Source organism: Nocardioides stalactiti, from assembly GCF_014180715.1.
In the GTDB taxonomy this organism is placed as follows: Bacteria; Actinomycetota; Actinomycetes; order Propionibacteriales; family Nocardioidaceae; genus Nocardioides; species Nocardioides stalactiti.
The window spans coordinates 1-56,994 of the sequence record NZ_JACEFC010000004.1; the positions used below are offsets into that span (position 1 = coordinate 1).

At 70.3% G+C, this 56,994-nt stretch carries 55 protein-coding genes and 2 tRNA genes (1 of these 57 only partly in view); 21 read left to right on the forward strand and 36 right to left on the reverse strand.

Annotated features, from left to right (window positions below):
- Both H0487_RS01345 and H0487_RS01350 read left to right on the forward strand, forming a co-directional pair.
- On the forward strand, positions 1–256 hold a 256-nt coding region (locus tag H0487_RS01345; RefSeq protein WP_183092430.1), incomplete at its 5' end, for a hypothetical protein.
- A gap of 123 nt (positions 257–379) precedes the next feature.
- A complete protein-coding gene (locus H0487_RS01350) occupies positions 380–1,318 on the forward strand; it encodes a DUF2971 domain-containing protein (protein ID WP_183092431.1) in 939 nt (312 codons plus the stop codon).
- 312 nt (positions 1,319–1,630) lie between these two features.
- Here the strand turns inward: H0487_RS01350 and H0487_RS01355 are convergent, their stop codons facing one another.
- From H0487_RS01355 to H0487_RS01370, 4 genes are all read right to left on the reverse strand, one after another.
- A complete protein-coding gene (locus H0487_RS01355; protein WP_183092432.1) occupies positions 1,631–2,881 on the reverse strand; it encodes a SecDF P1 head subdomain-containing protein in 1,251 nt (416 codons plus the stop codon).
- A 333-nt stretch (positions 2,882–3,214) separates the two neighbouring features.
- Positions 3,215–3,940 carry a hypothetical protein gene (locus tag H0487_RS01360; RefSeq protein ID WP_183092433.1) on the reverse strand — a complete coding sequence of 242 codons (726 nt, stop codon included), beginning with the start codon at positions 3,938–3,940 and terminating at the stop codon, positions 3,215–3,217.
- A 311-nt stretch (positions 3,941–4,251) separates the two neighbouring features.
- Complete coding sequence (locus H0487_RS01365) at positions 4,252–4,773, reverse strand: DUF6998 domain-containing protein (protein WP_220792976.1); 522 nt, start codon at positions 4,771–4,773, stop codon at positions 4,252–4,254.
- A 119-nt stretch (positions 4,774–4,892) separates the two neighbouring features.
- Positions 4,893–5,900 (reverse strand): hypothetical protein, encoded by a 1,008-nt coding sequence (locus tag H0487_RS01370; protein ID WP_183092434.1) that lies wholly within the window; start codon positions 5,898–5,900, stop codon positions 4,893–4,895.
- 218 nt (positions 5,901–6,118) lie between these two features.
- On the opposite strand from H0487_RS01370, the gene H0487_RS01375 reads away from it, so the two are divergent.
- The 3 genes from H0487_RS01375 (at position 6,119) to H0487_RS01385 (ending at position 9,361) form a co-directional block, all read left to right on the forward strand.
- Entirely contained in the window at positions 6,119–6,766 is a 648-nt protein-coding gene (locus H0487_RS01375; protein WP_183092435.1) for a DUF998 domain-containing protein, read from the forward strand.
- A gap of 36 nt (positions 6,767–6,802) precedes the next feature.
- Positions 6,803–7,120: a hypothetical protein gene (locus H0487_RS01380; RefSeq protein ID WP_183092436.1), complete on the forward strand. Its 318-nt coding sequence runs from the start codon at positions 6,803–6,805 to the stop codon at positions 7,118–7,120.
- A gap of 126 nt (positions 7,121–7,246) precedes the next feature.
- Complete coding sequence (locus H0487_RS01385; RefSeq protein ID WP_183092437.1) at positions 7,247–9,361, forward strand: hypothetical protein; 2,115 nt, start codon at positions 7,247–7,249, stop codon at positions 9,359–9,361.
- Positions 9,362–9,380: 19 nt separating this feature from the next.
- On the opposite strand, the gene H0487_RS01390 is transcribed toward H0487_RS01385, so the two are convergent.
- Genes H0487_RS01390 through H0487_RS01400 form a run of 3 tightly spaced genes read right to left on the reverse strand, consistent with a single transcriptional unit; the run spans position 9,381 to position 11,955 of the window.
- Positions 9,381–10,301, reverse strand: a complete 921-nt coding sequence (locus tag H0487_RS01390) for a methylenetetrahydrofolate reductase (RefSeq protein WP_183092438.1) — start codon at positions 10,299–10,301, stop codon at positions 9,381–9,383.
- An 18-nt stretch (positions 10,302–10,319) separates the two neighbouring features.
- Positions 10,320–11,066 carry a DUF429 domain-containing protein gene (locus tag H0487_RS01395; protein WP_183092439.1) on the reverse strand — a complete coding sequence of 249 codons (747 nt, stop codon included), beginning with the start codon at positions 11,064–11,066 and terminating at the stop codon, positions 10,320–10,322.
- Between the two features lie 37 nt (positions 11,067–11,103).
- Positions 11,104–11,955 (reverse strand): hypothetical protein, encoded by an 852-nt coding sequence (locus tag H0487_RS01400; RefSeq protein WP_183092440.1) that lies wholly within the window; start codon positions 11,953–11,955, stop codon positions 11,104–11,106.
- A gap of 291 nt (positions 11,956–12,246) precedes the next feature.
- On the opposite strand from H0487_RS01400, the gene H0487_RS01405 reads away from it, so the two are divergent.
- Positions 12,247–12,972: a hypothetical protein gene (locus tag H0487_RS01405; protein ID WP_183092441.1), complete on the forward strand. Its 726-nt coding sequence runs from the start codon at positions 12,247–12,249 to the stop codon at positions 12,970–12,972.
- Between the two features lie 161 nt (positions 12,973–13,133).
- Here the strand turns inward: H0487_RS01405 and H0487_RS01410 are convergent, their stop codons facing one another.
- Both H0487_RS01410 and H0487_RS01415 read right to left on the reverse strand, forming a co-directional pair.
- Positions 13,134–13,766, reverse strand: coding sequence for a hypothetical protein (locus tag H0487_RS01410; protein WP_183092442.1), 633 nt, complete (start codon positions 13,764–13,766; stop codon positions 13,134–13,136).
- 48 nt (positions 13,767–13,814) lie between these two features.
- Positions 13,815–15,266 (reverse strand): hypothetical protein, encoded by a 1,452-nt coding sequence (locus H0487_RS01415; RefSeq protein ID WP_183092443.1) that lies wholly within the window; start codon positions 15,264–15,266, stop codon positions 13,815–13,817.
- Between the two features lie 159 nt (positions 15,267–15,425).
- Between H0487_RS01415 and H0487_RS01420 the strand changes: the two genes are divergently transcribed.
- Genes H0487_RS01420 through H0487_RS01430 form a run of 3 tightly spaced genes read left to right on the forward strand, consistent with a single transcriptional unit; the run spans position 15,426 to position 17,654 of the window.
- Positions 15,426–16,358 carry an oxidoreductase gene (locus tag H0487_RS01420; RefSeq protein WP_183092444.1) on the forward strand — a complete coding sequence of 311 codons (933 nt, stop codon included), beginning with the start codon at positions 15,426–15,428 and terminating at the stop codon, positions 16,356–16,358.
- Complete coding sequence (locus H0487_RS01425; protein WP_183092445.1) at positions 16,355–16,945, forward strand: TetR/AcrR family transcriptional regulator; 591 nt, start codon at positions 16,355–16,357, stop codon at positions 16,943–16,945. The genes H0487_RS01420 and H0487_RS01425 overlap by 4 nt, the downstream gene beginning before the upstream one ends.
- Before the next feature lie 28 nt (positions 16,946–16,973).
- Complete coding sequence (locus tag H0487_RS01430) at positions 16,974–17,654, forward strand: DUF6989 domain-containing protein (RefSeq protein WP_183092446.1); 681 nt, start codon at positions 16,974–16,976, stop codon at positions 17,652–17,654.
- Between the two features lie 7 nt (positions 17,655–17,661).
- Here H0487_RS01430 and H0487_RS01435 read toward each other — a convergent pair whose 3' ends face one another.
- A complete protein-coding gene (locus H0487_RS01435; protein ID WP_183092447.1) occupies positions 17,662–18,276 on the reverse strand; it encodes a TetR/AcrR family transcriptional regulator in 615 nt (204 codons plus the stop codon).
- Complete coding sequence (locus tag H0487_RS01440) at positions 18,273–20,036, reverse strand: N-acyl-D-amino-acid deacylase family protein (protein WP_183092448.1); 1,764 nt, start codon at positions 20,034–20,036, stop codon at positions 18,273–18,275. Before H0487_RS01440 ends, H0487_RS01435 begins: the two co-directional genes overlap by 4 nt.
- A gap of 117 nt (positions 20,037–20,153) precedes the next feature.
- Here H0487_RS01440 and H0487_RS01445 point away from each other — a divergent pair, with 117 nt between their 5' ends.
- On the forward strand, positions 20,154–20,369 hold the full coding sequence (locus H0487_RS01445) for a hypothetical protein (RefSeq protein ID WP_183092449.1): 216 nt from the start codon (positions 20,154–20,156) through the stop codon (positions 20,367–20,369).
- A 37-nt stretch (positions 20,370–20,406) separates the two neighbouring features.
- Here the strand turns inward: H0487_RS01445 and H0487_RS01450 are convergent, their stop codons facing one another.
- The 3 genes from H0487_RS01450 to H0487_RS01460 are packed head-to-tail and all read right to left on the reverse strand — an operon-like array spanning position 20,407 to position 21,452.
- Positions 20,407–20,856, reverse strand: a complete 450-nt coding sequence (locus H0487_RS01450; protein ID WP_183092450.1) for a type II toxin-antitoxin system VapC family toxin — start codon at positions 20,854–20,856, stop codon at positions 20,407–20,409.
- On the reverse strand, positions 20,846–21,112 hold the full coding sequence (locus tag H0487_RS01455; RefSeq protein WP_183092451.1) for a type II toxin-antitoxin system Phd/YefM family antitoxin: 267 nt from the start codon (positions 21,110–21,112) through the stop codon (positions 20,846–20,848). Before H0487_RS01455 ends, H0487_RS01450 begins: the two co-directional genes overlap by 11 nt.
- Positions 21,113–21,170: 58 nt before the next feature.
- Positions 21,171–21,452 (reverse strand): hypothetical protein, encoded by a 282-nt coding sequence (locus tag H0487_RS01460; RefSeq protein WP_183092452.1) that lies wholly within the window; start codon positions 21,450–21,452, stop codon positions 21,171–21,173.
- Between the two features lie 247 nt (positions 21,453–21,699).
- On the opposite strand from H0487_RS01460, the gene H0487_RS01465 reads away from it, so the two are divergent.
- On the forward strand, positions 21,700–22,680 hold the full coding sequence (locus tag H0487_RS01465) for a DUF6895 family protein (protein WP_220792977.1): 981 nt from the start codon (positions 21,700–21,702) through the stop codon (positions 22,678–22,680).
- A gap of 4 nt (positions 22,681–22,684) precedes the next feature.
- On the opposite strand, the gene H0487_RS01470 is transcribed toward H0487_RS01465, so the two are convergent.
- Complete coding sequence (locus H0487_RS01470) at positions 22,685–23,581, reverse strand: SGNH/GDSL hydrolase family protein (RefSeq protein WP_183092454.1); 897 nt, start codon at positions 23,579–23,581, stop codon at positions 22,685–22,687.
- A 165-nt stretch (positions 23,582–23,746) separates the two neighbouring features.
- Here H0487_RS01470 and H0487_RS01475 point away from each other — a divergent pair, with 165 nt between their 5' ends.
- The gene (locus tag H0487_RS01475; RefSeq protein ID WP_220792978.1) at positions 23,747–24,676 is read left to right on the forward strand and encodes a putative endonuclease domain-containing protein; all 930 of its coding nucleotides are present in this window, start codon (positions 23,747–23,749) and stop codon (positions 24,674–24,676) included.
- A gap of 66 nt (positions 24,677–24,742) precedes the next feature.
- On the opposite strand, the gene clpX is transcribed toward H0487_RS01475, so the two are convergent.
- The 4 genes from clpX to H0487_RS01495 form a co-directional block, all read right to left on the reverse strand.
- Positions 24,743–26,020 carry an ATP-dependent Clp protease ATP-binding subunit ClpX gene (clpX, locus tag H0487_RS01480; protein ID WP_183092455.1) on the reverse strand — a complete coding sequence of 426 codons (1,278 nt, stop codon included), beginning with the start codon at positions 26,018–26,020 and terminating at the stop codon, positions 24,743–24,745.
- A 103-nt stretch (positions 26,021–26,123) separates the two neighbouring features.
- On the reverse strand, positions 26,124–26,732 hold the full coding sequence (locus H0487_RS01485) for an ATP-dependent Clp protease proteolytic subunit (protein WP_183092456.1): 609 nt from the start codon (positions 26,730–26,732) through the stop codon (positions 26,124–26,126).
- 2 nt (positions 26,733–26,734) lie between these two features.
- Positions 26,735–27,340, reverse strand: coding sequence for an ATP-dependent Clp protease proteolytic subunit (locus H0487_RS01490; protein ID WP_376766661.1), 606 nt, complete (start codon positions 27,338–27,340; stop codon positions 26,735–26,737).
- A gap of 136 nt (positions 27,341–27,476) precedes the next feature.
- Positions 27,477–28,775: a flavin monoamine oxidase family protein gene (locus H0487_RS01495; protein ID WP_183092457.1), complete on the reverse strand. Its 1,299-nt coding sequence runs from the start codon at positions 28,773–28,775 to the stop codon at positions 27,477–27,479.
- 99 nt (positions 28,776–28,874) lie between these two features.
- On the opposite strand from H0487_RS01495, the gene H0487_RS01500 reads away from it, so the two are divergent.
- A complete protein-coding gene (locus H0487_RS01500) occupies positions 28,875–29,438 on the forward strand; it encodes a TetR/AcrR family transcriptional regulator (RefSeq protein WP_183092458.1) in 564 nt (187 codons plus the stop codon).
- On the opposite strand, the gene H0487_RS01505 is transcribed toward H0487_RS01500, so the two are convergent.
- The 11 genes from H0487_RS01505 to lpdA all read right to left on the reverse strand — a co-directional run bounded on the left by H0487_RS01505 (position 29,416) and on the right by lpdA (position 40,698).
- Entirely contained in the window at positions 29,416–29,892 is a 477-nt protein-coding gene (locus H0487_RS01505) for an SRPBCC family protein (RefSeq protein WP_183092459.1), read from the reverse strand. The genes H0487_RS01500 and H0487_RS01505 overlap by 23 nt on opposite strands.
- 32 nt (positions 29,893–29,924) lie before the next feature.
- Positions 29,925–32,324 (reverse strand): TolB family protein, encoded by a 2,400-nt coding sequence (locus H0487_RS01510; protein ID WP_183092460.1) that lies wholly within the window; start codon positions 32,322–32,324, stop codon positions 29,925–29,927.
- A 187-nt stretch (positions 32,325–32,511) separates the two neighbouring features.
- Positions 32,512–33,708, reverse strand: coding sequence for an alpha/beta hydrolase (locus H0487_RS01515; RefSeq protein ID WP_183092461.1), 1,197 nt, complete (start codon positions 33,706–33,708; stop codon positions 32,512–32,514).
- A gap of 76 nt (positions 33,709–33,784) precedes the next feature.
- Complete coding sequence (tig, locus tag H0487_RS01520) at positions 33,785–35,167, reverse strand: trigger factor (RefSeq protein WP_183092462.1); 1,383 nt, start codon at positions 35,165–35,167, stop codon at positions 33,785–33,787.
- Between the two features lie 33 nt (positions 35,168–35,200).
- A tRNA-Pro gene (locus H0487_RS01525) sits at positions 35,201–35,273 on the reverse strand.
- A 47-nt stretch (positions 35,274–35,320) separates the two neighbouring features.
- Positions 35,321–35,394: transfer RNA gene (locus H0487_RS01530), tRNA-Gly, on the reverse strand.
- 76 nt (positions 35,395–35,470) lie between these two features.
- On the reverse strand, positions 35,471–36,520 hold the full coding sequence (locus H0487_RS01535; RefSeq protein WP_183092463.1) for a PP2C family protein-serine/threonine phosphatase: 1,050 nt from the start codon (positions 36,518–36,520) through the stop codon (positions 35,471–35,473).
- Positions 36,517–37,371 (reverse strand): Fpg/Nei family DNA glycosylase, encoded by an 855-nt coding sequence (locus H0487_RS01540; protein WP_183092464.1) that lies wholly within the window; start codon positions 37,369–37,371, stop codon positions 36,517–36,519. Before H0487_RS01540 ends, H0487_RS01535 begins: the two co-directional genes overlap by 4 nt.
- Positions 37,364–37,885, reverse strand: a complete 522-nt coding sequence (locus H0487_RS01545) for a ribose-5-phosphate isomerase (RefSeq protein ID WP_183092465.1) — start codon at positions 37,883–37,885, stop codon at positions 37,364–37,366. Before H0487_RS01545 ends, H0487_RS01540 begins: the two co-directional genes overlap by 8 nt.
- A gap of 16 nt (positions 37,886–37,901) precedes the next feature.
- A complete protein-coding gene (locus tag H0487_RS01550; protein ID WP_183092466.1) occupies positions 37,902–39,281 on the reverse strand; it encodes an NAD(P)H-quinone dehydrogenase in 1,380 nt (459 codons plus the stop codon).
- Positions 39,282–39,297: 16 nt separating this feature from the next.
- The gene (gene lpdA / locus H0487_RS01555; protein ID WP_183092467.1) at positions 39,298–40,698 is read right to left on the reverse strand and encodes a dihydrolipoyl dehydrogenase; all 1,401 of its coding nucleotides are present in this window, start codon (positions 40,696–40,698) and stop codon (positions 39,298–39,300) included.
- Between the two features lie 70 nt (positions 40,699–40,768).
- On the opposite strand from lpdA, the gene H0487_RS01560 reads away from it, so the two are divergent.
- The 3 genes from H0487_RS01560 to H0487_RS01570 are packed head-to-tail and all read left to right on the forward strand — an operon-like array spanning position 40,769 to position 43,549.
- Entirely contained in the window at positions 40,769–41,221 is a 453-nt protein-coding gene (locus H0487_RS01560) for a gamma-glutamylcyclotransferase family protein (protein WP_183092468.1), read from the forward strand.
- Positions 41,222–41,273: 52 nt separating this feature from the next.
- Positions 41,274–42,731: a YncE family protein gene (locus H0487_RS01565; protein ID WP_183092469.1), complete on the forward strand. Its 1,458-nt coding sequence runs from the start codon at positions 41,274–41,276 to the stop codon at positions 42,729–42,731.
- Positions 42,732–42,748: 17 nt separating this feature from the next.
- Entirely contained in the window at positions 42,749–43,549 is an 801-nt protein-coding gene (locus H0487_RS01570) for a purine-nucleoside phosphorylase (protein WP_183092470.1), read from the forward strand.
- Here H0487_RS01570 and H0487_RS01575 read toward each other — a convergent pair.
- From H0487_RS01575 to H0487_RS01595, 5 genes are read right to left on the reverse strand one after another with little or no spacing between them, the layout of a single operon-like run.
- Positions 43,546–45,012: a sulfatase family protein gene (locus tag H0487_RS01575; RefSeq protein ID WP_183092471.1), complete on the reverse strand. Its 1,467-nt coding sequence runs from the start codon at positions 45,010–45,012 to the stop codon at positions 43,546–43,548. The genes H0487_RS01570 and H0487_RS01575 overlap by 4 nt on opposite strands.
- A 9-nt stretch (positions 45,013–45,021) precedes the next feature.
- Positions 45,022–46,629: a fatty-acid--CoA ligase FadD1 gene (fadD1, locus tag H0487_RS01580; RefSeq protein WP_183092472.1), complete on the reverse strand. Its 1,608-nt coding sequence runs from the start codon at positions 46,627–46,629 to the stop codon at positions 45,022–45,024.
- 4 nt (positions 46,630–46,633) lie between these two features.
- Positions 46,634–47,065 carry an SRPBCC family protein gene (locus tag H0487_RS01585; protein WP_312855783.1) on the reverse strand — a complete coding sequence of 144 codons (432 nt, stop codon included), beginning with the start codon at positions 47,063–47,065 and terminating at the stop codon, positions 46,634–46,636.
- Positions 47,065–47,946 carry a LamG domain-containing protein gene (locus tag H0487_RS01590; protein WP_183092473.1) on the reverse strand — a complete coding sequence of 294 codons (882 nt, stop codon included), beginning with the start codon at positions 47,944–47,946 and terminating at the stop codon, positions 47,065–47,067. Before H0487_RS01590 ends, H0487_RS01585 begins: the two co-directional genes overlap by 1 nt.
- Positions 47,943–49,061: a hypothetical protein gene (locus H0487_RS01595; RefSeq protein WP_183092474.1), complete on the reverse strand. Its 1,119-nt coding sequence runs from the start codon at positions 49,059–49,061 to the stop codon at positions 47,943–47,945. Before H0487_RS01595 ends, H0487_RS01590 begins: the two co-directional genes overlap by 4 nt.
- 103 nt (positions 49,062–49,164) lie before the next feature.
- On the opposite strand from H0487_RS01595, the gene H0487_RS01600 reads away from it, so the two are divergent.
- From H0487_RS01600 to H0487_RS01610, 3 genes are all read left to right on the forward strand, one after another.
- Positions 49,165–50,838, forward strand: a complete 1,674-nt coding sequence (locus H0487_RS01600) for a phospho-sugar mutase (protein ID WP_183092475.1) — start codon at positions 49,165–49,167, stop codon at positions 50,836–50,838.
- A gap of 80 nt (positions 50,839–50,918) precedes the next feature.
- On the forward strand, positions 50,919–52,823 hold the full coding sequence (locus H0487_RS01605) for a DPP IV N-terminal domain-containing protein (RefSeq protein ID WP_183092476.1): 1,905 nt from the start codon (positions 50,919–50,921) through the stop codon (positions 52,821–52,823).
- Positions 52,824–52,953: 130 nt separating this feature from the next.
- Positions 52,954–54,933 carry a DUF5050 domain-containing protein gene (locus H0487_RS01610; RefSeq protein WP_183092477.1) on the forward strand — a complete coding sequence of 660 codons (1,980 nt, stop codon included), beginning with the start codon at positions 52,954–52,956 and terminating at the stop codon, positions 54,931–54,933.
- A gap of 61 nt (positions 54,934–54,994) precedes the next feature.
- Here H0487_RS01610 and H0487_RS01615 read toward each other — a convergent pair whose 3' ends face one another.
- Positions 54,995–55,573, reverse strand: a complete 579-nt coding sequence (locus H0487_RS01615) for a hypothetical protein (protein WP_183092478.1) — start codon at positions 55,571–55,573, stop codon at positions 54,995–54,997.
- A gap of 79 nt (positions 55,574–55,652) precedes the next feature.
- On the opposite strand from H0487_RS01615, the gene deoC reads away from it, so the two are divergent.
- Entirely contained in the window at positions 55,653–56,660 is a 1,008-nt protein-coding gene (gene deoC, locus H0487_RS01620) for a deoxyribose-phosphate aldolase (protein WP_183092479.1), read from the forward strand.
- Positions 56,661–56,663: 3 nt separating this feature from the next.
- Positions 56,664–56,994, forward strand: partial view of an aldehyde dehydrogenase family protein gene (locus tag H0487_RS01625; protein ID WP_183092480.1) — the beginning only. It continues 1,130 nt past the right edge of the window; 331 of the gene's 1,461 nt are visible here — the first part of the coding sequence; the start codon lies at positions 56,664–56,666; its stop codon lies off the right edge, out of view.

Below are 56,994 nucleotides of genomic sequence, written 5' to 3' on the forward strand. Positions count from 1 at the left end.
CGTGCAGCAGACCCATGCTGTGATCGCGTTCGCTGAGAGCCTTCGAGAGACTCTCATCGAACTTGTCACGCGTCCGAAGTACGACGACGCAGAGGGTGTCGCGCTGGGCGTCCTCGACGAGCGCATCGGTGCGATCACCAAGAAGGCAAAGCCGACGCAGAAGGACAAGGACCTGGTCGAGGCACTAAAGGGCATCAAGTCGGAAATGCAAGCAGCGTTCGACGAGCGTTGGGCCAACCGCGAACCGCGACAGTAGTAGTCCGACGCCCACCCGCGTCACTTCGCCGTCTGTAGGCGCGCGAATCGACCCCGGGCCGGATCGGCGACGCCGTTGAGTTTCCTCCACGGATCACTGAGCGGGAACATCTAGGTTGCTGACATGCCTTCTTCAACGCCGGCTGGCGTCCGGGTCGCGACCGAGCCTGTATTCCACTACACCGATGCTGGGGCTCTGATCGGCCTTGTCCAAGGTCGCGTGCTGTGGGCGTCGGAAGCGGCTGGGATGAACGACCGCGCGGAGGTGAGGCAAGGGTGGCAGAAGATCCGCTCGTGGCTGGAAGACCAGCCTGTCGGCGATGCACTGGACTTGCTTCGTCATCACGCTAACGACCCCCTCAAGCGAAGCCACGAGGTGTTCGTACTGTGCGCTTCCACCCGCGCGGACGACGCAAACCAGTGGCGTCTATACGCGAATCGTGGCAGCGGGTACGCAGTCGAACTCGACCCCAGCGTCCCCCTCATAGTTGCCTCCGAACACAACCTGACCCCCATCGCCGGCGGAAAGATCTCGTTTTCGGCGGCAGGAGACCTTGTAGAGGTCGGGCCGTGGATGCACGTGATCTATACCGAAGCTGACATTGAGGCTGCGCTGCAGGCGCTCGTCGACAAGATCGACTCTGCAACTACTAGCATTCGCTCCTCCACCGCTGATCCAGACGAGAAGGACGAGGCACTGCAGGACGTTGCTGAGTGGGCCTACAGCGATCTCGCGGAAATCGCTCATCTGATCAAAGAGCCCGGGTTCTCTGGTGAGAGCGAGGTCCGCATCGTGGTGACGTTCTTCATGCAGCAGAAGCACATCAAGTATCGCGCTGGTGCTTACGGCATCGTGGGATACGCGGAACTTGTGACCGACCCGTCCGGCGGCGGCGCGCACCGTGTCCTGCCCAAGAAGGACGCGGTGGACGCCTTGCCGATCAAGTCAGTTCGGCTTGGACCATTGCTTCACGAGGAGCACCTTGAGTCCGTCGAGACCTTTCTACGTAACAACGGCCTTCGAGGAGTCGGCGTCAGCCGTTCGGAGGTACCGCTCCGCTAACGGTCTGGCGGCTGAGGGTCTCAGCGCGTTAGGGCCCGTGTCAGGCTGCAGCCATACAAAGGTGCCTCGCGGCCGTGCCGACGATGCTCTCGTCGCAGTTTCAGGGGGCTCTGCCGCTCAGATCGGGGTGTGCCGGATCACCGCGTCATTCCGCCGCGAGTTCTCAAGCTCAGCGGGGAACGCGGATCTGACCGAAGCTCGCGAGACCGTTGTGACCTATTCGGTGGCTTGTATAGCGGAACGGTCAGGCGGGAAGCCGTGGTCCTGGTCGACCACGGCTATCTGGGTACCTGCGTTGATGAACGGGACTGCTCAACTCGTCGCTTCAAGTGCGACGGCGAGAGCGGTCGCGCTCTCTTCGTCGAAGTTGCCGCTTATCACGCTTGCGCCATCCTCAATCACGGCCTCGACGGTCGGAGCGGACACCACGTTCCCATCAACGACCATCGCGTACTGACGGCCCGTGCCTGCGAGTTCGGTGGTGATTTGCTTGAACGTGTCCGTGGCTTCGGCGTCGAACTGGATGGCAACAGCCCATGCGACCTCACCCTCGGGGATCCTGGCTTCCGCGCCTGCGATCCCGTTCACGATCGCCGGCGGTGCCAGGAGGTACTTCATGGCCGTCCCATGTCGGATTCCGCATGAGAGAAGAAAGCCGTCGCTGAGCAGGCGATGCGGCTGCGGTTGAGCAAGTGAAGGGTCTGGGCACGAGAACTTGTTGTATTTCTGACACGTCCCTGTCGATGGGGTCGGGTTGAAGACCTCGTCGTCTTGTTTGGACGTATCTGGATTCGCGACGAAGGGTGCGACGCGCCCCAAGGGGCGTCCTTCGGCGCAAGGCCCGAACTGCCCCTCGGTTTCGGACACGAAGCGGGCCTCGAACACATGACTGCCAGTCGTGGAACCAGATCTCGAACTGTCCGTGGTTGTTGAAGCCGTGGTTACGTCGGTGCCGTCTGCCGATGGCGACTCGGAGTCGGCGCCCCGCAGCGCTAACAGGGCAACGCCAGCAACGATCGCAGCCGCTGCGACCGACGCCACGACGACCACGGCAAGTCTGCGGCGGGGGCTTGTGGGGACGCTTCCGCCGGGACTCGGAGCGGCCAATGTCGAGCCCGCAACGGTCCCAGGCATCGCGGGTGGACGCGGTGGCGCGATGGTCACCGGGGCCCCTGCGACCTCGACCGGCGCGCCATCGGGTGCGCCCTTTGTCATCTCAGCGTGACGCAACCGAACCTGCTCAACCGGTGCTCTGCCGACGCTGAACGCAAGCGCCGCCAGCGCCCACCGTGCACCACCAACTTCCTGCGTCCCGCGATCACGAGCAAGTCGGTCACCGCACGATTCGACGGCGGCACTAAGGTCGGCGCCGTGGTCCAGCTGATCTGTGAGACGGCCGAGCGCACCAAGCCGGATCGCGTCGACCAGGAGATTCGTTTCGCCCGGAGTTAGCGCGTTCTCCGGGAGGAAGTCGTCGAGTGCAGCGCGGAACGCTTCTGCCTCGGCGAATACACCAATACCTGCTGTCTTGGCCATCTCGGCGAGTTCGTCGTGCACCCCCACGGCGCTAGAGCCTCCCACAATCCGACGTCAGACAGTCGGGTAACGTCGAGAAGTCTCATTCCAACAGGGGCGGAGGCTCGCGGTCTCGCTGCTGCGGCGGGCTGGTTCGCGCTGGGTCCTATCCGTGCGAATCGATGACAACTGCCGCGGTCCGGCTCAGCTCGCGACCGAGGCTTTGTGCACCGTGCGGTGGCGCGTCGTTCCGCCGCGACAGAAGCGGATTCCAGCGTCTGACGTCCTACGCTGCGATCGCACTGGCAACCTCACCGTAGGACGTTACGAACGTGCGGATCAGTTCTGGCCCTAGCGCCGCTCAAGCGGCTCGTGTCGGCGTCAGCGATTCGCTGCGCACGTCTCCAGCTCTTCGTCCGACGGCGGAGGGCTGGCGAGTATTTCTGCCTGGCTCCCGAAATCGATAACCTCAACAGCGTCAGGCTCAGGCACCTGCACCGTCGCCCCGAAGTCGCCGTACTCCACGCGGATCCGAGTAGATGCCAGCACGCCCCGGAACTCGCCCAGCGCGGTGGGGAGTTCTTCTGAGTCAAACGCGGCGATTACATCAGCGCCGCTGAACTCGAGAGCCGCGTAGCGTCCGTCGCGGACGGTCGCCACACCTTGGATCTTGGCCGTCGGATCGATCCAACCGAGCTGATTTGCGACCTTCGGCATCATCGCCGGTGTCGCCTCGTCGAGCAGCAGGTCGACCACCACATCTTCGTCGCTACCGGCCCGGAAGCCGACCGCAGTCGGCTCGATCAACATCAGCGCCACCGGCGGGACCGCGGCAGCCAAGCCTTGGCGACCGCGGCCGGTGGTGAAGTGCATCCAGCAGGCGGCAACATCCTCGTGGATGTCAGGGCCCGTCACCTGAGTCCAGGTATGACCGGCCTTCACCCGGGTCTCCACCGAGGCGCCAGGCACCGTGATGACCTGCCGATAAGCTGGAGCGCCCAGGTCGAACGAGCCAACGGATATTCGCGCGAGCTCCACGCCGTCCGTCCACGAGAGCGTGAACCCCGCGGTCAATTGCTCGAGCATGTCCTGCTCAGCGAGATCCACAACCGCTTGGGCGTCTTCCTGGGTGCCGTCGACGACGGTGACCCAACCGGTCTAACTCGCTGTCGGTTCCCCGGCTGGCGCTGTCGTTCTGCTGCGCTCGGTCACGGGTCTGTCAGCGGGGTCGGTTCCGTCTGTACGGCACGCGCCGAGCAACAGTGCCACACAGGAAAGCGCACCCAAGCGACGCCACAAAACGATCACGCGGAGAGTGTCCCTCACCTCCTGACGCACCCGCCCGCTGGAGCCCGTTGTCGATGTGGCCCGGACCATGCCCGCGAGCTGGCCTGGGTCATTCCGCCGCGATCGACGAGTCATTCACGGCGGTGTGGAACACGATCCTCCGGAGCGACTCCGGCATTGAGTTCGCGGAGGCGAGAGAGGCTCATAGGCGCTTGCCCGTTGCTTTGGACACGACCTTTGGCACCAAATGCGATTTCCAGCGGGCCGTTGTAGACGACCTCGTGCTGGACTCCGGGCTGCCGGGACAGTCTCAGCACGATCAAGGCGGCGGCCGCACCGTGGGAAGTAGGGCGAATCGCCACCCCCCTCGTCCCGTAGGTTGCCTTGATCTCGACGCGGCGACCGTCTCGGGCAATGGCGTCGTGCCCTGTCGATGAGGCCGTCACCAACTCAAGGTCAAACATTGCTTCAGCAGCGGCCTCGCCGATCGAGCCGACGAGGTGCCCGTCCAGTGGGAACTTCCGGCCTGGGTGCATCGCCTCGAGTTCCGTCACGATCGCGTGGAGTTGCTCTACCAGCACGGCTGTTCTCGCCGTGCGACTACGGAGGTCAGCCCCGACTGCTTCGGAGCGCTCTGCGAAGGCGTCGTTCACGGTCCGATCATGCCCCGGGTTATGGCCCGGTTGGGTTGCCGCACCTAGCCTCCGGCGTCGGACGACAACGCCCGAGCCAACCCTCGGCGACGCAGATCGTGCGCTGCTCTCCTTCGCGCTCAGCCGATCCGCTCGTGTCGCCAACTCCTGCCAGCCACCGACGGAGGGCTCGACACTCCGGGCTTGATCGAATGCCACGTGGCGCGCCACTTCTTGGGCGGCTGCCGCAGTTCGGAGACGATCGCCGAGGCAACCTCCGGTGGGCTTCTCCGCGCCCGCGGGAAGCGGAGGAAGATCTGATAAGCCGCCGCGGACGACCGGAGATCGGCGTCGCCTGCGAGCAGTGCGACCTTCATCATGTCGTCGTTCGCATGGTCCTTGGCAATCCAACTCACCGACATGCCCAAGGCTGCCAGACGTTTCGTGTCGACCTGTGTCAACGCAAGGCGCGCGGTGGTGTCCTCTGGCCGCTCCCAGGAATGGTCGTCCTCGATGCGCTCGACCTCTGCGTCGTACTGCCCGGCAGGGAAGGTGACGCCGTGATCGATCGGCGCTTCGTCGATCCACTCCCAATGCACAGCGTCGCCTTCGCGAACGATCGTGACGTCGGTCGAGCCACAGCCGTACTCGCCGCACTCGCATCGCGCGATCGGCACTTGATGGGGTTCAGTCGTCGCAACCAGCCGGTTCGTCGGGATGAGGACATCGAAGGGATCCATGCCCATCCCGGCCCCGATGCGGGTCATCTCGACGTCATTGACGAACACGAGCAACTCATGACCGCCGACTGCTCCATCAGCCTGACGGATGTCGAACCGGATGGTGTCGGTCGGGGCACGGCTGAGCGTCCTGCCTGCGGCCACGATCTCCTTCCAGGGCGCGAGCTCGCCGGGCCTCGGAATCTGCAGTTCGTCCAATGTGGATTCCAGCAGCGCGTTGATGTCATCAGCACGGTCGGCGGCTGATGCGCCGGCCAGGAGCCGAAGACTCGGCGAGTCCAGCCCGTCCACCAAACACTGAACGGCCGCGTCGATGAGCTGCTGCGGCCCGTCTCGGTGCGGCCCTGGATACCACCGCGACGCGGCGTCATAGAGCCGGTGCTCTGGTGAGGCGTAGTTGAACTGCACGAGCCCATCATCGACGACTCGCCCCGCCTGCGCCTCGGCCATTAGCTGCGACCGGGCTTGATCCTGCCGACGCGTGCTACCGCCGCCATCGAGGACCGCTCAGCCGCCAAGCTCGCCGTCGAGGAGGCCGACGACGCTGGCGGATGGGTAGGGCGCGACGGTCCCAGTCAGATAGAAGAGAAGAGCGAGGAACCCGATCACGGGTCTAGGGTGACCTGATGCCCCTGACCCGAGGACCACGGCTCCTCGGAGTCACCGGAGGTCGGGCTGCGCGCTGGGGAGCACTGGCATTCCTCGCACGGCCGAGCTACATCGCGACGGAGTTCGTCGTTGCGGCGGCAACGACGGGCGGCTACAGCTTCCTCTCCGATTCGGTCAGCCGACTCGGAGAGGTTGGCTGTTCGCCGGCGTACTGCTCGCCGCGTCACGAGCTGATGAACGGTTCCTTCATGGGCTTCGGTGCGTTGCTGGTCGGTGGCGCGGTGCTGCTCTCGCGGCCCATGGGTCCATGGGTGACGGGGCTGCTCGTGGTCTCCGGGCTGAGCTCGGTGGCCACCGGCCTCGCGCCTCTCGACCAGGACGGCACCCTGCATGCGATCGCCGCCACACCGTTGTTCGTGGCGCAGCCGATCGCGCTGATCGTTCTCGGTGCGCGGTTGCGGAACGACCGGCCGCGTCTGGCCGGGGCGCTCCTGGCCACCGGAGTCGTCACCGGCGCCGCGGCCCTGTCGTTCGTGCTCTCGGGCGACGGCCACCTATCGGGAGGCTTCGAGCGACTTGCCCTGTGGCCGGTGCTGGGAGGGCTGGCAGCCTTTGGTTGGACGCAGCTCACTCATGGCCGCGCTGGCCACCTCAGTGGTGTCTAGGCTGGGACAGTCATCCCAGCACGAAACGAGGTCGCTGTGCCCGCCACCCGCTCCGCCCGACAGAGGAAGGCCAGCGTCGAGGCAGGAGCACTGGCCGAAGTCCGCATCGACGTGGGCTCCGACGACTCCTACGTCTACAAGATCTCGTGCAATCACTGTGAGGTCGCGCGGCCCGGGACCGGCACCCGCGCCTGGAGCACGCGCCGGTCGGGAGAGGACAACGGCTACATGGCCGCGATGGATCGATGGATCTTTCACCTCGAGTCCCAGCACCCCGATGCTGACGCCCCGTGTCTGAACTACCTGGCGGAGGCCCGCGCACGTCTCCAAGAGCGGCGCGACGTCCGGGACTGAGGAACGTGCCGGTCGACCCCTCCCGGATCCGGACGTTGATCGGCGCGCGGGAGGACGATCATGCAAAATGACACCCAGTCGCTGCCAGTCGCCATCCGGGGTGGGGCATAGATACGGGGGGACCCCATGCGCGTCAGCCGCTCGGAGGCTGCTGCTTGCCCGAGGCAGAGCTCGTCGACGTACGCCGTTCGCGGACGTCGAGCCATCGCGGTCGCCGCCGCCATCACGGCGCTGGCCGCCACCGCAGTGCTGGCCGCGCCCGCGGCCCACGCCGAGGACGGCTTCGACATCGACTCCACCAGCCGCTACGTCCTCGACGCCAAGGACGAGGTCGTCCGGGCCACGATGACGGTGACGGTGACCAACGAGAAACCGTCCTATCGGACCGGCAACTACATCCAGTACTTCTACCTGCCCTCCCTCACCATCCCGGTCCCCGTGGATGCGGCTCAGCTGACGGCGGTCTCCAACGGCGCGCCGCTCTCGGTGACCCGGGAGCCCACGAAGGACCCGAGCACGTCGCTCGCGACCATCGACTTCCCGTCCAACCTGCTCTACGGCCAGAGCCGCACGATCACCCTCTCGTTCGTCCTCGAGGGCGAGGAGCCGCGCTCGAAGAACCAGACCCGGGTCGGACCCGGCTACGCGACGTTCGCTGTCTACGGACGCGGCGACCCCGGCCAGAACACCGTCCAGGTGGTGCTGCCCGAATCGATGACCTTCGATGCGACCACCAACGCCTTCGACGGCGGCGAGGGCAGCGAGGGCAGCAAGACCCTCACCTACACCGCGACGGCCGACACCGGGGACTTCGGCTTCTGGGCGGTGGTCTCGGCCCGCGACCTCGAGATCGCGCGCACCAGGACGGTGCAGCTCGGCGACCAGGACGTGGAGGTGCTGGCGTTCAGCGACGACAAGCAGTGGTTGCGCTTCGTGTCCTCGCGGATGACCTCGGGGGTCCCGGTGCTTGAGGAGCTGGTCGGCACCCCGTGGCCGGGCGGGCTCACGACGGTCCGCGAAGACCTGTCCGTCAACGTCCGCGGCTACGACGGCTGGTTCGACGGCTCGGACAACTCCATCACGATCGGCGAGGGCCTCGACCAGGAGCTGCTCTATCACGAGCTCCTGCACGCCTGGGCCTCGTCGAACGCGTTCGAGGAGCGGTGGATCTACGAAGGGATCGCCCAGTACGTCGCCGCGCAGGCCGTCGCGACCCAGGGCGACAAGCCGGCCCGACTGAGGCCGGTCTCGACCACGAGCAAGCACGCCGTGCCGCTCAACACGTGGGACGACGCGGGTGAACGCGTCCAACCGACCGACGGCTACGGCTACCCCGCGTCGTACCGCACGATGACGGCGTTGCTCGACGACATGGACGACGACACCCGCAGCAAGGTGCTGGCCGCGGCCATCGCCGGGGAGAGCGCGTACGGCGTGCCTGGCGAGATCCGCCTGATGGTGAGCCGCACCGGATGGCGGCGGTTCCTCGACCTGGTGCAGGTGCTGGGCCGCGAGGACCGGGCCCCCCGGGTCTTCAGCGAATGGGCGCTCACGCCGAGCGAGCGCACGCTGCTCCAGGACCGCAAGCGCTCCCTCGCGGACTACGAGGACGTCGACGCCGCCGACGGCCGATGGGTGCCGCCCGTCGGGGTGCGTACGGCGATGACCGACTGGGAGTTCGACGACGCCCAGCAGGCCCTCACCCAGGTCGCCGACCTCGGGCCGGCGGTCGTGAAGGTCCAGGAGGCTGCCCGGCGCCACGACATGAAGGTCCCGGAGCAGGTGGTCGCGCTCTACCAGGACGCCGACGGCGAGGCCGACTACGACGAGCTCTCCGACACCCTGCCGAAGGCGGCGACGGCGGTCGACGCCGTGGGCACGGCCGACGCGGCCGCAGCCGAGTCGCGCAACCCCGTGGCGGGTCTCGGCGCCCTCGGGCTCGGCCTCGACGACAAGGCCGCCGAGGCCGACGACCTCCTGGCCGAGGGAGATCTCGACGGCGCCACGTCCGCGGCGCGCGAAGCGTCCGACGCCGCGGAGCGGACCACGCTCGTGGGTGGAGGTCTCCTCGCCGGCGCGCTGGTGCTGCTGGTCGGCTCGGCGCTGCTCGTCCGCGCGCTGCTGCGCCTACGAGCCCGCCGGCGCGCCCGGCGGCGGCAAGCGCGGGCCGACGCAGCCCCGGCGTACGCCGGTCAGGACGAGTCGAGCGACGCGATGAACGACGGGGCGCACCAGCGGTAGCTCGACCCCGGTCGGGACGTCACGTCCGGAGGTGCGCAGCCAGCTGAGCGGCAAGCTCCACCGACGCTTCGATCTCCTCACGCCGGATCGAGACACTCTCCACGTTGAGACCGAACGGCACCCCGAGCCGCCGGCAGTAGTCGATGAGCTCTACGGCTGTCGTCGCAGCTTGGTCCGACGAGGCCGCCAACGGGTTGTTCGAGTGCCGGAGGTCGTTCTCGATCCACCGCGGGACGTCGACCCCCAGCCAGCGCAGGAAGTCGAGGGTCTTCATGGATCCGCAGACCGAGAACGTGAACACGATCGGCACCGGGTCGAGCCCGCGTGCCTCGCACTCGTAGCGGTAGTCGGACACGAGGTTCTTGGCCGCGTTGACGTCGTACACGACTTGGGTCACGAAGAACCGGCAGCCGGCCTCCTGCTTCGCGATCAGGCGGAGGTGCTCGTTCTCGCGGCGACTGTGCCGCTCCGGGATCGCGACGCCGCCGAGGAGCAGGTCCGGGTTGAGGTCGGCGCGCATCGCCTGTGCGTCGACGAGCGAGACGGCAGGAGCCGCACCACTCGACGCAGCTCCGACCATCACCGTCAAGGTACGGCGAGGGTCCTGGTCCGCGATCCAGGTCTGCAGGTCCTCGCGCCGGTACTTCCCCACCGCGCGGTAGATGATCACCGGCGTCTGCCACTGCTGAAGGTGGTCGGCCCGAAACTGGGCCGGGTCCACCGTCGGGCTGAACGGGAACGGACGCTCGGCCGGGTTGCGGGAGCTCTCGTCGTCGATGTCGTAGAGAACCAGGCCATCGAGGTCGAGGTGGTCCAGCCGGTCGATCGTGGCCTGCGCGATCGCCGGCAGCCGCTCGGCAGGCGTCGACTGTCGGGGAGGGGTGATCGCGAAGAGCACGAACTCTCCCTGACCAGAGCTCAAGCGAGCGGCGAGATCCACACCGGGGACCGTAGCGGGTCAGGACCTCGTCAGCGGCGGCAGGGATGAAGGCGGCGGCGGAGCCACGATGTAGCCGTCCTCGAACGAGCCGTACACCTGCAGAGCGTCCCGGCGGTGGTGCCACAGCCAGGCCAGGTGCGCGCACAGGATGGCGTCCAGCTCGTCCTCGATGCGCGTGAGGTCACCCGCTCTCGGGTCCGCCACGATCGCGGTCAGCTCTGCCCAGCGTGAGCTGTCAGCCAGCCGCAGCTCAGCGATCGAGGCGAGCTCCCGCACCAGCTGTGCGAACCCGTCTGCGCGAGTGGGTCCCGATTTGTAGAGGATGCGCTCCGCAAGTCCGAACAGTCCCACCATTGCCGGGTGCGGATACACCTCGACGCACACCGGGGTCTCGACGCTGCCCCGGGACGCTGGGTCCACGGCCCACCCGAACCGTTCCGCGAGAGTCGCGGCCCGCGGCGGGTCGAACTGCGGGCGGCTGCGGTTGGAGGAGTGTGCGCCGATCTTGTACCGCCAGAACGCTCGAGAGATCTCGGTCTCGCACCGCCGCTGACCAGAGTCGTTCGGAACGATCAGCGGGGCGTCCACTGCCACCACGATCACGTCCCCGGCGTTGCTCGCCAGCCACTCACCGATCTCGTCGTTGGTCCGCACGACGCCGGACCGGACCAAACGCCCCGAGTCGTCGACCACGGCGATGCCGGTCCGCGCCTTCGTGCCCCACGCAAGGTCGAGCCCGACGAAGCCGCGCTGCGTCGAGGTCACGGGCCGAGCCTAGTTGGCCGGTTCCGTGCCCGCGCCGTCAGCTGAAGCCGCCGACCTTCATCGCCATGAGCTGGCCGCCCTCGACCCTGATGGCGGTGCGACCGCGGCAGAAGACCCGCACGGTGCCGCCTTCGGGCCCGATGATGAGTCCCCCGTTCATCGTCATCGAGTGGGCGTCGCCGTTGTCGTAGGCCGATGTCCCGCCGATGTACTGGTCGTATCCCTTGCGGAGCTCGCAAGAGATCCAGGAGCCGTCCGCGAGCGGGTCGTGCACGCCGTTCATGGAGACCGTGATCGCCCAGTCCCCTGGAGCAAGCGGCTTCTCCAGCATCACCTGGAAGATGCCGCTGTTCAGCTGGTACGGCCCGGCGAAACCGAACGTCACCGTCGAGATCCCGGCCGGCCCCTGCGGCCCCTGCGGCCCCTGCGGCCCCTGCGGCCCCTGCGGCCCCTGCGGCCCCTGAACGCCCTGCGGCCCCTGCGCCCCTTGCGCACCCTGGGGTCCCTTCGGTCCGACCGCACCACGCGCAGCGAGCAGCCCCCAGCTGTCCGGAGTCGCCGACGGCCGTTGACCGGTCGACCTCACACTGGCGACATAGCTGGCGCCGGCGTAGGTCACGACGTCCAGCGCGGCGTACGACGTCGTACTGGCCCACGCTCCTCGGTAGCGGTAGCCCTTGGTCCATGCCACGGTCGTCTCCGACCCCGTGCACTCGTCACCGGCCTGGACGTCGATGATCCGGACGGCGCCGCTGGTCTTGTTCACGCACCCGGTGAACGTCCCTGCCGGGGACGGGATCGACGCGGTGGCGACCCCGCCCACCAGGGCGACGCTCGCCGCGAGGGCGCCGAGCGGCCACACGCGGCCGCCGAAGCTCAGCCTGGTCATGACGCCACCTCCAGGGCGGCACGACAGAAGGTGGTGACGGGGCCCGGCTGGTCCGGTGTCGAGATGAGGGAGTCCATGCTCTGATGGCGTTCCGTCCCCACGGAACACCGTTCCGCGGCGGACTCCGGCGAGCCAACGAGGCCTGGGGCCGGCCACTGGCGGAGCCGCACGCTGCTGCCCGGCGTACGCGCTCCTGCCGAGACGGCAGCGGACGTCCACCCCGATCTGCGGACAAGGGAGCTGTCGGCGCCTAGCCTCGAGGACACTGTCCGATCGCACGTGGGGATCTTCATGGAACAAGAGCAGGTCGTCGCCGAGCTCGCCCGCCTCGCCGAGGAAAACAGGCGGCTTCGAGCCGACGTCACCCGACTCAGCACGGAGCGAATCCCGCACGTCGATCGATCGAGCCGACGTCGGGACCGACGCCTCACCCTCGCGTATCTCTTCGTCGCGATCTTCTCGGTCGGCCTAGCCGGACTCGCCACCGCTACAGCGCTCCCCGGGACCGACACGGTCGACGGCGGTGACATCGTCAACGGCACGGTGAGCACCAGCGACGTCAAGGACGGGACCCTCGGCGCAGCGGACGTCAAGCAGTCAGCGTGGGTGAACCTGGCAGCCAATCCCACGAGCGGTGGCGAGCCATGTGGAAACGGCGTCACCGCCACCTTCTGTGGCGTCTCTGACAGGAAGTGGGCGAACTACGGCGACGGGTTCCAGGGTGCTCGGTTTTCCAAGGACCTCACCAACCGAGTCCACCTCGAGGGCCTGGTCAGGGAGGTTTTCTCACCCGAGTACCAGGGGGGCATCGCGCCCACTCCGATCTTCGTCCTGCCGGCTGGTCATCGCCCCGCAGCCACGCTGATCTTCTCGGCGGACTGTGCGACCGCCGAGGGCCCCAGTCACGCTCGGATCGACATCTTCCCGAACGGCAGGGTGGTCAGCAACACCGACGTGGGCTGCTCCACCAGCGGGTACGTGTCCCTCACCGGCATCAGCTTCCGCGCGGGCCGATGACGGGGGCAACCCACGGAGTCCAGCGCCACGTCGGCTCGTCTACGTTCGACCGGGTCGGTCCATGCGGCGCACGGTTGCGGTATCGCGGGCGTGGTCCCAGACGACACTGAGACCGTCGCATGCCTGGATGCCGTCACCGCCCGCGTGGCATCAGCGGACGCTCACCACGAGTAATAGGCCTTGACGCTGACAAACCCGGCTGGGAAGCGGGTGGGACCGGGGATGGTCGTCGTGCCCCGCCCAGGAACCTCGATGAGATCGCCCAGGGGACGCACGTCGACGGCTTGCTGGGACTGGCCTGGCACGGGGTCCTCGTACTCGACGAGCGCGACTCGGACGCCCACCGTTTCGCGGCTGATGTTCGTCAGCCGCACGTAGTCGTACCGGTATCCCGGCGGGACCACATTGCCGGCCGCGTCGAGCCTGTCGGTGAGGACCACGTCGCGAACCTTCGTCGGGGAGGGCACCTGGGTGATCTGCTGGACGTCCACCCGGACATCGGCCACGTCACGGAAACCGGGGCCGTGGAACGCGAGGATGTCGATGACCGTGAGCTTCGGGGGAATCACGTGGTTCCCGATCTCCGTGCCATACGCAGTCGTGGTCCGCACACCCCGGAGCTCGCGCCCGTTCGCATCCACAGGGGTGAACGCCAGCCGCAGGGCGACCGCTGATGAACCACGGTTCTTGATCGACAGCGTCTGGTCGATCACGCCGGTCGAGGCGAGGCGCTCGTACCGGAACCTCAGGTCTGCCGCCGACGTTGCATCGCCCGAACGCGTCCTCCAGCCCACGGCGTCGAACCTAGCCGATCTCTGAGATCGGCTGACTCGTGGGGAGGTTCAGGTCCGGGGCCGGTAGTCCAGACCCGTGCCGAGGTAGATCTCGCCGATCACCCGGCCCTCGGCGGAGCGGAGAAGCTCGACCTTGCGGGTGCCGGAGGCGGTGACCAGGCGGGCGAGGCCGTGCGGCGTCACCCAGCGGTAGGCGCCGAGCGCGAGCTGGTGGACCTGGTAGCCCTGATGGGTCTTGGCGCGGTGGTGCTTGCGGGTCAGCGGAGCGTCGTTGTGGTCGCCGGTCTGGCCGGGCGGGCCGCCGGAGACGTACGGCGTCGCGTGGTCGTGGTCGAGCCGCTGCAGGCCGCGGCTCGTGGAGTGCGGGAAGACGTCGCCGCGGGTGCGGAGCAGGGTGCGCTCCTTGACCGCCGTCGGGTGCTCGTAGCCGTTGACGGACTTCGTCTCGCCGAGGTCGATCACCGGCTGGACCAGCACCTCGCGGCCGTCGACCAGCTCGCTGAGCTGGTCGAGCACGATCGGGCCGACGCCCTCGACCTGGGCGACCCCGGGGACCTGGCCGCAGAGGACCCGGTCGGTCACGTGGACCACGATCTTGGCCGGACGGCGCGGACGCTTCGGCGATGCGGACGGTGCAGGCGGTGCGGAAGGAGCCGGCGACTCCTCCTCGACCGGACCGGCGTCCAGCTCGTCGAGGAACGCCACCGCCTGGTGCGGGTCGGTCGTCAGCATCTCGAACGCGGCGACCCGGCACTCGGCGTGCGTAGGCCGGTGGCCGTCGTCGTCGGGCTCGGTGTGGTCGAAGATCGCCCGCGCCAGGTCGTCGATGTTCTCGTCGCAGCGGATCGCCGACCCGCCCGACAGCTTGGCGCTCACCCGCAGCGTCGCCGGCTCCCCGGTGACCTCGTCGATCGTGTCGCCCTGGCGGCGCTTGGACAGCCACACGCCGGTGCGCTGGGCGTCGGCCTCGACCAGCGCTCGGTGCTGCTCCGGGTCGGCCTCGATGATCTTGGCCTCCGCGATCGCCAGCAGCCGGGCCGGCGACTCCTGCACGGCCGCGGCCACTGCGGCGTCCACCTTCGCCACCTTGTCCTTCGCCAGCCGACGGGAGTCCTTGGCGATCTTGAGCGCCACCCACGCCTCGACCTGGAGCCGCTGCACGGCCGCCCACAGCAGGGGCAGCCGGTGCGTCAGGTCGAGCACCGAGGCCGCGTAGTTCTCGGTCGAGACCGCGCCGGCGAAGCGGGCGATCGCGAGCTCGGCGAAGCACAGCTCGGAGACCTCCGGCGTGCCCTCTCCCCCGATGCGCAACAGCCGGTCGCCGCCACGGCTCGGCGGCACCGCCCCGGGCAGCGACTGCGGGTCGACCGTGTGGAGGCTGCACCAGTGCCCCACCATCCGCATCTCGGCGACCTCGCCCGACCGGCGCGCGCGGACCTGCTCCTCCATCGCGGCCAGCGTGGCGGCCGCGTCGAGGGTGGTGAGGTCGGCGGGGTTCATGGGTTAAGTCCTTCTCGAACTGGCGTTCGATTGCAAGAGCAAAGGCGCTTCTGTGGATGACTGGTGGGCTCTAGCGGAAAATTGGTGGGCGGCGCCGAGAGGTTGCGCGAACGCCTGCCGTCCGGCATGCTGAATGAACATTCATTCAGAGGAGCAGACATGGGCTGGACAGCGAACGACATCCCCGACCAGAGCGGCCGCGTCGCCGTCGTGACCGGCGCCAACGGCGGCCTCGGGCTCTCGACCGCACGCGACCTGGCGGCCAAGGGAGCCCATGTCGTCATGGCGGTGCGCAACGAGACGAAGGCGGCTGCCGCGGTCGAGCAGATCCGCGCCGCCGTACCGGACGCCTCGCTCGAGCTCGTCGCGCTCGACCTCTCCTCGCAGGCCTCGACCAAGGAGGCGGCCGCCACGATCCTCGCGGCTCACCCGAAGGTCGACCTCCTCGTCAACAACGCCGGCGTCATGGGCATCCCGCAGTCGAAGACGGTCGACGGCTACGAGATGCAGTTCGGTGTCGACCACCTCGGCCACTGGACCCTGACCGCGCTGCTGCTCCCCGCTCTGGTGCAGACGACCGGATCGCGGGTCGTCACCGTGACCAGCACCGCCCACCACATGGGCCGCGCGGTCGACCCCGCCAACCCGCACCTCGACGGCAACTACGGCGCCTGGAAGGCCTACGGCCAGGCCAAGCTCGCCAACTTCCACTTCGGACTGGGCCTCCAGCGCGAGCTCGAGAAGGCCGGCGCACCGACCACCAGCCTGATCGCGCACCCGGGCCTGTCCAACACCGACCTCCAGGCCGTCAGCGTCGAGGAGTCCGACGGGGAGTTCTGGGCAAAGTTCTTCCACCTCCTCTCCACCCGCATCGGGATGACCGCCGACGACGGGGCGCTCCCCCAGCTGCGCGCCGCGACCGACCCGGCCGCCCGGGGCGGCGAGTTCTACGGACCGCTCTTCGTGAACAACGGACGCCCGGTCCGCAAGCCGATCTTCCGCCGGCTGGGGATGAGCAGCGCGATCGCCAAGCTGTGGGAGGTCTCCGAACGGGAGACGGGCGTCAAGCTCAGCATCAGCTCGGGCGCGTGAGCGGCCAGCCGACCGACAAGGCGGCCGCGGTCCGCAGGGCGATGCGGAGCGTGGTCGCCGAGGCCGGGTTCCACGGGGCGTCGATGAGCACCGTCGCGCGCGAGGCGGGCGTCGCGACGGGTACGGCGTACACGCACTACGCCTCCAAGGACGACCTGGTCCTCGCGACGTACTGCGACACCAAGTCCGAGCTCGGACGGGCTGCCACCGCGGGCCTCGACCAGGACGCCGCGCCGGCCGACCGGTTCCACTCGCTCTGGCTGGCGTACTACTCCTTCCTGCGCGCGCACCCCGAACACGCGAAGTTCCTGCTCCAGGTGGACCACTCGCCGTACCGGCACCCGGCCCACGAGGCTGCCATGGCCCAGGAGGACGACCCGCTCGTCGCGCAGGTCCTCGCGCCCGACCTGGCCGCGCTCCTGCTGCCGCTGCCGCCGGACGTCCTCTACGACCTGGCGCTCGGGCCCGCGGTCCGGCTCGCCGCCGGCGGGCTGGAGCTCACCGACGCCCAGCTCGCCGACGTCGCCCACGCCTGCTGGCGCGCGGTGACGCTCCCGGACGACGACCCCGAGGCACCCGGCCGGTAGGTCGGGGACCACCGCTACGTTGTCCCTCGTGTCGACGTCCCTCCGCAGCTCCCGTCGAGGGCTTGGCCCGATCGTCGGCGTCCACGTCGCCCTCTTCGCCGGCGGCGCGATCGCGCTGTCGCTCACGCCGCCCGCGCAGGGCTGGGGCGTCCTCGCGTGCGTCGTCGGGTACGTCGTCGCACTGCTCGCCGTGTGCCGAGGGACCGGTCGCGCCGACCTCGGCGCGTTGGCCGGCTTCCTCGTGCTCGTCTCCGTCTTCCAGGTGCTGCCCGACTGGGTGCTGGCCGACCTCGTCGGCACGCTGCGCTTCCCCGACACCGGCGGGCCCCGCGTCGACGACGTCATCCCGCTCGCGATGGCCGCGATGTGGGTCGCGCCGCTGTTCGCGGCCGTCGCCCTGAGCGGAGGCCGACCCGGCCGTGCGGCCGCGCTTGCCGCCGCGATCTTCCTCGGCACCGAGCTCCTCGCCCCGGTGCTCGACCTCTGGGAGCCGACCGGTGCCACCCAGCGGTGGCAGGGCGTCGCGGTCTACGTCATCCCCGCCGAGGCCGCGCTCGGCTGGGCGACCGCCACCGCGTTCGCCCTCGTCAAGGACCGGTCGTGGACCGTCCGCGCCGGCGCCGCGCTCGCCGTCTCGACGTTCTACCTCGGTGCCCTCGTCCTGGCGCACTTCGTCATCGACGTCGCCGACTGGCGCCTGACCTTCTGACGGCGCGCTACTCCGCGGCCAGGTCCTTGCCGAGCGCCGTGAAGAGCTCGACGGCACTCTTCATCCGCGCCGCCTCGACCTCGGGCCGCGGATAGCTGTAGCTGACGATCGTCTCGCCGTCGAACATGTGGATCGCCGACGTCACGGCGAGGCGGACGAGGTCCTCGGGGAGGCCGAGCCCCTCGAAGTTGGCGACCGCTCGCGCCTCGATCATCTCGTAGAGCGACTGCGTGATCGGGGCGAGTCGTTCGCGCAGGTCGGGCTCGGTGCGCGCGGCGACCAGGACCTCGAACCAGACCACGTTGGTCTCGTGCCGGATCCGCGCCCGCGCGAACGCGAGGATGTCGTCGATCCCGAGCGGCACCCCGTCGGCGCGCAGGTCGTCGAACGCCGCCGAGTGGCGTGCCGCCACCTCCTCGGCCGCGGCGATGATCAGGTCCAGGCGGGACCCGAAGTGGCGGAAGAGCCCGCCCTTCGACACCCCCGACCGCGCGCAGATCTCACCCAGCGACGTGCGGTGGTAGCCGACCTGCTCGATCGACTCGATCGTCGCCTCGACCAGCTTGCCGATCGTCTCGGTACGACGCTGCTCCTGCGTCCGCCGTACCGGAGTCGCGCTCATCCCACGAGCTGGGGCTCGCTCGTCGACGCCCGGAGGAACTGACCGGTACGACGCACGCCGAGGACCTCAGCCGCGGTGCCCCCGCCGAACACGTACTCGCCGTTGACGAGCACGGCGACGACGGCGTCGTCGTTGCGGTTGACCATGCGGGACAGGTTGCCATACGACGCGACGGTGCTCTCGTGGTACTCGTCGAGCCGGTCGTCGAGGGCGTTCGGGTCGACGACCACGAGGTCGGCGCGGTCGCCGAGCCGGAGGTGGCCGGCGTCGAGGCCGTACCAGTCAGCCAGCTCGCCGGTCAGCCGGTGCACGGCGTGCTCGATCGTCATGAACGGCCGCCCGGCGACCTCCGCGTCCCGGACCCGGCGCAGCAGCCGCAGGCCGAAGTTGTAGAACGCCATGTTGCGCAGGTGCGCGCCGGCGTCGGAGAAGCCGAGCTGGATCGCCGGCGAGGTCGCGAGCTTGTCGAGCATCGCCGGCCGGTCGTTGGAGATCGTCGTGCGCCAGCGGACCTTCGTGCCGTGCTCGACGACGAGGTCGAGGAACGCGTCGACCGGGTGCACGCCGCCCCGCTCCTTGCCGACCTGGCCGAAGGTCTTGCCGATCGTGTCCGTGTCCGGGCAGTCGACGATCTCGGCGTCGAAGAAGTCGCGGTGCCACACCCGCAGGCCGAACTTCGAGTCGTAGTCCTTGCGGAACCAGCGCCGGTACTCCTCGTCCTGGAGCAGCGCGTTGCGCTCGACCTCCTCGGCGAGGTGCAGCGCCGCCGCACCCGAGCCGAACTCCTCGAAGATGACCAGGTCGATCCCGTCGGCGTACACCTCGAACGGCACCGGCAGGTGCTGCCAGCGGAAGTCGCCACCCAACGCGTTGAGGACGCGGGCGCTCGGCGGCATGACCGCCATCACCGCGCGGCTGGCCTTGATGTCGGCGGCCGACAACAGGCTCGTCTTGAGCGGCTTGCGGACGATGCCGAGGGTGCTCAGCATCATCGCGAGGACGCTGCGCGGGGACTGGATGTCCGGACCGCCCTGGAGCACCCGGCGGCGCTTGCGCAGGATCGCGTTGAGGCGGCGGCGCTCGCGAGCACCGGCGTACGTCGACGGCAGGGTGCGCGAGCGGCAGGTCTCACCGTCGAGCTTGTCGAACATCAGCTGCTGCGCCGACATGCCGACGAAGCCCGCGTCGAGGGCCTCGGTCAGCCACTTCTCCATCGTGTCGCGCTCGGCGGCGGACGCGCGGACACCGTCCTGGGTCGCGCGGTCCAGGCCCATCGCGGCGGCGCGCAGGTCGGAGTGGCCGATGAAGGCGGCGACGTTGGGGCCGAGCGGCAGGTCCTCGAGCGCGGCGACGTACTCCCCCGCGCTCGACCAGGTCTTCGCCCGGTCGACCGCGTCGATGACGTGGGCCCGCGGGATCGCCTCGACGCGTCCGAAGAGGTCACCGGCATCGGTCGGGTCGACGTGGACGGTCGACAGCGAGCACGAGCCCACGAGGATCGTCGTCACGCCGTGCCGCACCGACTCCACGAGCCCCGGATCGTTGAGCACCTCGACGTCGTAGTGGGTGTGGATGTCGACCATGCCCGGCATGACCCACTGGCCGGCGGCGTCGACGACCCGCGGGCAGCCGGCCTCGTCGAGCGGCGCCGTGCTGATCGCCGCGACCCGGCCGTCGAGGATGCCGACGTTGGCGACCTGCGGCGCAGAGCCGGTGCCGTCGAAGAGGAGCCCGTTGTTGATGACGACGTCGAAGGTCATGGCTACATAGAAACCGATCGGTCTTTATCTTGTCAATGGTCGGTCCGAGCCGAGGACGGGTCGGTGACGAACCACTGGTGGCAGCACCACCCGACACCCACCCGGTGAGGACTCACCATGAACACGAACGACGTACACACCCCCGCTCGACGCAAGCACCTGCTCACCGACGAGGAGCTCGCCTCCCACGCGGGCGCCGGCCCCGACGAGATCACCCAGGGTCATCGCCAGGGCAACGGGATCCGCGTGCACCGCACCTACATCATCGCGGTGTCACTCGTCACGCTGGCGCTCGTCGTCCTCGCGATCGCGATGGCCAGCGTCACCATGTGACCCGGCGCGTCCACTGCGCCAGGACGATCGCTGGTCCTCAGCGCGGACGCGGAACGTCGACGACCTCGACGATCTCGCCCAGACCCACGAAGTCGTCCGGGTTGGTGGTGAAGAGGGGCAGGTCGTTGGCAGCGGCGACCGCAGCGATCATCAGGTCCGCGACCCGACGTCGTGGAGTGCGTCCTGCGGCGAGCACGGCAGCGTTGATCCGACCGAAGAGTCGCGCGGCATCGGCATCGAACGGGATCGGCTCGAACTCGTGCTCGATCCGTTGCAGCACCTCGATCCGTCGTGCACGCTCAGCCCTCGCTGCGACGTCATCGCCGTCGACCAGGTGCACACCGGCCGACAGCTCGGCCAAGGACACAGCGCTGATCGCCATCTCCTCCGGCAGCGACTGCTCCGCGATACCGCGGCGGAGGATCAGGATGTTGGTGTCGAGCAGCCCCTGGCGCGGCGTCTCCCCGGCCGCGACGTCACCGGCCAAAGGGATCGACGTCCTCGTCGTAGGCCTCGTGCTGCTCGGCTCGGAACTGCTCGAGGTCGATCGCGGGCGCTGCCCGGGACCCGATGACGAAGTCGATGCGCGTCACGAACCGCTGGCGACCTCGCAGCGGAATCAGCTCTCCGATCTGGCGTCCCGCCCGCGTCACGGTGAAGGAGATCCCGTCTTCGACGGCGTCCATGATCTCCTTCGACCGCAGCCTCAGGTCGCGCTGACTGATCTCGGAGACCGCACTCATGTCCAGCACGGTAGCACCAGGTGCTACGAGGTGCTACCTCCCACCGGCCTGCCTCCCGTCAGAGGTAGAGGTCGGTGCGGCCGTCGTCGGGGCGCGGCCCGACCCGCGGCGTGTGACCGTCGGGCGGGTCCTGCCGTCGCGTCACCCGGTCGAGGAGCTCCGCCCCTGCCGCGTCCCGCGCCCCGACCTGTCCCGCGAGCTCGCCCGACAGCTCGACGTACTCCTTCGTCCACCCCCAGCGCTGCCCCGCCGAGCTGTCGGGATCGTCGATCGCCTCGGACAGCCGCCGCATCCGGCCATAGACGTCCCGCACGGGCGGCGGCGCCGGCGGGATCTCCATAGGTCTCCCATCGGACCGGGGGGCACGAAGGTGAGCGTCGTTGCCGTTTCAAGCATCGTTGTCACGCGCCCGCCGCTGCGATACACCTGGTACCGACGAAGCGCTCGGAGACATCTCCCCCTTACGCAGACAGGGTGCCCCCGAGCGTTTCGTCGTCTGCGTGGGCGGCCCGGACGAAACTTCCGGTATCACGGCCCGTCGCTCGCGCCTCCTCCTAGCAGAAGCCACTGCTCCCGGTGGCAAGGAGGTGAGCGACGTGACCGAGTGCGTCGACCAGGCACTGCCGTTGACCTTGCTCCTCGGCTCCCCCAACACCTGGGAGCTGAGCGTCAGCGACACCCGCGGCATCATCCGCGCCGTCGTCACCCTCACCGACCTCGGGCGGCGTCCGGGTGACTGGCCCGTGGGGGTCACGACCGAGCAGGTCGTCGACCTGCTGCTCGGCTGCCTGGCCCTGGCCAGGGCGCGTCAGGACACGGACCTGGCCGAGGAGCTGGGCACCTGCCTCGCCTGCCTCGAAGCTCCGGCCACCCCGTCGACACCCGCTCCCGTACGGGTGCCGGCCGACGTCCTCGCCGCCGCGTCGCACTGGCTCTCCGAGCACGGCGCCGGCGACCTGCGGACCCTGGCGTGGAGCGCCCGGGCGCGGATCGCCGCCGGCTGCCCCGCCTCCGCGCGGGTGCTGCTGGCCGACGCTGCGATCTCACCCGGGTACGGCGCGCTCGTCGGCCACGCGACCCGCGACATCGCCGTCACCGTCGCCACGCTGGCCGCCCGGCTGGGAGTCCACGACGAGACGCTCGAGGCGGTCCTCGCCGACGCACCGGCGCCCGCCGCCCCTCCGGTCGGCCTGCGCCCGCTCGCGACCGACCTCTCCGACCGCGACCGCGGCCGGCTCCTCGCCGCCGACCTCGTCAGCCGCGGGTCACAGCCGACCCTGTCCGGCGCGGACCAGGAGGTCGCCGGCAACGAGCTGGTCGCGGGCGCACTGACCGCCGCCGAGACCTACGACCTGGCGTGGTTCGCCGTGGCCGTCCGCGGGATGGTCCGGCTCCCCCACCTGCCGCGCCGGCTCGTCCGCGACGCCGTCACCTTCCTCGCCACCCAGCAGCACCGCTCGGGCGCGATGGGGGCACCGATCACCGAGGACCCCCGCGAGCGTCGCGACCAGCACCGCGAGTGGACGCTGATGGCGACCGCCGCGCTCGTCGAGGCCGCGGGCGCCTGACGACCTAGGAGCCGAGCTCCTCGAGCACCCGGGCCGCGACGGCCTCGCCCTCGGCGGCGTACGGGTGGAAGACCACGGCGCCGCCGCCCACGACGGTCAGGCCCGCCATCCACGGATCCTCCGCGCACGTGTCGTGGCCTGCGCTCGGCTCGAACATGTCGACGTACGTCGCGCCGATCGCGTCGGCGCCCGCCTGGAGCGCGTCGTTGAATCCCTCGACGATCCCCCGCGCCCACGCCTCGTCGCCGGGCGCGAGCGGAAGCTGATCGCAGGAGCCCGACGGCGGCACGATCTGCGGGTAGCCGATCACGATGACCTCTGCGTTGGGGGCGCGGTCTCTGATCGCCTGGAGCGCCCCCTCGACGTTGCGCGCCAGGTCGTCGAACCGCTCAGCAGCCGGCCCCTGGGGCGAGCTCGCGTCGAGGGTCGTGCAGGGATCGGGCGAGTCGCCGAGGTTGCCCTTCGCGTAGGCCGCCGCGCAGCCGAAGATCCGCGCGATGAGCCCGAAGTCGTTGGCCCCGAGCCGGAACGTGACCAGGTCCGTGTCCTCGTCGACACCGTCGATCTGAGGGCCCTGGATCTCCAGGCCGCGGGGCGTCGTCTGGGCGCCGACCACGTCCTCCGTGGTCGCCCCGTTGCAGCTGTGGTCCTGGAGCTCGAGGCCGAGCTCCTCGGCGATCTGGTGCGGATAGTTCACGGTCGTCTGCGCGCAGTTGTCGTCGCGCGAGAACGGCCCGGTCCCGGGCGCCGCGGTGTAGGAGTCACCGAAGGCGACGTACTGGTCGCCCTCCCCGATCACCCGGGCCGCGTCACCGTCCTTCTCGGACGCGTCGTCCTCGCAGCCCGTGGCTGCCAGCCCCAGCACCAGGCACGCGGCCAGCGCAGTGAACGATCCCCTCACGCGGAAACCCTACGGCCCGACCCCACCCTCGCGTGGCCGACCGCGCCGGACGGGTGCCTCTGCGGTGCTCAGCCCGCAGGATCTGCCGGTGCAGCACCGCACAAGCCTGTGGACAGGCCGCCAGCGGGGTGGCGCGGTGGCGCGGTGGCGCGTGACCGTAGGGTCATGCTCGACGTGCGTGCGCTGGCGCGGATCCAGAGAGGCCAGGCAGGGGTCGTACGACGGAGCCAGGTGCTCGAGGCGGGCGGCGGGGACGACGACATCGATCGGATGCTGCGGCGTCGGGAGCTCGTCCCGCTCCACCCGGGCGTGTACGTCGACCACAACGGCCCGCTGACGCTGCGTCAGCGGGCGTGGGCGGCGGTGCTCGCGCGTTGGCCGGCGGCACTCGCGCGGGAGTCGGCTCTCGGGGAGCCGTCGACCGTGGTGCACCTGGCCGTGGATCGCCAGCGGAACATTGACCCGCTACCGGGCACGCAGATCCATCGCACGACGGACTTCACCGGCCGGGTGGAATGGCACGCCCGCCCACCGCAGGTGCGCACGGCAGAGGCCGTGATCGACACGGTGATCGCTCGGCTCGCCGACGACGACGTCGCTGCGGCCTTCGCCGTCCTGACCCGCGCCTGCTTCCGCCGTACGAGTGTCGAACGGGTCGCCCGGGCGCTGGAGCAGCGCTCACGAGTTCCCCACCGTCGGCTCATCGAGGCGCTGGTCGACGACCTCCGATCGAGTGCCTGCTCGGTCCTCGAGCGGGGCTACCTCCACCGCGTCGAACGGGCGCACGGCCTGCCTCGCGGGACCCGACAGCGGCCGAGCACTGCCACCGGACGCCGTACCCACCAGGACGTCCGCTACGAATCCTTCGGCACGATCGTCGAGCTCGACGGACGATCGCACACGGAGACCGCCGAGGCACGGGATGCCGATGCGCGGCGCGACCTCGCCGAGCTCGCGGTGGCTGGCGCGGTCACCGGTCGCGTCACCTACGGGCTGGTGTTCGGAGAGCCCTGCGCCACGGCGCGGCGAGTCGCTGCTGTCCTACAGCGAAACGGGTGGACCGGCCAACCGACGACCTGCCCGCGCTGCCGCTGACGCAGTTGTGCGGTGCTCAGCCCGCAGGATCTGCCGGTCCAGCACCGCACAAGCGGAGGAGCAGGATCAGGCGGACTTCTTCTTCTTGCTCTCGCGCAGGACCAGCGTCGGCGGTTCGTCGTCGTCGACGGTCTCGCGGGTGACGATGACCTTCTCGACGTCGCCACGTGAGGGGACGTCGTACATCACGTAGAGGAGGACCTCCTCGATGATGGCGCGGAGGCCGCGGGCGCCGGTGCCGCGCTCCAGGGCCTTGTCGGCGATGCCCTGGATGGCGTCGTCGGTGAACTCGAGCTCGACGCCGTCGAGCTCGAAGAGCTTGCGGTACTGCTTGACCAGGGCGTTGCGCGGCTCGGTGAGGATCTGGACGAGCGCGGCCTGGTCGAGCTTGGAGACGCTGGCGATGAGCGGCAGGCGGCCGATGAACTCGGGGATCAGGCCGAACTTCGTCAGGTCCTCGGGACGCACCAGCTGGAGCAGGTCCTCGGCGTCCTTCTCCTCCTTGCCGCGCACCTCCGCGGTGAAGCCCAGGGTCTTCTTGCCGACGCGCTGCTCGATGATGTGCTCGAGCCCGGCGAAGGCACCACCGACGACGAACAGGATGTTCGTGGTGTCGATCTGGATGAACTCCTGGTGCGGGTGCTTGCGGCCGCCCTGCGGCGGCACCGAGGCGGTCGTGCCCTCGATGATCTTCAGCAGCGCCTGCTGGACGCCCTCACCGGAGACGTCGCGGGTGATCGACGGGTTCTCGGCCTTGCGGGCCACCTTGTCGATCTCGTCGATGTAGATGATCCCGGTCTCGGCCTTCTTGACGTCGTAGTCAGCCGCCTGGATCAGCTTGAGCAGGATGTTCTCGACGTCCTCACCGACGTAGCCGGCCTCGGTCAGCGCCGTGGCGTCCGCGATCGCGAACGGGACGTTGAGCATCCGCGCCAGCGTCTGGGCCAGGTAGGTCTTGCCGCAGCCGGTCGGGCCGATGACGAGGATGTTGGACTTCGCCACCTCGACGACCTCGTCCTTGCTGTGCTTGCCGGAGACCGGCTGCACTCCCGCCTGGACGCGCTTGTAGTGGTTGTAGACCGCGACGGCGAGGGACTTCTTCGCCTGCTCCTGCCCGATGACGTAGGAGTTGAGGAAGTCGAAGATCTCCTTCGGCTTCGGCAGCTCGTCGAGACCGACCTCGGTGCCCTCGTTGAGCTCTTCCTCGATGATCTCGTTGCAGAGGTCGATGCACTCGTCGCAGATGTAGACGCCCGGTCCGGCGATCAGCTTCTTCACCTGCTTCTGGCTCTTTCCGCAGAAAGAACACTTGAGCAGGTCACCTCCGTCACCGATGCGTGCCACGGGCGGTACTCCTCACAGTCATTCGAACTCCCCCCGACCGTACTCCCTGGCGCCCCTCCGAGGGGAGGGGACACGAGGGTCGTGTCGGACTGGTCATTGTGGGCTACGTGAGCGCGGGTGTGCCCTTGAGCGAGGCCAGGACCGAGTCGATCAGACCGTATTCGACCGCCTGCGCGGAGGTGAGGATCTTGTCGCGCTCGATGTCGCGGCTGACCTCCTCGATCGACCGGCCGGAGTGGTCGCTGATCATCTTCTCGAGCAGCTCACGCATCCGGATGATCTCGTTGGCCTGGATCTCGATGTCGGAGGTCTGGCCGAACGTGCCCTCGGTGTAGGGCTGGTGGATGAGGATCCGGCTGTTGGGCAGCGCCAGGCGCTTCCCGTTGGTGCCGGCGGCGAGCAGGACCGCGGCCGCGGAGGCGGCCTGACCGATGCAGACGGTCTGCACGTCGGGCTTGATGAACTGGATCGTGTCGTAGATCGCCGTCAGCGCCGTGAACGAGCCACCGGGGCTGTTGATGTAGATGCTGATGTCCTGGTCGGGGTTCATCGACTGCAGGCACAGGAGCTGGGCGATGACCGCGTTGGCGACGTCGTCGGAGATCGGCGTGCCGAGGTAGATGATGCGGTCCTCGAAGAGCTTGGCGTAGGGGTCGATCCGGCGGAAGCCGTAGGACGTGCGCTCTTCCCACTGCGGGATGTAGTAGTTCATGCTCAGTCCTTCACGCGGGCCGGACGGCCCTGGTCGGCGGCCTCGCGGGCGCTGGTGATGACGTGGTCGACGAGGCCGTAGTCCTTGGCCTCGCTCGCGGTGAACCAGCGGTCGCGGTCGGCGTCGTTGGTGACCTGGTCGACGGTCTGGCCGGTGTGCTCGGAGATGAGCTCCAGCAGCACCTTCTTGATGTGCAGCGACTGCTGCGCCTGGATCTTGATGTCGGAGGCGGAGCCACCCATGCCGGACGAGGGCTGGTGCATCATGATCCGCGCGTGCGGGAGGGCGTAGCGCTTGCCCTTGGTGCCGGCGCAGAGGAGGAACTGGCCCATCGACGCCGCCAGGCCCATGCCGACGGTCGCGACGTCGTTGGGGATGTAGTTCATGGTGTCGTAGATCGCCATGCCCGCGTCGACGGAGCCACCCGGGCTGTTGATGTGGAGGAAGATGTCCGCCTCCGGGTCCTCCGCCGACAGGAGCAGCAGCTGGGCGCAGATCGCGTTGGCGTTCTGGTCGCGCACCTCGGAGCCGAGGAAGACGATCCGCTCCTTGAGCAGCCGGCTGTAGATGTTGTCGTCGAGGAAGCTGAGCCCGGCCGCGCCGTTCATCGTGGGGCCGTTCATCGCGGGGCCGCTGGGAATCTGGGTCACGTGGCGAGATTAGCCGCAGGAGGGCCCGGATCCACGGGATCTCGGGCCCTGTTCGCCGACAGCGGATTTAGCCCGTACGACGCCCGCGAGGCGCTCAGCGCAGGTCGCCGAGGACCTCCCCCGCCGCCCGCTCCCCCGCCTCGATCGCGCCGTCGAGATATCCGGGGTGGTCGACCGCCGACTCGGTCCCCGCCCAGTGCAGGTGACCGAGGGCGGCCGACGGCGGCGGCCACACCTCACGGCCGGCGCCGAGGTCCGGCAGCGCGAGGTAGCCGCCACCGACGTGCTCGTCGACGTGCCACGCCTTCTCGTGCCAGCCCGCCGGCTCCAGGGCGTCCGCCCCGAGGTGTGCCGCAGCAGCGCCGAGGAGCAGCGCGCGCCGCTCGGCCTCGGTCAGCGCGTCGAGGGACCGCGCCTCTGCGCCGCCGACGAGGAAGCACAGGTGGCCGGGGCCGTCGGGCGGGCTGGAGTCGAAGACCGCGCATCCGGGGTCGCCCAGGTCGATCAGCTCGGCGTCGCCGCGGGCGCGCCACCACGGGTCCGGATACACGGCGATCGCCTTGTAGACCGACCCCATGAACGTCTGCTTCTCAGCCCGGACCCGGTCCTCGGGCAGCGGAGGCTGGTGCTCGATGCGGTGCGCGATCGGCGGCGGGACGGACACGACCACCTTGACCGCCCGCAGCGTCCGCGCGGGGGTTCGCACCGTCACGCCGGTCTCGTCGCGGTCGAGCGCGAGGACCGGTTCGCCCAGGTGGACGCGGTGCCCGAGATCGGCGGCGATCCGCTCGGCCAGCGACCCCGCCCCCTCGACGAGGAGCCCTTCCTGGGCACCGCCCTTGGTCGACAGCATCGTCCGGACCCCGCCCTGCGCGCGGATCATCTGGGCGGCGGTGAAGACCGAGACCCGGTCGAGGTCGGCGGTCCAGGAGATGAGCGCGATGACCTCCAGCAACCGACGGGTACGACGGCACGGCACCCGCCGGAGCGCACGGTCCACCGAGAGGCTGGTCCAGCGGCGCGGCGCGCCGCGCCACCCGAGCAGGGCAGCCACCGCCAGCACGAGCACGGCCAGGAGCGAGGAGGGGGCGAGGTAAGGCAGACGTCGCGGCCCGTGGCGCAACGCGGGCGCGGCCGGCGTCCGCATCCGGAACTCGGTGAGCCCGAGCTCGGCCGCCAGCAACTTGACCCGGTGGTGGTCGTGACCGATCCATTGCCCGCCGAGGTCGAGCCGCGAGCCCAGCGCAGTGGTCACGCTCATCGAGCGCCCACCGACCCGGTCAGCACTCTCGAGGACGACGACGTCGACGCCCTCCTGCTGGAGCCGGCGCGCGGCGACCAGGCCGGACAACCCGGCGCCCACCACGACGACCTGCACGTCGACGTCCGACACGGTCTCACCATCCTGAAACTAGAGGTTCTAGTTTCGTTAGACTAGAGGCTCTAGTCTGGAACGGCAAGATCCCGGCAACCCGACAGCAGGAGGCAGGGCGTGGCCCGACCGAGCACCCCGCTCACCCGCGAGGCGATCTTCACGACCGCGCTGCGCCTGGTCGACACCCACGGCGCGGACGCGTTGTCGACCAACCGGATCGCGGCCGAGCTGGGCGTCAAGGGCCCCTCGCTCTACAACCACGTGAGCGGCCGGGCCGACATCATCGCGGGGATGCTCGACCTGCTGGTCGCCGAGATCGACCTCACCGGCATCGACGAGCGGCCCTGGACCGTCGCCTGCGACCGGCTGACCCGCGCCTACCGCCGTACGCTCGCGGGACACCCGGACTTCGTCCCGCTGATCGCGACGATCCCGCAGGACTCTTCCGGGGTGGTCGAGGCCTACGAGCGCTGCTTCGTCGTGCTGCGGGAGGCGGGGTGGGCCGAGGAGGAGGTGCTCCCGTTGGTGCGGTCGCTGGAGTACCTGGCCCTCGCCTCGGTGCTGGACCGCTCGTTCGAGGGACCCGACGCGGCCGCCCAGGCCGACGCGACGTTCGACTTCGGGCTGGCCGCGATGATCACCGGCCTGGAGGCGAGGCTCAGGACTCGGCGGCAGCCTTGAGGCCGGCGACGGTGCGCGCCATGCCCTGCTCGAGCTCGTCCGCGTGACCGATGTTGCCGCCGAGGAACACGGGCGCGAAGGCCTTGCTCGTCAGGGTGTTGCCCTTGGGCACCGGACGCCGGTGGATGACCCGGGTGCTCGCACCGGCGTCGACCGGCTCGAGCTCCCAGATCCACTGCGCGCCGCTGGACTTGGTGTCCCACACGAGCTTGTGCCGCGGCTCGACGGCGGCGACGACCGACCGGGTCGGCCACACGACGCCCTTGCGCTTGTTGATGCCGAGGTACCACTGACCCACCCGCAGGCCGCCGCCCTTGAGCGGGACCATCTTCATGGTCTCCGGGCTCCACCTCGTCATGTTGGCGAAGTCGGTGAGGAGCTCCCAGACCCGCTCGGGAGACGCCTGGACGATCGCTTCCGCCCGCAGCTCGCGGTCCGCACGTGGTTCAGTCACGGACCGATGGTGGCACGTCCGGGAACCTGCGGTCAGCCCCCCATCAGGTTCGGGACGGACGTGGCCTGCGGGCTGCCCTCGTTGACCGCCGGCGTCCGGGTCAGGTTGCGCGCCCCGGTCCGGTCGACCGCGATGTCCCAGATGTCGCCCAGCAGCGTGGCCCGGTCGTAGCGCACGTAGACGATCCGCTGGCCGTCGGCACTCCAGGACGGCGCGCTCTCGTCGACCGCGGCACTGTCGACGAGCACCCGCTGCTCGGTGCCGTCGACCTTGACCACCCGGATGCCCGTGTCGGACTGATCGCCCTGCTGGTCGGTGTGCTGGAAGGCCAGGTACTTGCCGTCCGGGGACCACGAGGGCGCGTCGAAGAAGACCTCGAACGCCTGACCCGTGACCCCGTAGATCCCGACATAGGCCTGCTCGCTGCCGTCGGGGTTGATGAGGTGGAGCGTCCCGGAGCAGTTGTTCGCGCGTGGGAGGTCGGACGACGGGCAGTGGTAGGTCTCGGTGAACGCCAGCCGCCCCTGCGGATACCCGTCGAGGGCCGGGCCCCAGGTCAGATAGGCGAACGTGCGCCGCCCGTAGTCCTGGGCAGGCAGCTCGCCCGTCCCGACCACCAGGTCCTGGGCCCCGCCAGCAGCGGGGACGGTGAACACACTCTCCTCGAAGCAGAAGAAGCCGCCACAGGTCGCTGCCTGGAAGGACCGCACGAACGCCACGGTCGAGGAGTCCGGGGACCAGGTCGGCCAGTAGATCCGCGCGGCGTTGCCGCCGTACCCGTGGACGGCGAGCCGGACGGGGTTGCTCCCGTCGGCGGCGGCCCGGTAGAGGCCGGCCGGGTTGACGTAGAGCATCTGGGTGCCGTCCGGCGACAGCACCTGGTGACTGCCCTGACGGAGCCGGCGGGCACGGGTCCCGTCGGCGTTCATCGACCAGATCTCGGCGGTCTCGGGCTCTGATCCGGTGTTCCTGATGTAGCGGATCTGCCCGGCCGCTCCCGGGGGCGACTCCGCCCCGAGGACGCCGGGCGTCGCGCTCGCGTGAGCCGCAGCCGAGACCTCGCCCGCCGTGTCGACGACGAAGGCCGAGTAGTAGTACGTCGTCCCGTTCTTGAGCGGCTTGCGCTCGCCCCCGTAGACATAGCCGTAGTACCACCCGTCCGGCCCGTAGCCCAGCGGGTAGGTCCCGAAGTCGAGGTGGCCGGACCCACGTCCGCTGTAGACGACCTGCTGCGTACTGGTGGCCCGGGCGGTCGAGGTGAAGCCGGTCGTGGAGCGGAACACGACCAGTCGGTAGTAGTCAGCGACGGTCGGTGCCGTCCACGACAGCCGGATCCGACGGTCGTCGGGCTGGAGCGACAGGCCGGCCAGGCTCGGCGGCGGCCCCGTGACCGGCGCCGCCACGGGCTGCCATCCGCGCAGGCTGCTGATGGTCGCGTCCGGCCGGGAGGTGAAGAGGGTCTGCACGGTCCCTCCGCCCACCGGGACGGTGCGGACGCTCCACGCGTTCGCGTTGAGGAAGGAGCCGTAGACGTAGGCGATCCGGCTGCCGTCCGGGGAGAACTCCGGCGTCCGCGCCATCGCAGCCTCGTTGGTGTAGTCCTCCGGCTTGGGGCCGACCAGGCGCTTCATCGCGCCGGTGCCCGCATCGACGACGTAGAGGTGACCGGCCTGGCCCCCGCCACCCATGACCATCGCGATCTTGGACGCGTCCGGCGACCAGCGCGGGTGCCCCGCGGCCAGCCCTGAGCCGACGGTCACGTCCAGGGTCTCCACCGCGGCCCCCGGCCGCCACACCCGGAGGAACCGCTGCCCCGTGCCCTCGGCGTCCTCAGGCCAGACGAACCGCCCGTCCGGCGCGGTCACCGTGGCGGAGGACCAGTCGAAGATCGGGGCCTCGAAGGTGTGGCAGGCGGCCTGCCCGCCGCGCAGCACCGTGGTGGCGGAGGTCGCGAGCCGCATCGAGATGAGGGCCCCGCAGAGCTCCGACTGGCCCTTGTCGGGGTTGGGCTGCTCGGTCACGGCGAGCGCCACGCGGGTCCCGTCGGGAGAGAACCGCGGCGAGGCGGCGTCGGTGAAACGGGCCAGCAGCGTCACCCGGCGGACGACCTCGTTGGTGAGCGTGCGGCGTACGACGACCTCGGTCCGGCCGGCCGCCGTCGAGCCGAGGGTCGCGAAGGTCGTGCCGTCGGGAGCGAAGGTCGCCTCGGGACCCGCCGGGAGCGGCGAGCTCTCGCCGACGAGGGCGGGGAAGCGGCCATCGACGGCCGTCGTTGCCAGGCTCTGGCGGGCGATGCCGTCGACCGTGAAGGAGCCCCCCACGAGGAGCAGTCCGTCGCTGGCGGGCGCGGCCGCAGCAGCACGGACCGGGGTGGCCGGCGCGACGCCCGCCAGTGCTCCGCACAGCAGGATGAACGGAAGCAGCTTGCGCACGGCGCACCAACCCCATGTCTCTCGGGACGCGGGCGCACGTCAGCGCCCCCGCGGCAGTCACGGCCGGGCGAGGTGTCTCACCGCCCGGCCCACCTGATCCCGAGAGTCCGCACACGGTAGGCAAACCGAGGCCCTCCTGACCGGAGAATCGGGAATTTCCGTCAGGTTTTCCTGACGCGGAGCGAGGTCAGGCGAGCCAGCGCCGCAGGGCCGCGAGCACCTCGGGGTGGTTGAGGATCCCGAAGTGGTCGGTCCGGCCGACGTGGAGGGTCTCGGCGTCGGGGAAGAGCTCGGTGCCGCGCTTGTCGCGGCCTACCGCCGAGGCGGGACGGACCAGGTAGTCGCCGACCACGTTGCCGACCGGGTGCCGGGCCGAGGCGGTGACCGTGGCCGCCACCAGCCGGTAGCGCGCCTCTTTGAGCGGGGGGAGCTCGTCGACGTAGCCGTCGACGAGGTCACGGACGCCGACCGAGCGCTTGTCGAGGATCCGGCCGAACGCCGAGGTCTCCGGGAGCAGCTGGAGGAACCGTGCGCCGTGCCCGATGCCCCAGGCGATCGGGGCGCCGGTGTGGGGGGCGCCCAGGGTGACGACGTCGGTCACCCGAGCGGCCCAGCCCTGACCGTCCGCCTCGCCGTCGAGCGCGAGGACGTTGAGCGCGGCGCGCATGATGAGGCCGCCCATCGAGTGGCCGACCAGGGCGATCCGCTCCACCTCGACCGGCCAGGACGCCGCGACGTCGCGCAGCAGCCCGGCCAGCGTGACGCCGTTCTCGCGGATCGGGAGGCCGGTGTTGGCCCGGAGGTAGACGGGGGTCCACCCCATCTCAGCCAGCGCCTCGCCGTACGTCGTACCGGTGCGGTCGCGGTGCAGGTTGAAGTAGGACTCGTTCTCGCACAGGCCGTGGAGGAACACCACGATCCGGCCGGTCGCCCCGGGGTACGCCGAGCAGAGGTCGGTCGACGTGACCGCGACGTCGCGACCGTCGGCCCGGACGGTCATCGGCAGGGCCAGCTGGGGGCGATCGCGCAGGAGCTCGTCGCCGATGAGGCCGTTGACCGCCGAGCGGACGAACCGCCCGCGGGCGCCGTCCTCCAGGCTCGGACCGCCGACGCCGGCGTCGGCGAGCCTGTCGAGCCCCTTGCTGCTCCCCCGCAGGGCCAGGCCGATCCCGCCGTACACGGCGCCGGCGATGCCGCGGTGGAGGGTCTCGACGGGAGCGGCGGCGTCGCCCAGCCCGCGCCGGGCGAGCCCGTGGATCCGGCGCGAGACGGCGTCGTGGGTGTCGCGGGCGGTCCCCACGACCAGCTCGTCGGTGACGGCGGCGAGGAGCGAGAGTGCGTCGGCGAGGGTGGCGCCGGGCGCTGCAGCGGTCGCAGTGTGCATGGAAGCACGATAGCCCCTCAGTGCACAGTTGTGCACTGAGGGGCTATCGGAGGGGTAACTCAGCGTTCGTTGCGGATCAGTCGTGCGCGGGAGTCTCCTCGGCAGCCTCGGCCTCGGCCTCAGCCTCGGGCTCACCGATGGTGCCGTCGGGGCGGAGGTTCTTGAGCTCGACCACGTTGCCGGAGCCGTCCTTGACGACCGCGCCCTCGACGAGCTGGGCGAGCGCCTTGCCGCGACGGATCTCCTGCACCATCTCGGGCACGTGGTTGTGCTCGAGCATGTGGTTGACGAACTCCTGCGGGTCCTGGCCGGACTGCTGGGCACGACGCACCATGTGCTGGGTCAGCTCGCCCTGGTCCACGCCGATCTCGCCCTTGTCGGCGATCTCGTCGAGGATGAACTGCGCGGCGACCGAGTCACGGACCCGGCGCTCGAGGTCGGCCTCGAACTCCTCCTGGGTCTGCTCCTCGTCCTCGAGGTACTTGTCGAGGGTGATGCCGGCGTAGGCCAGCTGCTGCTCGACGCTCTGGCGCCGGGCGTTGAGCTCCTCGGTGACCAGGGTCTCCGGGAGCGGGATCTCGACCTTCTCCAGCAGCGCCTCGAGCACGGCGTCCCGCGCCGCAGCAGCCTGCTCGAGCCGCTTGCCGCGGGTGAGCCGCTCGCGGACGTCGTCCTGGAGCTCGGCGAAGGTGTCGAACTCCGAGGCCATCTGGGCGAAGTCGTCGTCGAGGTCGGGGAGCTCCTGCTCCTGGACCTGGCTGACCGACACCGCGACCTCGACGTCCTCGCCCACCAGGTCGCCGTTGACGAGCTGGGAGGTGAAGGTCTTGTCCTCACCGGCGGTGAGGCCGACGAGCGCCTCGTCGAGGCCGTCGATCATGCCGCCGCGGCCGACCTGGTAGGAGAAGCCGGTGATCTCGGCGCCGTCGACGACCTCGCCGTCCCGGGTCGCCTTGAGGTCGAGGACGACGAAGTCGCCGTCCTGCGCGGCCCGCTCGACGTCGATGAGGGTGCCGAAGCGCGCACGGAGCGCGTCGACCTGCTCGGTGACGTCCTCGTCGGTGACGGCGAAGTCCTCGACCTCAGCCTCGAGGCCGTCGGTCTCGGGGAGGGCGATCTCCGGCTTGATGTCCACCTCGGCGGTGAACTCCAGCGGGCCGTCGTCGTCGTACTTGACGACCTCGACCTCGGGCTGCGCGAGCGGCACCAGGTCGTTCTCCTGGAGGGCCTGGATGTACGAGGTGCCGAGGATCTCGTTCAGGGCCTCCTCACGAGCAGCACCCGGGAACTGCCGCTCGATGATCTGCGGCGGAACCTTTCCCTTGCGGAAGCCGGGGATGTTGATCTGCTTCGCGATCTTCTGGTACGCCGCGTCGAGGCTCGGCTTGAGCTCCTCGAAGGGCACCTCGACGGTCAGCTTGGCCCTGGTCGGGCTCAAGGTCTCGACGGCGCTCTTCACAGGCTGTTCTCCTTCAATGAATGTGGTGGTGCGTCGGGGCGACAGGACTCGAACCTGCGATCTCCTGCTCCCAAAGCAGGCGCGCTAGCCACTACGCTACGCCCCGCCAAGAGGCACCCGACGGCGTCCCTGAGGGGGTCGCCGGAAGCTCCTTGGAGCGGATGACGGGAATCGAACCCGCGTAGCCAGTTTGGAAGACTGGGGCTCTACCATTGAGCTACATCCGCGCGCGTGGAAACGCGGGTGTCATGGTGCCACACGGCGACGCACCGGCCCCAACCGAGAGGCCCCCGTGGACGCGGGCTACCTGCGGTGGACCAGCAGCAGCGCGCGATCGTCGTCACGCGAGCCGACCTTGGCCGCCAGCCGCTCCGCGAGCCCGTCGAACGATCGACGGAACAGGTTCTCGGCGACCCCCAGCATCTCGTCGATGCCGAGCTCGATGTCGCGCCGCGGCTCCTCGACCATGCCGTCGGTGTAGAGGAGCAGCACGTCACCGGACCCGAGCCGGCCGCGGACGGGGTCGTAGGCGACGCCGGGGACGATCCCGAGGACGGTGCCCTCGGTGCGGACGACGATCCAGCGGCCGGAGCCGGCGGAGCGGTGGGCCGGCGGCGGATGGCCCGCGCTGCGCAGCTCGTAGTCGCCCGTCTCCAGGTCGAGGGAGAGGTGCACCGCGGTCGCGAACCCCTCCTCCCAGTCGCGCTGGAGCAGGTAGTCGTTGGCCGCCGGAAGGAAGTCGGCAGCGGGCAGGGCCCCGATGAGGCCGCCCATCGCGCCGGAGAGCTGGAGCGCCCGGGTCCCGGCCGCCTCGCCCTTGCCGGAGACGTCGACGACCGCCACCTCGAGGCGCCGACCCTCCTCACGCAGGGTCGCCACGACGAAGTCCCCGGCGAACGGCGACCCGCCGGCCGACGAGAGCGCCGACTCGACCAGCCAGCTGTCGGGCAGCCGCGGGATCGAGGCCTGGGCGAGGATCCGGTCACGGAGGTCGACGAGCATCGACTCGCCGCTGCGCACCCCGATGCCGAGCGACGTACGCCGGACGTTGATCACGAGGGAGATCACGCAGAGCCCGATCATGATGGCCATCGCGGCGACGAGCCGCGGCGTGCTCGTGGGCTGGAGCGACTGGGCGATGATCAGCAGCACGATGAGGAACCCGAGCAGCCACACGAGCAGCCGGGGCCCGAGGAGCAGCGCGCCGAGGACCAACGGACCGGCGAGCGCCGTGAACGGCACCTCCATCGGGTAGGCGGCGATGCCGCCCACGATCCCGAGCGCCAGCACGACCAGGCCGACCATGACGCGCACCTCGACGTTGATCGACGCCAGGCCCCTCCCCCGGCTCATGCGGCGGCCCGCGACCGGAACGACGGCTGGCAGCGGCTGCACCAGAACAGGTTGCGACCACCGAGCACCTCGGTCCGGACCGCGCGCCCGCACACGTGGCAGGGCTGTCCCGTACGGCGGTACACGTAGACCTCTCCTCCGTGGTCGTCCTTGCGCGGCGGTCGGCCCATCGCGTCCGGGGTGTGCTCCGGACGGACGGTGTCGATGGTGCCGGAGCGGACGCCGTCCGCCATCAGTCCCACCAGGTCCTCCCACATCGCCCGCCACTGTCCCACTCGCAGGGTCCGACCGGGGCGCAACGGGTGGATCCGGTGCCGGAAAAGGATCTCGGCCCGATACACGTTGCCGACGCCCGCGAGCACGGCCTGGTCCATGAGGAGGGTCCCGATCGGCGAGGCGCTGCGGCCGATCCGCGCCCACGCCCGCTCGGGGTCGGCGTCGGCGCGGAGCGGGTCGGGGCCGGTGCGGGCGACCACGGCGTCACGCTCGGCCGTCGTCACCAGCGCGCAGGTCGTGGGGCCGCGCAGGTCGCCGTACGCCGTGCCGTCGGCCCGGACGAGACGCATCCGGACCTCACCGACCGGCGGGGGGACCTCCGCGAGCCCGCTGCCGGCGAGGTCGTGGACGAGGAAGGTCCCGTAGAGCCCGAGATGGACGTGGACGAACCGGTCCGCCCCGAGGTCGGCAAACAGGTGCTTGCCCCACGCCTCGGCGCCCTCGAGCACGGCGCCGTCGAGCCGGGCGGCGGAGTCGGCGAAGCGACCCTGCGGGCTGCTCACGCGGACCTGGCGACCGCCGAAGACATCGGTCAGCTCCCGAGCGAGCCGGTGGAGGGTGTGGCCCTCAGGCATCGGCCACAGGGGCCGACTGGGCGGACTGGGCAGAGGCAGGCAGCGCCGGCAGCTCGCCGGTCGTCTCGTACGACGCCATCTGGCCGATCCGACGCACGTGGCGCTCGTCGCCGGGGAACGGGGTGGTGAGGAAGACCTCGACCAGGCGCGTCATCTCCTCGAGCGTGTGCATCCGACCGCCGACGGCGACGACCCAGGCGTCGTTGTGCTCGCGGGCCAGGGAGGCGGTGTCCTCCGACCAGGCCAGCGCCGCGCGGATGCCCTTGACCTTGTTGGCCGCGATCTGCTCGCCGTTGCCGGAGCCGCCGATCACCACGCCGAGGCTGTCGAGGCCGGCCTCGCGGTCGGCGAGGACGCCCTCGGCGGCGCGGAGGCAGAACACCGGGTAGTCGTCGATCGCGTCGTAGACGAAGGGCCCGTGGTCGACCGGCTCGTATCCGTGCTCGGTGAGCCAACCGGTGAGGTGGCTCTTGAGCTCGAGGCCAGCGTGGTCACAACCGAGATGCACGCGCATGATGCTCATCCTCCCATCAGAAGTGATGGAGCCGCCGCGCAGCCTCCGCCACTGAGCCACTCATGGACGGATAGACCGTGAAGGCCTGCGCGAGCTGGTCGGCGGTGATCGACTCCGCGACCGCCAGCGAGACCGGGTGGATGAGCTCGCTGGCACGAGGGCCGACGACGACCCCGCCGACGACGATCCCGGTGCCGGGTCGGCAGAAGAGCTTCACGAAGCCGTCGGTGACGCCCTGCATCTTGGCCCGGGCGTTGCCGCGCAGCGGCAGCAGCACGGTCTCGGCGACGATCTCGCCCGCGTCGATCGCGCGCTGCGACCAGCCGACGGTGGCGATCTCGGGAGCGGTGAAGACGTTGGACGAGACCTGCTTGAGGTCCAAAGGCGCGACCGCGTCGCCGAGGAAGTGCCACATCGCGATCCGGCCCTGCATCGCCGCGACGGACGCGAGCATGAGGACGCCGGTGCAGTCGCCGGCCGCGTACACACCGCGCGCCGAGGTCCGTGAGACCCGGTCGACCTTGATGAAGCCGCCGTCGTCGGTGATGACGCCGGCCTCCTCCAGGCCGATCCCGGCCGTGTTGGGGATCGAGCCGAGAGCCAGGATGCAGTGCGTGCCCTGGACCTCGCGGCCGTCGGTGAGCCGGACGGTCACGACGTCGCCGTCGCGGGTCACCGAGTCCATCCGCGACTGCGACAGCACGTTCATGCCGCGGCGGGTCAGGACGTCCTCCAGGACCTGGGCGGCGTCGGCATCCTCACCGGGCAGCACCCGGTCGCGCGAGGAGACCAGGGTGACGGGGATGCCGAGGGCGAGGTAGGCGCTGGCGAACTCGGCGCCGGTCACGCCGGAGCCGACGACGATCATCGACTCGGGCGTCTCCTGGAGGTCGTAGACCTGCTCCCAGGTGAGGATCCGGTCGCCGTCGGGCATCGCCGTCGGCAGGGTGCGGGGAGCGGCGCCGGTGGCGACCAGCACGGCGTCGGCCTCGATCGTCTCGGAGCCGCCGTCGAGCAGGTCGGCGACCACCGTGCCGGTGCCCGCGAGCCGCCCGCGGCCACGGACGACGCGGACGCCGGCCTCCTCGAGCCGCCGCGCGATGTCGTCGGACTGCTCGAGCGCCAGGGCCTTGACCCGGGCGTTGACCTTCGCGAGGTCGACGGTCGGTGCGTCGCTGAGGATCCCCAGCTCCCCCGCCGCCGCGTACTCGGTCATCGCCTCCGCGGTCGCGATGAGCGTCTTGCTCGGCACGCAGTCGGTGAGGACCGCCGAGCCGCCGAGCCCGTCGGTGTCGACGACGACCACCTCGGCGCCGAGCTGGGCGGCGACGAGCGCCGACTCGTAGCCGCCCGGCCCACCGCCGATGATGACGACGCGGGACGCTGGGGTCGACATGGTGGTCAGCCTGCGATCAGAGGTTGATCATGTGGCCGGCGATGCCGTGGATGGCTTCCTTGACCGCTTCGGTGAGGGTCGGGTGGGCGAACACGTTGCGGCCGACCTCGTCGGCGGTCAGGTCCCACTTCTGGGCCAGCGTGAGCGCGGGCAGGAGCTCGGTGACGTCGGGGCCGATCATGTGGGCGCCGAGGATCTCGTTGTGCTCGGCGTCGGCGACGATCTTGACGAAGCCGACGGCCTCGCCGAGGCCCTGCGCCTTGCCGTTGGCGGAGAACGGGAACGAGGCCGTCTTGACGTCGTAGCCCTTGTCCTTGGCCTGCTGCTCGCTGTAGCCGAAGGAGCCGATCTGCGGCGAGCAGTACGTCGCGCGCGGGACGAAGTCGTACTCGACCGGCATCGTCTCGGCACCGGCGAGGGTCTCGGCCGCGACGATCCCCATCGCCTCGGCGACGTGCGCGAGCATCATCTTGCCGGTGACGTCGCCGATGGCGAAGACGCCGTCGACGTTGGTCCGGCAGTACTCGTCGATCGCGATGGCGCCGCGGTCGGTGAGCTGCACGCCGGCGGCCTCGAGCCCGTAGCCCTCGACCCGCGGGGCGAAGCCGAACGCGGCCAGGAACTTGTCGGCCTCGAGCACCTGCTCCTCGCCGCCGGCCGCCGGGGCGACGGTGACCTTGACCCCGGACCCGGTGTCCTCGACGGACTTCACCGCGGTCGAGGTGAGGATCTTGACGCCCAGCTTCTTGTAGTGCTTGAGGAGCTCCTTGGAGACGTCGGCGTCCTCGGTCGGCACGATCCGGTCGAGGAACTCGACGATCGTCACGTCGACACCGAAGTTCTTGAGCACGTAGGCGAACTCGACACCGATCGCGCCGGAGCCGCCGATGATCATCGAGCCGGGGAGGTTCTCGTCGAGGATCTGCTCCTCGTAGGTCACGACGTTGTCGCTGAGCGTCACGCCGGGGACGAGCCGGACCTGCGCGCCGGCGGCGACGATCAGGTTGTCGCACGTGTAGGACGTGACCGAGCCGTCGTCCGCCTCGACGTCGACCGCCTTCGGGCCGGTGAGGGTGCCCCAGCCGTCGATCTCGGTGATCTTGTTCTTCTTCATCAGGTAGTGGACGCCCTTGACGATGCCGGCACTCACCTGGCGCGACCGCGCGTGCGTCGGGCCGAACGCCATCGTCGCGTCGCCCTCGATGCCGTACTTCGCCTTCTCGTGCTGGAGCGTGTGCGCCAGCTCGGCGTTCTTGAGCAGCGCCTTGGACGGGATGCACCCGACGTTGAGACACACGCCGCCCCAGTACTTCTTCTCGATGACAGCCACGGACTTGCCGAGCTGGGACGCGCGGATGGCGGCGACGTAGCCACCAGGGCCGGCACCGAGGACGAGGACATCGAAGTGCGTGGTCACGGACGCCAGCCTAGTGTCCGGGGCCGTGCCTCCCGCTAGGGGCCACAGCTGGGGACTAGCCTTCCTCCTCGTGACCACGTACGCCGCCTACGGGACCAACCTGGACCCTGCCCGGATGAGCGAGCGTTGCCCCCACTCCCCGCTCCAGACGACCGGCTGGCTCACCGGCTGGCGACTCACCTTCGGCGGCGAGGAGCACGGCTGGGACGGGTCGCTCGCGACGATCGTCCAGGACCCGTTCGAGCAGGTCTACGTGGCGCTGTACGACGTCAGCCCGCAGGACGAGCAGGCCCTCGACCAGTGGGAGTCCGCCGACTCGGGGCTCTATCGACGCACCAAGGTCCGGATCGCGACCCTCACCGGGTCGGTCGTCGCGTGGACCTACGTGCTCGACGCCCACGAGGGCGGCCTGCCGTCGGCGTCGTACCTCGGCGTGCTCGCCAACGCCGCCGAGGCGGCCGACGCACCGGACGACTACGTCGCCGGCCTGCGCTCCCGGCCGTGCCGCTCCACCGGACTGTAGGTCAGTTGACCTGGACTGCGTGACCCGCGAGGGTCACGTGCGTTGACCAAGGGTGAGCCCACGTCTTGCCACCCGTCTCGTCACGGCCGGCTGCGCTGCTGCAGCCGCGATCGCCGCCTTCGTCGTGCCGACCTCGGTCGCGCCCGCGGCGCCGACCCCCGCCCCGCTGACGGCGGCGGACCTCGCCCCGCTCCCCGGCGCGGTCGCGCCGAGCGCCGAAGGACTGCGCGACGTGATGTGGGTCGGCAACAACTGGGACGGCACCGCGAGCGTCGTCGACGCCCACAGCTTCGACGTCCTCCGACGCGGGGTGAACCTCATCCCCGACAAGCGCCAGGAGATGAACACGATCCTGGCCAACCCGCTGAGCCTCGCGCTCTTCCTCGCGATCCGGGTCGGTCCCGGCGAGGGCCACGACCAGTACGTCGACGACATGTTCACCACCCGCGACGGCAGGTTCCTGGCCGTGTCGCGGCCGAGCTTCGCCGACGTGGTCTGGATCGACATCCGCAAGGCCACCCTGGGGCTCCCCGGGGCGATCGTGCGCGAGCAGCAGATGGACGGCTTCCGCACCGACCACATGGGCCTGTCCCCCAACGGCCTGCGGCTGCTCGTCTCCGACTCCACCTCGCGCCAGGTCATCGAGTACGCGATGGTCGACCAGACCCTCGCCGGCGGCCGCGTCCTCAAGATGGGCGACCGGATCCGCACCTTCCCCTCGGGCGAGACCCCGCACGAGAGCAACTACACCAAGTTCGGCGCCCAGATCTTCCACGCCTCGATCGGTCGCGTCTACACGCCCGGCGACGGCACCGAGGCGCTCGACGCGCTCTTCGACCCGATCGGCGACCCGGTCAAGGGCGACCGCTGGTTCCAGATCGTGCGCACGGGCGACTTCAAGATCCTCAAGCGGTGGGAGATCGGCCACGAGCTCGAGGAGGCCGGCTTCCCGCACATGAGCAGCGCCGTCCGCCCGATGGCGATCGCGCCCGGCTCCCGCTACGTCTACTTCCAGGTCTCGTTCTTCCACGGCTACGTCAAGTTCGACACCCAGGCTCCCGACCTCAACGGCACCACCGACTACACCCTCGAGGGCGAGCCGGAGCCGACCACCGGCCGGGTGCTCGGGATCGTCAACCTGGAGAACCGGGTGCCGACCATGCCGCGCGACCTCTACGTCAACGACTCCGCGCACCACGGCCTGTCGATCAACGCGAAGGGGACGACCCTCTGCGTCGCCGGGACCATGGACGACTACGCCGCCCTGGTCAACGTGCGGACAGGCCGTCCGCGCTACTACGACGAGCGCACGACCGGTCACGACTACGGCAAGCCGTACTGGACGACCGAGGGCCTCGGCGACACCTGCTGGATCTCGCTCAGCGAGTCCGACGCCGTCGCGGTGCTCGACACCAACACCGGCGAGGAGCTCGCCTACCGCCAGGTCGGCAACCACCCGCAGCGGGTCCGCCACGGCTACGTGACCGAGGCCCTGATCGCCGAGTGGTGAGCGCATAGGGTGTCCGGGTGACCGACCCCACGCCCTACGAACTCGCCCAGCAGGCGGCCGCCCGGCTCGCCGAACTCACCGGTGTCGCCCGGCACGACCTCGCGCTGGTGCTCGGCTCCGGCTGGCTCCCCGCAGCCGAGATGCTCGGCGAGACGACGGCCGAGATCGAGACCACCGACCTGCCCGGCTTCAGCGCCGCGGCCGTCGCCGGCCACTCCGGCAAGATCCGCTCGGTGCGGGTCGGTGACCAGCAGGCGCTGGTGTTCCTCAGTCGCACCCACTACTACGAGGGCAAGGGCGTCGCAGCCGTCGTCCACGGCGTCCGTACGGCGGCCGCGGCCGGCTGCCGCGCGATCGTGCTCACCAACGGCTGCGGCGGGCTCAAGGAGACGTGGACGCCGGGCACGCCCGTGCTCATCAGCGACCACATCAACCTGACCGGCCAGTCCCCCATCGTCGGCGCGAACTTCGTCGACCTCACCGATCTCTACTCCGCCCGGCTGCGGGCGGCCTGCCGCGAGGTCGACCCGACCCTCGACGAGGGCGTCTACGTCCAGTTCCCCGGGCCGCACTACGAGACGCCCGCCGAGATCGGCATGGTGCGCGCGATCGGCGGTCACCTCGCCGGCATGAGCACCACCCTCGAGGCCATCGCCGCCCGCGAGGCCGGCATGGAGATCCTCGGCATCAGCCTGGTGACCAACCTGGCCGCCGGCATGAGCGGCGAGCCGCTCGACCACGCCGAGGTGCTCGAGGCCGGCCGTTCGGCCGCCACCCGGATGGGCGAGCTGCTCACCCGGATCGTCCCGAAGATCTAGTTCCCGTCGAGGGGAGGCAGCCGGCCGAAGACCCGGTTGCAGTCGTCGCCGGCGCAGCGGGCCAGGATCTTCGTCCGTCGGGCCAGCTCCTCGCGGACCACGCTGTACTCCGGGTCGCGGAACCGGTTGGTGAGCGCCCAGGGGTCGCGCTGCCGGTCGAAGAGGATGCCGTTGCGCGGGTTGCCGGCGCGGTAGCCGAACAGGTAGCGGCTGGTCGTGACGCCGCGGTAGTCCCACCCGGGGGTGCTGTCCGCGACCGTGTCCCCGGTCTGGACGAGGATCGTGTCGCGCTCGGCCCGCCGCTTGTCGCGCAGCCGCTCGATGCTGATGCCGTCGATCGGGTGACCGGGTGCCGCGCCCGCCCAGTCGACGAACGTCGCCACCAGGTCCACGAGGGTCACGGGCGTCTCGTCGACGGTGCCCGCCTCGAACCCGGGGCCCCGGATCACGAGCGGCACGTCCAGGATCTCGTCGTACAGGTAGTTCTTGCCCGACACCCGGTGCTCCCCGAGCGCGTAGCCGTTGTCGGAGGTGAACACCAGGTAGGTGTTGTCGAGCTCGCCGGCATCGTCGAGCTGCTCGACGAGGGCCGCGACGGCGTCGTCCACCGACCGCAGGGAGCGGACCCGGGCGCGGAAGAGGTTCTCGATCCGGGTCCGGTTGGCCTTGCGGAACTGGAGGCCCGGCGGCAGGTCGCTGACGTCGCCCTCGTTGAACGAGGGGGCGTCGAACGACGGCGGACGCAGGTCGCGGGCCACGTCCCCGTACTTCTTCTCCCAGCGCGGGAGGTGCGGCTGGGAGAGCGTCACGTGGGGTGCGATGTGGTTGATGACGGTGAAGAACGGTGCCGAGCGGTCCGAGAAACGGTCGATGGCGTCCCCGGACCGGTCGGTCATCGTGGTCGTGACGTACTCCCCGTGCACCCGGTCGCCGTCGGCGAACCGGGCGTGCAGGTAGGAGTAGATCCCGCGGATCTGCGCGTCCCAGATCGACCATCCCCGCGGCTCCACCCGCGGCCGCATGTTCTCGTACCCGTTGAGGTACTTGCCGTGGTACGACGTCTGGTATCCGGCGACCTGGAGCCACCAGCCGACGTTGCCGTCCACGTCGTTCAGCGCCTTGATGCCGCCCCACGAGCCGGTGTTGTGCTTGACCCCGTTGTTCTGGCCGTACTGCCCCGAGACCAGCTCGGCGCGGGCCGGGCAGCACATCGGGTGCGGGGAGATCGCGTTGCTGAAGCGGACGCCCTCCTCGACCAGGAGCTTGCGGGTCTGGGGCAGGTAGCGCAGCTCGTCGGCGCGCATGTCGTCGGTGAGGATGAGGACGATGTTGGGTGCCCCGGGGGCAGCGGTCGTCCGGTCCGACAGGGACGCGCTCGGGTCACGGGCGCTCGCGAGCGCGCTCGTCACCACCGCGACGGCCACGATCACGGCCGCCGCGATCAGTGTCCGTGTCCGCGTCACGTCTTGAAATTAGTCGAGAACCGAAGGGTTCCCGGGACGTTCTCGGAACTGGCTGCCTCGGTCCTCGCGAATCCAGATCGGATCGGTCGTCGCGACGCCCTCGGCGACCAGCTCGCGCTTGAGGACCTTGTTGGTCGCCGTGCTCGGCAACGCGCCCGCGATCCGCACGACGCGCGGCCAGCCCTTGGGCGACAGGTCGGGCTGCGCGGCGAGGAACGCCTCCAGCTCGACCGGCGTCAGCGACGCCCCGTCGCGGAGGACGAGGGCGGCCATCACCTGGTCGCCCACCTGCGGGTCGGGCACGCCGTACACGGCCACCTGACTGATCGCCTCATGGCGCAGCAGGAGCCGCTCGATCGGCGCAGCGGCGAGGTTCTCCCCGTCGACGCGCAGCCAGTCCGAGGTCCGGCCGGCGAGGTGGACGAAGCCCTCGGCGTCCCGGTAGGCGAGGTCGCCCGACCAGTACATGCCGCCGGCCATCCGCTCCTGGGTCGCCTCGTCGTCGTTGTAGTAGCCCGCGAAGAAGCCGGCGCCGGTCGTGTTGACGAGCTCGCCGACGCACGCATCGAGGTTGGTCACCCGGCCGGTGTCGTCGACGACCGCGCGCGGGCACTCCTGACCCGTCTCGCGGTCGAAGACCGCGACGCCGTCGGCCGGCCGCCCGATGGATCCCGGCGGCGTCTCGGGCACCCGGGTCACGACGACGGCGTTCTCCGTCGAGCCGAAGCCGTCGGCCACGGTGCACGCGAAGCGGCGTCCGAACTCGGCGATGTCGCGGTCGGACGCCTCGTTGCCGAACGCGACCCGCAGCGGGTTGTCCGCGTCGTCGGGCTGCTCGGGCGTGGCCAGGACGTAGGCCAGCGGCTTGCCGACGTAGTTGAGGTACGTCGCGCCGAAGCGCCGCACGTCGGCGAGGAAGCCGCTGGCGCTGAAGCGCCGTGCGAGCGCCAGGGTCGCGCCGGCCGCCGCGGCGGGCGCCAGGCCGGCGGCGATCGCGTTGCTGTGGAACAGCGGCATCGAGCAGTAGCAGACGTCGTCGCCGGTCAGCCCGAAGCGGTCGACCAGCATGGTCCCCGCGAAGACCGGCATCCGGTGCGTGAGACGCACCGCCTTCGGGTCGCCGCTGGTCCCCGACGTGAAGATGAGCATGAACGTGTCGGCCTCGCTCGTGCTCGGGAAGCCGTCGGTCGTGCGCGGCGCGGCCAGCACCTGCTCGGCCCAGCCCGCGCTCCCGGTGTCGACCACCGGGATCCCGTCGAGGTCGAGGTCGGCGAGGAGCGGCGCGTGCTCCGCGTCGGTGAGGACCACCTGGCAGTCGGCCTTGCGGATGTCGGCGGCGAGCGCAGCGCCGCGGCGGGTGGCGTTGATCCCCGCCGTGACGTGGCCACCGACGGCGCCGGCGGCGATGAGCATCGCCATCTCTGCGGAGTTGCCCATCAGCACGCCGACGTGCGGCGGTCGCTCCGGGGCGAGCATCGCGGCCAGGACGTGGGCACGGGCTGCCGCCTCGGCGACGTACTCCTGCCAGGTCCAGGTCCGGTCCTCGAACGCCAGGCCGGGGGCCTGGCTGGTGGCGTGGGCGAGCAGCAGGTCGCGCACGGTCGCGGGGGCGGGCACCGGGTCAGCCTGCCAGGCGCTCCCGGAGGCCGTGCTCGCAGCCTCGCATCATCCGGTCGTGGTTCCAGCGCAGCAGCGGGCGCCCGACGACCGAGGCGGCCGCCAACGCTCCGCCGACCGCGACCTCCTGCGCGAACTCCGTGCGGGTCCCGCCCTCGGCCGGGCTCAACGTCCAGCGCACCCAGCCGTCGAGGTCACCGCTCACCGCGACCTCCAGCACCGGCGCCTCGCGGGAGACGGCGTCGAGCACCAGGTCGAGCGTGTAGGGCAGCGCGGAGCGGCACAGCACCCGCGCCGTGTCCGGCCCCATCTTCGCGACCGCGCGCACCTGCGGCCACCACTGCGGGTAGTGCTCGAGGTCGACCACCGCAGCGGCGACGTCGGCCATCGGCGCCGGGGTCACCCACGAGGCCGAGAACGAGTACGACGCCCGCACTAGCAGCCGGGGGTGGTCGAGCCCTTGGTCAGCTTGGCGCCGGCCGGCGGCCGGGTGCCGCGGGTCAGGTCGTAGGCCCGCACCCAGTCGATCTTGGCGACCGAGGCGTTGAGGTTGGTGGTCCCCTTGCCGACGACACTCATCCGGACGGTCATCGGCACCTTCGGCACGGCTGCGGTGTCACCCAACGAGGCCACCGCCTTGCCGTTGACGAACCAGGTGATCCGTCGGCGGGTGATCTGGACGCCGTAGAGGCGGCCGTCCGTGTCACCGCGGCCGTAGCCGGTGAGGGTCTTGGTCCACGAGGTCGCCCCGGCGGTCACGCCGACGGTGATGTTGCCGCTGCCGATCTCGCTGCGGCCGATGGTGATCGCCCACTTGCCGCAGTCGGCCGGATCGGCGGGGATGAGCTCGGCGGCGAAGGTGAAGCTGCCGTACTTGGTCTCGAGCTCCTGGCTGCGCTCCCGCAGCTCCCAGCGGCCGCGGTTCTGCGGCTGCTCCTCCAGCGTCAGGGTCGTGTTGCCGAAGTCCGGGTCCTCGCTGCCGGTCTTGTAGCGACCGGTGTGGAACTCGATGCCGCCGCCGTACTTCACGGCGCGGCCGGTGCCGGTGCTGTGGTCGATCCACTTGCCGGCGCCGATGTCGGAGCCGCGGTAGGGCGGACTGTCGAGGGACTCGCCGAACTCCCAGGCGAAGTCCCAGAGCATGACGCCCCAGTCGTAGGTCTGGGCGGCGGTCGTGCCGTCGCCGGCGCGGGCGACCGTTGCGGACTCCGCGGACGGGGCCTCGGCGGTGCCGGGGGCCAGCGTGGCCGGACCGACCACGAGCGCGGTGACGAGCGCGACGACCCGGGTCGCGACGCTGAGCGACAGGCGCTTCATCGGACCTCACCCCGCTTCGGGTTGGGCATCAGCTCGGTCACGCGTTGGGCGTCGGAGATCAAGGAGTACACCCCGTCGCTGGTGCGGGTGTAGACGGCGTACTTGTAGGTGCTGCCCGGAAAGACCGAGGTGTCGTTGTACTGGGTCGCCGCACCCGACAGCGTCGCGACGATGTTCGCCGGCTTCGCAGCCGTCGGTGCGGGCGCACCGCTCCCGGACGTGCGGGCGATGACCACGTTGCTGCGGTCACCGGTCGGGTCGGCCGGCACGTTCCAGGTCAGCAGGTTGGAGTAGCCGTCGCCGGCGGGCGTCGCGTCGAGCGCCCGGACGGGCTGCGGCCGGTCGACGACCTTGAGGTAGTACGGGAGGGACGGCATCCAGCCGACGGTGTCGCCGTTCTTGACCCAGTTCTCCAGCACCACGCGATAGACATCGGTGCCGAGAGCACCCGGCGTCCGGGGGTCGAACCGGAACGTGCCGTCGGCGAGCAGGTTGCCGGACACCACGAACTGCCAGTTGAAGCCGCCGTCCCGCTGCTCGAGGGTGACCTTGCGACCGGGGAGCGCCGGCTTCGTCTCGCCCCGGGCGCCGCTCACGGTGTCGACGCGGAGCCGGTAGGCCTCGCCGCGGACCGCGATCCCGCGCGGCAGCGGGACGTCGACGGTGATCGTCTCCTGGAGGTCGACCTCGGCGTCCTGGTGCTTGCTCTTGAAGAGGTGAGCCTCGGTGGCCGCGGCGCCCCGGACGGCAGCGACGCGGAAGTAGACCTCGTTCATCGCCGGCGCGGGGAAGGTGAACCGGAAGGAACCGTCCGCGGCGGTCGAGAACGTCGCCGTCTCGCCCTTGTTGGGTCCCGGACGGGGGTCGGGGACGTCAGCCCACGGCGATCCCAGCTTGCCGGTGCGCTGGAGCTTCACCTTCTGGGGACCGGAGCCGATGTCGCCGGAGAAGACGATCGACTGGCCCCCGTACGAACCGGCGCCCGGCGTGACGTTGAGCGCGGGCGCGGCGCGCTCGGCCCCCGTGCTGCTCGACGGCATGACGAACAGCGCGGCGACCACGGAGATCACCGGCAACCAGCAAAGGACAGCGGTCTTCGGGCCGCGTCTGGACATCGTGCTCACCTCACCCGGCACGTTAGGTCGGAAATAGGGATCCCGCTGGGTTTCGACGGAACTGGGACGACCGACCTGACAAGCACGACGCTACCGTGCCTCCATGAGCACACCCGACGTCGACGTCCTGCTCACGCGCGCCCGCGCCTGGATGGCCGAGGACCCGGACGCGGCGACGCAGTCCGAGCTCGCCGTCCTGGTCGCCCGGGTCGAGGCGGGCGGAGACCTCGAGGCGGACGCCGATCTCGCCGATCGGTTCCGCGGCACCCTGGAGTTCGGTACGGCGGGCCTCCGCGGCGCGCTCGGGGCCGGCCCCAACCGGATGAACCGCATCGTCGTCATCCGGGCGGCCGCCGGGCTGGCCGCCTACCTGCGCGACAACGGGGCCGGGCCGGGCAGCACCGTGGTCATCGGCTACGACGCGCGCCACAACTCCGACGTCTTCGCCCAGGACACCGCCGAGGTGATGGCGGGCGCCGGGCTCACCCCGCTGCTCCTCCCCCGTCCGCTGCCGACGCCGCTCCTCGCCTTCGCGATCCGTGAGCTCGGGTGCGTCGCCGGGGTGATGGTGACCGCGAGCCACAACCCGCCGCAGGACAACGGCTACAAGGTCTATCTCGGCGACGGCAGCCAGATCGTGCCGCCCGCGGACGCCGAGATCGCTGCCCGGATCGAGGCGGTCGGCTCGATGGCGTCCGTCGCCCGCGTGCCGATCGAGACCACCAAGGGCCGGGTCCTCGGCGACGAGGTGGTCGACACCTACCTCGACACCGTCGCCGCGCTCGCGGCCGACGGGCCGCGTGATCTCGCGACGGTCTACACGCCGTTGCACGGCGTCGGCGGGACGTCGGTCGTGCAGGTGCTCGAGACCGCAGGCTTCTCCTCGCCTCAGGTGGTCGCCGCCCAGGAGCAGCCCGACGCCGACTTCCCGACGGTGACCTTCCCCAATCCCGAGGAGCCCGGCGCCATGGACCTGGCGATGGCGCTCGCCCGCGAGACCGACGCCGACCTGGTCGTCGCCAACGACCCCGACGCCGACCGGTGCGCCGCCGCCGTACCGGGGCGCGACGGCTGGCGGATGCTCCGCGGCGACGAGGTCGGGGCGCTGCTCGCCTCCCACCTGCTCCGGCGCGGTCGCCAGGGGACCTACGCCACCTCGATCGTGAGCTCCTCCCTGCTCGGCAAGCAGGCCGCCGCCCACGGCCAGGAGTACGCCGAGACACTGACCGGCTTCAAGTGGATCGGCCGGCTCCCCGGGCTCGCGTTCGGCTACGAGGAGGCGCTCGGCTACTGCGTCGACCCCGAACACGTCGCCGACAAGGACGGCGTCTCGGCCCTCCTGCTGCTCTGTGAGCTCGCCGCGGAGGCCAAGGCGGCCGGTCGGACCCTGGAGGACCTGCTCGACGACATCGCGATCGAGCACGGCCTGCACGCCACCGACCAGCTGTCCGTGCGCTTCACCGACCTGGCCGAGATCGGCGCCGCGATGGCCCGGCTGCGGGAGACGCCGCCGGCCACCCTGGCCGGCCTGGCCGTCGAGCGCGCCGAGGACCTGACCGAGGGCGTCGGCGGGCTGCCCCCGACCGACGGACTGCGCTACTACCTGGCCGAGGGCGCGCGGGTCATCGTCCGTCCGAGCGGCACCGAGCCGAAGGTGAAGTGCTACCTGGAGGCGGTCGTCCCGGTCGTCGACGGCGACGTGGTCGCTGCTCGGGCGAGCGCGGCGGCGACCCTCGCCGCGATGAAGACGGACATCGCAGCCGCTGCGGGGTTGTAGGGGAACCTCGGATGCGACGGAGGTGCCCCCGCTGACACGCTGGACCCTCACCTCCGCTCCAGCTCCCAGGGGTTCCCACGATGCGTCGTTCCACCGTCCTCACCGCAGCGCTGATCGGCAGCGCGTTTATCGTGCCGCTCGGTGCGACCACCTCGGAGGCCGCACCGGCCCCGTCGACGGAAGCATCGCCGACCCGGGCGGTGACGCCCGGCGTGAACGGTCGGATCGCGTTCACCAGCAACCGCGACGGCAATTACGAGATCTACACGATGGAGTCCGACGGCACCGGCGACACCCGGCTCACCTTCACCAGCATCGGTGACCCTGCCCCGAGCGAGATCGACCCGTCGTACTCGCCCGACGGCGACTGGATCGTCTTCACCAGCAACCGCGAGGGCAACAACGACATCTACCTGATGCGCGCCGACGGCTCGGAGGAGACCCAGCTGACCTACGGCAACGCCGAGGACTCGATGCCGTCCTTCTCCCCCGACGGCCGGCAGATCGTGTTCATGAGCAACCGCGACGGCAACCGGGAGGTCTACCGGATGAACGTCGACGGGACCAACCAGCGTCGCCTGACGTTCCATGCCTCCCCCGACGACGAGCCGTCCTTCTCCCCGGACGGGAAGCGCGTGGTGTTCACGTCCTACCGCGACGGCAGCGGCGACATCTACACGATGGGCACCGACGGGTCGGGCCCGACCCGGCTGACGAACGTGCTCGCCCACGACGTCAACCCGTCGTACTCGCCCGATGGTCAGCGGATCCTCTTCGCCAGCGGACGTGACGGCAACTTCGAGATCTACTCGATGCTCACCGACGGAAGCAGCCTCGTCCGGCTGACCAACAACCCCGCCACCGAGTCCCAGCCGACCTGGTCCCCCGACGGCAGCCGGATCGCGTTCACCAGCAACCGGGACGGCGACACTGAGATCTTCCGCGCCCTGGCGAGCGGCACCGGGCAGACCCAGGTGACGTTCACCAGCGGCGTCGACACCTTCCCGTCGTGGGGGCCGGCCTACACCGAGTGCCAGGGACTGGCCGCGACCATCACCGGCACGGCCGGCCCCGACCACCTCTACGGCACGCCCGGGCCCGACGTGATCGCCGGCCTCGGCGGCGAAGACGTGATCCGCGGTGCCGACGGTGCCGACGTCATCTGCGGCGGCGCCGGGATCGACTCGATGGTCTACGACGACCACGACGCCCCCGTGACCGCCGACCTGACCGGCGGCACCGGCGACGACGGCTCCGACGAGGACGGCCCGCTGGGTGCGAGGGACTCCATCGGGAAGGACGTCGAGAACCTGTACGGCGGCACCGGCGACGACGTGCTGCTGGGCAACAGCGGCGCCAACCTCGTGTCCGGCGTCGAGGGCGACGACCACGTCATCGGCGGACCGGGCCTCGATGTCCTGTACGGCGGCACCGGGGAGGACGTCATGCGGGGCGACGAGGGCGGGGACTACTTCGAGGGCGGCAGCAGCGACGACGTGCTGCGCGGCGGCGAGGGTCCCGACGCCCTCACGGGCGGGTTCGGCGACGACCGGCTCGTCGGCGGCGAGGACGGCGACTTCCTCGAGGGCGGCAACGGGGGCGACGACCTCGTCGGCGGCGCGGGCGTCGACACCGTCGACTACACCACCCGGACCGGCACCGTCCTGGCCTCGATCGGCGCCGGGGCCGGTGACGACGGCAGCTCGCTCGACGGGCCTGACGGGGAGCGCGACACGATCCGCGGGTCGGTAGAGAACCTGATCGGTGGGAGCGGGGCCGACACTCTGACCGGCAGCGGCGCCGCCAACACCCTGACCGGTGGCCCCGGCGCGGACACCCTGCTCGGCCTTGCCGGCACCGACCTCCTCGTCGCGAACGACGGCGTCAAGGACACCAAGATCGACTGTGGGGCCGACAACGACTTCCCGGCCCAGCGCGACACGGTCGACCCGGCAGCCGCCAGCTGCACGGGGGCGAGCGCCTGAGGGTGCTCGCTCGGGAACAGAGGGGATTCCCCGATGCCCGAGATCCCTCGTATGTGACAGTTTCAAAGCACTCGAATCTCGGTCGAGCACCCTTTCCACTGCTGTTCCCACCGCTCCCGGGGGTTTCCTGATGCGTCGTACGACGGTCCTGTCCACTGCTCTGCTGTCCACCGCGTTCTTCCTGCCGGTCGGCCCACCGTCCGCGGCGGCTCCGGCGCCGGCCCGGGCACCCCAGGCCGCGGTGAACCCGGGCACCAACGGCCAGATCGCGTTCGTCTCCGACCGGGACGGCGACGCCGAGATCTACGTGATGGATGCGGGCGGCACCAACCAGACCCGGCTCACCTTCACCCCGGGTGACCCGGGAGCATCCGACCGACAGCCGTCCTTCTCCCCCGACGGCCAGCGGATCGCGTTCACCAGCAACCGCGACGGCGACGACGAGATCTGGGTGATGGACGCCGACGGCAGCAACCAGACCCAGCTCACGTACAACGACGCGGCCGACACCGAGGCGTCGTGGTCGCCGGACGGCCAGCACCTGCTCTTCACGAGCATGCGCGGCGGCAACGAGGACGTCTACCGGATGCGCGCCGACGGCTACGGGTCGACGGTGCGGCTGACCAACAACGGGACGTTCGACGACGAGAGCGCGACCTACACCCCCGATGGCCAGAGCATCGTGTTCAGCAGCTCCCGCAACGGCCTCGACGAGATCTACCGGATGGACGCCGACGGGACCAACGTCGTCCGTCTCACCAACAACGGCGCCTTCGACCTCAACCCCGGTGTCGCCGGCGACGGGGGGCTCATCGCCTTCAGCAGCACCCGGGACGCCGGTGGCGGCGTGGAGATCTATCGGATGTCCTCGACCGGCACCGGACAGACCCGGCTCACCAACAACCCGGCGTACGACGACCACCCCGCCTTCTCGCCCGACGGCACCGCGATCGTGTTCACCTCGATGCGCGACGGCAACCGCGAGATCTACCGGGTCGCTCCCACGGGGGGTGCCGCGACCCGGCTGACCACCAACGCCGCCGACGACGAGGACCCGAGCTGGGGCCCGACGTACGTCGAGTGCCAGGGACTCCCCGCGACGATCAGCGGCACGGACGGGCCGGACGTGCTCTACGGCACGCCCGGCCCGGACGTGATCGCAGGGCTCGGCGACGACGACTACATCGACGGCCGCGGCGGCGCCGACGTCATCTGCGGCGGAGCCGGGGACGACGTCGTCTCCTACGAGGAGCACGAGGCGGCCGTGACCGCCAACCTGACCGGCGGGGTCGGCGACGACGGCTCGGCCGAGGACGGCCCGATCGGCGCCCGCGACAGCATCGGCAAGGACGTCGAGCACCTGTACGGCGGCAACGGCGACGACGACCTGACCGGGAGCTCGTACGACAACGACCTCGTCGGCGGCCCCGGCGACGACCGTCTGGCGGGCGGGCTGGGCCAGGACACCATCACCGGCAACAGCGGCGACGACGTCCTCAAGGGCGGCGACGACGAGGACAACGTCAACGGCGGCAGCGGCAACGACACCGTCGAGGGCGGCGAGGACGACGACATCGTCATCGGTGGGACGGGTGACGACATCGTGCGCGGCCGGGAGGGCGAGGACAACCTCGACGGTGGCCGGGGCGACGACAGCGTCGCCGGAGGCGAGGACGACGACACGCTTCGCGGCGACTGGGGCGCGGACTTCATCGTCGGCGGTCAGGGCGTCGACACGATGACCTACCTGGGCACCCACCAGTTCGTCACCGCCTCGATCGGCGCCGGCTCCGGCGACGACGGCAACAAGTTCGACGGGCCCGCCGGCGACCGCGACACGATCACGAACTCGGTGGAGAACCTGATCGGCACCGTCAGCGACGACACCCTCACCGGCAACAACGAGAACAACGTCATCGAGGGCAAGACCGGCAAGGACACCCTGCTGGGCCTCGGCGGCACCGACCTGCTGGTCGCGAACGACGGCCAGAAGGACGTCAAGATCGACTGCGGCGCCGACAACGACTACCCCGCCCAGCGCGACGCGATCGACCCGGCGGCCGCCAGCTGCACCGGGGCCACCCCGCCGGCCGCGCGCACCCACCGCTGAGAGGCACCGCCATGCGCACGCTTTTCCCTGCTCGGTCTCGGCGGGACCGGGCGGTAACGCGTCAGAGGGCCAGGGTCACCGCGAGCGCGACGCCGAGCACGGCGAGCAGCGCGAGCTCGACACGGGCGGGAGTGCGCCGTACCTGCTCGGCCAGGGCCGCCTGCTCGGCGGAGTCGGGTCGGACGCCCTGGCGGTCGCGGGCGGACACCGCGAGGCTGCGGAGACGGGCCTCGACGATGGCGCCGTAGGACTTGTCGAACGTCGCGTCGCCCTTGCGGTCGTCGCGGACCCCCTGCCGGTGGGAGCGGCTGACACCGACCGTCGTGAAGCTCTGGCCGCCGACCTGCACCGACAGCCACTGCCGGACGACGACGTCCTCGACCGCCGCGAGGGGCACGGTGACGTCGCTGAAGGATCCGTGGAGGTGGAGGTCGTCGCCGTTGACGACGACCCGCGGCCGGATCATCGTCGCCCAGAACAACAGCCCCAGCAGACCGCACACCGGATAGACCGCCGGGTGGTAGTCGCCGCCCGCTCCGGTGACCCCCAACAGCGCGACCAGCACCACGACGGCCAACCCGAGACCGCCGATGATCCGGCTGCCCACGGCACTGAACCGCTCGATCTCCTGCCCAGCCACATTTCTCCTTCAAGGGTTCCGCCTGGAGGTTCCCTCCGACGGTTGCCGTCTGGCGACGCCACGACCCTATGCTGGGTCAATGCCACCCACTGTCTCCACGGAACCGAATCAGGGCCGGAACCAGGGGTCGTCACCGGGGCTGTCGGCGTACGCCGACGTCACCGCCAGCGAGACCTCGCTGCGACGCTTCCTCCACGGACTTCCCGGCGTCGACCAGGTCGGCGCCGAGGCGCGGGCCGCGCAGCTCGGCACCCGCTCGATCAAGACCACGGCCAAGGCGCACGCCCTGGACCTGGCGATCCGGATGGTCGACCTGACGACCCTGGAGGGCCAGGACACCCCCGGCAAGGTCCGGGCGCTCGCCAACAAGGCGCTGCGGCCCGACCCGTCCGACCCGACCTGCCCGTCGGTCGCCGCGGTCTGCGTCTACGGCGACATGGTCGGCGAGGTGAAGAGCGTCGTCGGTGACCGGGTCAACGTGGCCGCCGTGGCGACCGCCTTCCCGAGCGGCCGCGCGGCGATGGACATCAAGCTCGCCGACACCCGCGACGCCGTCGAGGCCGGTGCCGACGAGATCGACATGGTGATCGACCGGGGCGCGTTCCTCGCCGGTCACTACCTCCAGGTCTTCGAGGAGATCGTGGCGGTGCGCGAGGCCTGCCAGCGGCCCGACGGCACCCACGCCCACCTCAAGGTGATCATGGAGACAGGTGAGCTCCAGACCTACGACAACGTACGACGCGCGTCGTGGCTCTCGATGCTCGCCGGAGGCGACTTCATCAAGACCTCGACGGGCAAGGTCCAGCCCGCGGCCACCCTCCCGGTCACCCTCATCATGCTCGAGGCGGTCCGCGACTTCCGTGAGGCCACCGGCGTCCAGATCGGCGTCAAGCCGGCCGGCGGCATCCGCACCGCCAAGGACGCCATCAAGTACCTCGTGATGGTCAACGAGGTCGCCGGCACCGACTGGCTGACCCCGGACTGGTTCCGGTTCGGTGCCTCCACCCTCCTCAACGAGCTCCTCATGCAGCGCACCAAGCTCGCCACCGGCCGCTACAGCGGTCCCGACTACTTCACCTTGGACTGAGCCATGGCCAACGACCCGAACGTCTTCGAGTACGCACCCGCCCCCGAGTCCCGCTCGATCGTCGACATCAAGCCGTCGTACGGCCTGTTCATCGACGGCGAGTTCGTCGACGGCCACGGATCGGCCTTCAAGTCGATCAACCCGGCGACCGAGGAGACCCTCGCCGAGATCGCCGAGGCCGACGACGCCGACGTCGACAAGGCGGTCAAGGCCGCCCGCAAGGCCTTCCGCACCTGGTCGCGGATGCCCGGCAAGGAGCGGTCCAAGTACCTCTACCGGATCGCGCGGATCATCCAGGAGCGCAGCCGCGAGCTGGCCGTCCTGGAGTCCATCG

Excerpts from the sequence above, each read along its gene's own strand:
- H0487_RS01350 (WP_183092431.1), top strand. The coding sequence starts at position 380 with ATGCCTTCTTCAACGCCGGCTGGCGTCCGGGTCGCGACCGAGCCTGTA.
- H0487_RS01375 (WP_183092435.1), top strand. The coding sequence starts at position 6,119 with ATGCCCCTGACCCGAGGACCACGGCTCCTCGGAGTCACCGGAGGTCGG.
- H0487_RS01385 (WP_183092437.1), top strand. The coding sequence starts at position 7,247 with ATGCGCGTCAGCCGCTCGGAGGCTGCTGCTTGCCCGAGGCAGAGCTCG.
- H0487_RS01400 (WP_183092440.1), bottom strand. The coding sequence starts at position 11,955 with ATGACCAGGCTGAGCTTCGGCGGCCGCGTGTGGCCGCTCGGCGCCCTC.
- H0487_RS01405 (WP_183092441.1), top strand. The coding sequence starts at position 12,247 with ATGGAACAAGAGCAGGTCGTCGCCGAGCTCGCCCGCCTCGCCGAGGAA.
- H0487_RS01415 (WP_183092443.1), bottom strand. The coding sequence starts at position 15,266 with ATGAACCCCGCCGACCTCACCACCCTCGACGCGGCCGCCACGCTGGCC.
- H0487_RS01420 (WP_183092444.1), top strand. The coding sequence starts at position 15,426 with ATGGGCTGGACAGCGAACGACATCCCCGACCAGAGCGGCCGCGTCGCC.
- H0487_RS01435 (WP_183092447.1), bottom strand. The coding sequence starts at position 18,276 with ATGAGCGCGACTCCGGTACGGCGGACGCAGGAGCAGCGTCGTACCGAG.
- H0487_RS01440 (WP_183092448.1), bottom strand. The coding sequence starts at position 20,036 with ATGACCTTCGACGTCGTCATCAACAACGGGCTCCTCTTCGACGGCACC.
- H0487_RS01445 (WP_183092449.1), top strand. The coding sequence starts at position 20,154 with ATGAACACGAACGACGTACACACCCCCGCTCGACGCAAGCACCTGCTC.
- H0487_RS01455 (WP_183092451.1), bottom strand. The coding sequence starts at position 21,112 with ATGAGTGCGGTCTCCGAGATCAGTCAGCGCGACCTGAGGCTGCGGTCG.
- H0487_RS01460 (WP_183092452.1), bottom strand. The coding sequence starts at position 21,452 with ATGGAGATCCCGCCGGCGCCGCCGCCCGTGCGGGACGTCTATGGCCGG.
- H0487_RS01475 (WP_220792978.1), top strand. The coding sequence starts at position 23,747 with ATGCTCGACGTGCGTGCGCTGGCGCGGATCCAGAGAGGCCAGGCAGGG.
- H0487_RS01485 (WP_183092456.1), bottom strand. The coding sequence starts at position 26,732 with ATGAACTACTACATCCCGCAGTGGGAAGAGCGCACGTCCTACGGCTTC.
- H0487_RS01490 (WP_376766661.1), bottom strand. The coding sequence starts at position 27,340 with ATGAACGGCGCGGCCGGGCTCAGCTTCCTCGACGACAACATCTACAGC.
- H0487_RS01515 (WP_183092461.1), bottom strand. The coding sequence starts at position 33,708 with ATGCACACTGCGACCGCTGCAGCGCCCGGCGCCACCCTCGCCGACGCA.
- H0487_RS01535 (WP_183092463.1), bottom strand. The coding sequence starts at position 36,520 with ATGAGCCGGGGGAGGGGCCTGGCGTCGATCAACGTCGAGGTGCGCGTC.
- H0487_RS01540 (WP_183092464.1), bottom strand. The coding sequence starts at position 37,371 with ATGCCTGAGGGCCACACCCTCCACCGGCTCGCTCGGGAGCTGACCGAT.
- H0487_RS01545 (WP_183092465.1), bottom strand. The coding sequence starts at position 37,885 with ATGCGCGTGCATCTCGGTTGTGACCACGCTGGCCTCGAGCTCAAGAGC.
- H0487_RS01550 (WP_183092466.1), bottom strand. The coding sequence starts at position 39,281 with ATGTCGACCCCAGCGTCCCGCGTCGTCATCATCGGCGGTGGGCCGGGC.
- H0487_RS01590 (WP_183092473.1), bottom strand. The coding sequence starts at position 47,946 with ATGAAGCGCCTGTCGCTCAGCGTCGCGACCCGGGTCGTCGCGCTCGTC.
- H0487_RS01595 (WP_183092474.1), bottom strand. The coding sequence starts at position 49,061 with ATGTCCAGACGCGGCCCGAAGACCGCTGTCCTTTGCTGGTTGCCGGTG.
- H0487_RS01600 (WP_183092475.1), top strand. The coding sequence starts at position 49,165 with ATGAGCACACCCGACGTCGACGTCCTGCTCACGCGCGCCCGCGCCTGG.
- H0487_RS01605 (WP_183092476.1), top strand. The coding sequence starts at position 50,919 with ATGCGTCGTTCCACCGTCCTCACCGCAGCGCTGATCGGCAGCGCGTTT.
- H0487_RS01610 (WP_183092477.1), top strand. The coding sequence starts at position 52,954 with ATGCGTCGTACGACGGTCCTGTCCACTGCTCTGCTGTCCACCGCGTTC.
- deoC (WP_183092479.1), top strand. The coding sequence starts at position 55,653 with ATGCCACCCACTGTCTCCACGGAACCGAATCAGGGCCGGAACCAGGGG.